Annotated in this window: 45 protein-coding genes and 1 tRNA gene (1 of these 46 running past the window's edge); 30 read left to right on the top strand and 16 right to left on the bottom strand. The window is 57.1% G+C overall.

The window, feature by feature from the left end; genetic code table 11:
* On the top strand, positions 1 to 753 hold the final stretch of the coding sequence (locus tag KYK14_RS04620; protein ID WP_219157338.1) for an MGH1-like glycoside hydrolase domain-containing protein. Its footprint begins 1,920 nt before the window's first position; 753 of the gene's 2,673 nt are visible here — the last part of the coding sequence; the start codon falls outside the window, past its left edge; the stop codon is at positions 751 to 753.
* 13 nt (positions 754 to 766) lie between these two features.
* Here the strand turns inward: KYK14_RS04620 and KYK14_RS04615 are convergent, their stop codons facing one another.
* Both KYK14_RS04615 and KYK14_RS04610 read right to left on the bottom strand, forming a co-directional pair.
* Entirely contained in the window at positions 767 to 943 is a 177-nt protein-coding gene (locus KYK14_RS04615; protein ID WP_219157335.1) for a hypothetical protein, read from the bottom strand.
* Positions 944 to 1,466: 523 nt separating this feature from the next.
* On the bottom strand, positions 1,467 to 1,679 hold the full coding sequence (locus KYK14_RS04610) for a hypothetical protein (protein ID WP_185284096.1): 213 nt from the start codon (positions 1,677 to 1,679) through the stop codon (positions 1,467 to 1,469).
* A gap of 965 nt (positions 1,680 to 2,644) precedes the next feature.
* Here KYK14_RS04610 and KYK14_RS04605 point away from each other — a divergent pair.
* The 5 genes from KYK14_RS04605 to KYK14_RS04585 all read left to right on the top strand — a co-directional run bounded on the left by KYK14_RS04605 (position 2,645) and on the right by KYK14_RS04585 (position 7,396).
* Positions 2,645 to 3,625: an aspartate carbamoyltransferase catalytic subunit gene (locus KYK14_RS04605; RefSeq protein ID WP_185284098.1), complete on the top strand. Its 981-nt coding sequence runs from the start codon at positions 2,645 to 2,647 to the stop codon at positions 3,623 to 3,625.
* A gap of 79 nt (positions 3,626 to 3,704) precedes the next feature.
* Positions 3,705 to 4,982 (top strand): dihydroorotase, encoded by a 1,278-nt coding sequence (locus tag KYK14_RS04600; RefSeq protein ID WP_219157331.1) that lies wholly within the window; start codon positions 3,705 to 3,707, stop codon positions 4,980 to 4,982.
* A 74-nt stretch (positions 4,983 to 5,056) separates the two neighbouring features.
* Positions 5,057 to 5,557 (top strand): hypothetical protein, encoded by a 501-nt coding sequence (locus tag KYK14_RS04595; protein WP_219157328.1) that lies wholly within the window; start codon positions 5,057 to 5,059, stop codon positions 5,555 to 5,557.
* 79 nt (positions 5,558 to 5,636) lie between these two features.
* Entirely contained in the window at positions 5,637 to 6,149 is a 513-nt protein-coding gene (gene purE, locus KYK14_RS04590; protein WP_219157326.1) for a 5-(carboxyamino)imidazole ribonucleotide mutase, read from the top strand.
* A 23-nt stretch (positions 6,150 to 6,172) separates the two neighbouring features.
* Positions 6,173 to 7,396, top strand: a complete 1,224-nt coding sequence (locus KYK14_RS04585; protein ID WP_219157323.1) for a 5-(carboxyamino)imidazole ribonucleotide synthase — start codon at positions 6,173 to 6,175, stop codon at positions 7,394 to 7,396.
* 363 nt (positions 7,397 to 7,759) lie between these two features.
* On the opposite strand, the gene KYK14_RS04580 is transcribed toward KYK14_RS04585, so the two are convergent.
* Positions 7,760 to 8,344: a hypothetical protein gene (locus KYK14_RS04580; RefSeq protein ID WP_185284102.1), complete on the bottom strand. Its 585-nt coding sequence runs from the start codon at positions 8,342 to 8,344 to the stop codon at positions 7,760 to 7,762.
* A 17-nt stretch (positions 8,345 to 8,361) separates the two neighbouring features.
* Complete coding sequence (locus tag KYK14_RS04575; RefSeq protein WP_343217055.1) at positions 8,362 to 9,198, bottom strand: M48 family metallopeptidase; 837 nt, start codon at positions 9,196 to 9,198, stop codon at positions 8,362 to 8,364.
* 240 nt (positions 9,199 to 9,438) lie between these two features.
* On the opposite strand from KYK14_RS04575, the gene KYK14_RS04570 reads away from it, so the two are divergent.
* The 9 genes from KYK14_RS04570 to KYK14_RS04530 all read left to right on the top strand — a co-directional run bounded on the left by KYK14_RS04570 (position 9,439) and on the right by KYK14_RS04530 (position 20,643).
* Entirely contained in the window at positions 9,439 to 10,053 is a 615-nt protein-coding gene (locus KYK14_RS04570) for a fumarylacetoacetate hydrolase family protein (RefSeq protein ID WP_219157384.1), read from the top strand.
* Positions 10,054 to 10,321: 268 nt separating this feature from the next.
* On the top strand, positions 10,322 to 12,355 hold the full coding sequence (locus KYK14_RS04565; RefSeq protein WP_219157320.1) for a M23 family metallopeptidase: 2,034 nt from the start codon (positions 10,322 to 10,324) through the stop codon (positions 12,353 to 12,355).
* Positions 12,356 to 12,425: 70 nt separating this feature from the next.
* Entirely contained in the window at positions 12,426 to 12,980 is a 555-nt protein-coding gene (locus KYK14_RS04560) for a lipocalin family protein (protein WP_219157317.1), read from the top strand.
* Between the two features lie 141 nt (positions 12,981 to 13,121).
* On the top strand, positions 13,122 to 13,568 hold the full coding sequence (gene bcp, locus KYK14_RS04555; RefSeq protein ID WP_185284106.1) for a thioredoxin-dependent thiol peroxidase: 447 nt from the start codon (positions 13,122 to 13,124) through the stop codon (positions 13,566 to 13,568).
* Between the two features lie 85 nt (positions 13,569 to 13,653).
* Positions 13,654 to 15,057, top strand: coding sequence for a C45 family peptidase (locus tag KYK14_RS04550; protein ID WP_219157314.1), 1,404 nt, complete (start codon positions 13,654 to 13,656; stop codon positions 15,055 to 15,057).
* Positions 15,058 to 15,260: 203 nt separating this feature from the next.
* Complete coding sequence (locus KYK14_RS04545; protein WP_185284108.1) at positions 15,261 to 16,148, top strand: transketolase; 888 nt, start codon at positions 15,261 to 15,263, stop codon at positions 16,146 to 16,148.
* A gap of 148 nt (positions 16,149 to 16,296) precedes the next feature.
* A complete protein-coding gene (locus KYK14_RS04540) occupies positions 16,297 to 17,691 on the top strand; it encodes a vWA domain-containing protein (protein WP_219157311.1) in 1,395 nt (464 codons plus the stop codon).
* A 173-nt stretch (positions 17,692 to 17,864) separates the two neighbouring features.
* Positions 17,865 to 18,821, top strand: coding sequence for a transketolase family protein (locus KYK14_RS04535; protein WP_219157308.1), 957 nt, complete (start codon positions 17,865 to 17,867; stop codon positions 18,819 to 18,821).
* A gap of 355 nt (positions 18,822 to 19,176) precedes the next feature.
* Complete coding sequence (locus tag KYK14_RS04530) at positions 19,177 to 20,643, top strand: T9SS type A sorting domain-containing protein (protein ID WP_219157305.1); 1,467 nt, start codon at positions 19,177 to 19,179, stop codon at positions 20,641 to 20,643.
* 73 nt (positions 20,644 to 20,716) lie between these two features.
* Here KYK14_RS04530 and KYK14_RS04525 read toward each other — a convergent pair whose 3' ends face one another.
* Both KYK14_RS04525 and KYK14_RS04520 read right to left on the bottom strand, forming a co-directional pair.
* Complete coding sequence (locus tag KYK14_RS04525) at positions 20,717 to 23,392, bottom strand: alpha-L-rhamnosidase (protein WP_219157302.1); 2,676 nt, start codon at positions 23,390 to 23,392, stop codon at positions 20,717 to 20,719.
* Between the two features lie 120 nt (positions 23,393 to 23,512).
* The gene (locus KYK14_RS04520; protein WP_219157299.1) at positions 23,513 to 25,390 is read right to left on the bottom strand and encodes a mechanosensitive ion channel domain-containing protein; all 1,878 of its coding nucleotides are present in this window, start codon (positions 25,388 to 25,390) and stop codon (positions 23,513 to 23,515) included.
* 213 nt (positions 25,391 to 25,603) lie between these two features.
* Between KYK14_RS04520 and KYK14_RS04515 the strand changes: the two genes are divergently transcribed.
* The gene (locus tag KYK14_RS04515; protein WP_185284116.1) at positions 25,604 to 26,353 is read left to right on the top strand and encodes a DUF481 domain-containing protein; all 750 of its coding nucleotides are present in this window, start codon (positions 25,604 to 25,606) and stop codon (positions 26,351 to 26,353) included.
* A gap of 144 nt (positions 26,354 to 26,497) precedes the next feature.
* Here KYK14_RS04515 and KYK14_RS04510 read toward each other — a convergent pair whose 3' ends face one another.
* Entirely contained in the window at positions 26,498 to 29,173 is a 2,676-nt protein-coding gene (locus KYK14_RS04510) for an alpha-L-rhamnosidase-related protein (protein WP_246601681.1), read from the bottom strand.
* Between the two features lie 122 nt (positions 29,174 to 29,295).
* Positions 29,296 to 31,182, bottom strand: coding sequence for a glycoside hydrolase family 2 protein (locus tag KYK14_RS04505; RefSeq protein WP_219157293.1), 1,887 nt, complete (start codon positions 31,180 to 31,182; stop codon positions 29,296 to 29,298).
* A gap of 238 nt (positions 31,183 to 31,420) precedes the next feature.
* Here KYK14_RS04505 and KYK14_RS04500 point away from each other — a divergent pair, with 238 nt between their 5' ends.
* The 4 genes from KYK14_RS04500 to KYK14_RS04485 all read left to right on the top strand — a co-directional run bounded on the left by KYK14_RS04500 (position 31,421) and on the right by KYK14_RS04485 (position 34,300).
* Positions 31,421 to 31,975 carry an RNA polymerase sigma factor gene (locus KYK14_RS04500; protein ID WP_219157290.1) on the top strand — a complete coding sequence of 185 codons (555 nt, stop codon included), beginning with the start codon at positions 31,421 to 31,423 and terminating at the stop codon, positions 31,973 to 31,975.
* Positions 31,976 to 32,005: 30 nt separating this feature from the next.
* Positions 32,006 to 32,437: a hypothetical protein gene (locus tag KYK14_RS04495; protein WP_208306987.1), complete on the top strand. Its 432-nt coding sequence runs from the start codon at positions 32,006 to 32,008 to the stop codon at positions 32,435 to 32,437.
* A 26-nt stretch (positions 32,438 to 32,463) separates the two neighbouring features.
* Positions 32,464 to 32,922: a Spy/CpxP family protein refolding chaperone gene (locus KYK14_RS04490; RefSeq protein ID WP_208306988.1), complete on the top strand. Its 459-nt coding sequence runs from the start codon at positions 32,464 to 32,466 to the stop codon at positions 32,920 to 32,922.
* A 184-nt stretch (positions 32,923 to 33,106) separates the two neighbouring features.
* Entirely contained in the window at positions 33,107 to 34,300 is a 1,194-nt protein-coding gene (locus KYK14_RS04485; protein ID WP_219157287.1) for an aspartate aminotransferase family protein, read from the top strand.
* Positions 34,301 to 34,437: 137 nt separating this feature from the next.
* On the opposite strand, the gene KYK14_RS04480 is transcribed toward KYK14_RS04485, so the two are convergent.
* On the bottom strand, positions 34,438 to 34,881 hold the full coding sequence (locus KYK14_RS04480) for a tellurite resistance TerB family protein (RefSeq protein ID WP_185284122.1): 444 nt from the start codon (positions 34,879 to 34,881) through the stop codon (positions 34,438 to 34,440).
* Positions 34,882 to 35,150: 269 nt separating this feature from the next.
* On the opposite strand from KYK14_RS04480, the gene pfkA reads away from it, so the two are divergent.
* Together pfkA and KYK14_RS04470 are read left to right on the top strand one after the other, a co-directional pair.
* Positions 35,151 to 36,122 carry a 6-phosphofructokinase gene (gene pfkA, locus KYK14_RS04475; RefSeq protein ID WP_185284282.1) on the top strand — a complete coding sequence of 324 codons (972 nt, stop codon included), beginning with the start codon at positions 35,151 to 35,153 and terminating at the stop codon, positions 36,120 to 36,122.
* A 146-nt stretch (positions 36,123 to 36,268) separates the two neighbouring features.
* Positions 36,269 to 36,892 (top strand): hypothetical protein, encoded by a 624-nt coding sequence (locus tag KYK14_RS04470; RefSeq protein ID WP_219157284.1) that lies wholly within the window; start codon positions 36,269 to 36,271, stop codon positions 36,890 to 36,892.
* A 2-nt stretch (positions 36,893 to 36,894) separates the two neighbouring features.
* Here KYK14_RS04470 and miaA read toward each other — a convergent pair whose 3' ends face one another.
* Positions 36,895 to 37,797 carry a tRNA (adenosine(37)-N6)-dimethylallyltransferase MiaA gene (gene miaA, locus KYK14_RS04465; RefSeq protein ID WP_219157281.1) on the bottom strand — a complete coding sequence of 301 codons (903 nt, stop codon included), beginning with the start codon at positions 37,795 to 37,797 and terminating at the stop codon, positions 36,895 to 36,897.
* Positions 37,798 to 37,867: 70 nt separating this feature from the next.
* Positions 37,868 to 38,998 carry a glycosyltransferase gene (locus KYK14_RS04460; protein ID WP_219157278.1) on the bottom strand — a complete coding sequence of 377 codons (1,131 nt, stop codon included), beginning with the start codon at positions 38,996 to 38,998 and terminating at the stop codon, positions 37,868 to 37,870.
* A gap of 157 nt (positions 38,999 to 39,155) precedes the next feature.
* Here KYK14_RS04460 and KYK14_RS04455 point away from each other — a divergent pair, with 157 nt between their 5' ends.
* The 5 genes from KYK14_RS04455 (at position 39,156) to KYK14_RS04435 (ending at position 46,625) form a co-directional block, all read left to right on the top strand.
* A complete protein-coding gene (locus KYK14_RS04455) occupies positions 39,156 to 43,268 on the top strand; it encodes a PAS domain S-box protein (RefSeq protein WP_219157275.1) in 4,113 nt (1,370 codons plus the stop codon).
* Between the two features lie 62 nt (positions 43,269 to 43,330).
* Entirely contained in the window at positions 43,331 to 43,708 is a 378-nt protein-coding gene (locus KYK14_RS04450) for a response regulator (RefSeq protein ID WP_187318155.1), read from the top strand.
* A gap of 105 nt (positions 43,709 to 43,813) precedes the next feature.
* Positions 43,814 to 44,584, top strand: coding sequence for an MBL fold metallo-hydrolase (locus KYK14_RS04445; protein WP_219157272.1), 771 nt, complete (start codon positions 43,814 to 43,816; stop codon positions 44,582 to 44,584).
* Positions 44,585 to 44,670: 86 nt separating this feature from the next.
* A complete protein-coding gene (locus tag KYK14_RS04440; RefSeq protein WP_219157270.1) occupies positions 44,671 to 45,033 on the top strand; it encodes a cupin domain-containing protein in 363 nt (120 codons plus the stop codon).
* An 11-nt stretch (positions 45,034 to 45,044) separates the two neighbouring features.
* The gene (locus tag KYK14_RS04435) at positions 45,045 to 46,625 is read left to right on the top strand and encodes an NFACT RNA binding domain-containing protein (protein ID WP_219157267.1); all 1,581 of its coding nucleotides are present in this window, start codon (positions 45,045 to 45,047) and stop codon (positions 46,623 to 46,625) included.
* A 108-nt stretch (positions 46,626 to 46,733) separates the two neighbouring features.
* Here KYK14_RS04435 and KYK14_RS04430 read toward each other — a convergent pair.
* Both KYK14_RS04430 and KYK14_RS04425 read right to left on the bottom strand, forming a co-directional pair.
* A tRNA-Leu gene (locus KYK14_RS04430) sits at positions 46,734 to 46,815 on the bottom strand.
* 328 nt (positions 46,816 to 47,143) lie between these two features.
* A complete protein-coding gene (locus KYK14_RS04425; RefSeq protein WP_208306997.1) occupies positions 47,144 to 47,815 on the bottom strand; it encodes a Dps family protein in 672 nt (223 codons plus the stop codon).
* 230 nt (positions 47,816 to 48,045) lie between these two features.
* Here KYK14_RS04425 and KYK14_RS04420 point away from each other — a divergent pair, with 230 nt between their 5' ends.
* Entirely contained in the window at positions 48,046 to 48,561 is a 516-nt protein-coding gene (locus tag KYK14_RS04420; protein ID WP_219157264.1) for an MOSC domain-containing protein, read from the top strand.
* A gap of 146 nt (positions 48,562 to 48,707) precedes the next feature.
* A complete protein-coding gene (locus KYK14_RS04415; RefSeq protein ID WP_219157261.1) occupies positions 48,708 to 49,661 on the top strand; it encodes a nucleoside hydrolase in 954 nt (317 codons plus the stop codon).
* A gap of 601 nt (positions 49,662 to 50,262) precedes the next feature.
* On the opposite strand, the gene KYK14_RS04410 is transcribed toward KYK14_RS04415, so the two are convergent.
* From KYK14_RS04410 to KYK14_RS04400, 3 genes are all read right to left on the bottom strand, one after another.
* Positions 50,263 to 51,666 (bottom strand): RtcB family protein, encoded by a 1,404-nt coding sequence (locus tag KYK14_RS04410; protein WP_219157259.1) that lies wholly within the window; start codon positions 51,664 to 51,666, stop codon positions 50,263 to 50,265.
* Between the two features lie 921 nt (positions 51,667 to 52,587).
* Positions 52,588 to 54,165: a TROVE domain-containing protein gene (locus tag KYK14_RS04405; RefSeq protein WP_219157256.1), complete on the bottom strand. Its 1,578-nt coding sequence runs from the start codon at positions 54,163 to 54,165 to the stop codon at positions 52,588 to 52,590.
* Positions 54,166 to 54,245: 80 nt separating this feature from the next.
* Positions 54,246 to 55,562: a PcfJ domain-containing protein gene (locus KYK14_RS04400; protein WP_219157252.1), complete on the bottom strand. Its 1,317-nt coding sequence runs from the start codon at positions 55,560 to 55,562 to the stop codon at positions 54,246 to 54,248.
* A 987-nt stretch (positions 55,563 to 56,549) separates the two neighbouring features.
* Here KYK14_RS04400 and KYK14_RS04395 point away from each other — a divergent pair.
* Positions 56,550 to 57,452, top strand: coding sequence for a histone deacetylase family protein (locus tag KYK14_RS04395; RefSeq protein WP_219157249.1), 903 nt, complete (start codon positions 56,550 to 56,552; stop codon positions 57,450 to 57,452).
* Positions 57,453 to 57,671: the final 219 nt, after the last annotated feature.

The raw sequence follows: 57,671 nt of genomic DNA, 5'->3' as shown, positions 1-57,671 counted from the left end.
TTTGCCGTGGAAGTACTCGATGATACGTTGCTCAGCGCCCTACCCGAATTTGCGCAGCGTTTGCGCTGGCTGCTCCACAACCGTCCGCACCTGGCCGAGCTAGTGTCGCACTGGCAGGTGCCGGGCCAGGGCGCGCGGCATCGGCTGTCGTTGCTGCGCAGCCACCGCCTCCGGTGTTTGCTCACCCGCATGCTGGATGAGCAGGAATTTCTGTCGGAGTTTGGCATTCGGGCGTTGTCGCGTTACCACCAAGAGCAGCCCTACTACTTTCCCACGGCCGAGGCCAACTTCACTGTAGCCTATTTACCCGGCGAGTCGGATTCGGATATGTTTGGCGGCAACTCCAACTGGCGCGGCCCCATCTGGTTTCCGATTAATTATCTCCTTATTGAGTCACTGCAACGCTTCTACGCCTACTACGGCGATGCTTTCCAGGTGGAATACCCAACGGGCTCCGGCCACCACTGCACCCTGCAAGAAATTGCCAACGCCCTCACAGAACGCCTGAACAAACTGTTTTTGCAGGATGCTACAGGGCGTCGGCCATCTTTTGGGGCCAACGAGCGGATGCAATACGACCCACACTTCCGCGACTACCCCCTATTCTACGAATACTTCCATGGCGACGACGGACGCGGCCTGGGTGCCAGCCACCAAACCGGCTGGACCGGGTTGCTGGCCTGCCTACTCACTTCCCAGAGTCTGACGCGCATTTCTGCCGAGCAGGATGCCAAAGCCGGTGCCGTTCCCTAAAGCACCCGCTGCATCATCCCGCGGCCACCAGAATCTCCAGGCTCACGAAGCGCCCATCCTGAAACGAATACACGAGCTGGCTGCCCGCGGGCCCTACTACTAATTGGTCGTCGGGCTGCACGGTGAGTGTGGCGTTACCCTGCTCCGAGCCTTGGAGCTGGTACTGTATGCGAAGGGTTTGGCCAAGCAAAGTCTGTAGGTTAGCTAAGTCACTCATAAAATCGTACAGTTTTCGAAGGTTAATGTCTGCGATACATTCTGGATACGCACAGCGGTGCGTGGGTAGTGGCCGTTTGGGCTCGGCGGGTAGGGTAGGCTGCAGCTGGCCTCACTAGCTGCTACACACTTTCTACGTAAGCTGTTAGCAGAGGATGGATGCAATTTTTTCGCAAATCAATCTTTGCTCTGAAACTAATGGCGGTACGCGCATTCCTCCAACCGAAAAAATCGGGCGTCGCACGTACGTCGCTCCTCTAAGAGCACCGCCAGCAAGGGCTATTGCAACTAGTGGTTACTAAGCGAATGCCGTAGCCAAGGCTTCGATACTGTAAAAGGACGATGAATTAGCAATTTTCAATCTCTTAGCGGAATCTACTAGTCTACGCGCGCCCTACCCCCGGTAGCCACATTCTGGCGGCTTGAGGCACCAGGTGGAAAAACAAAAAGCTCCGTTTATCAACGGAGCTTCAGGAATGCACTATGGTTGCGCGGGGCTAGCGAACAAAGAAGCCTTTGGCAAGCCACGCCTCAACGTTCTGCGACCGAACAAAGCGCGTTTCCACATGACCCCAGGCGTCTACCTGATACATGACAGTTTTACCCGCTTCACGGGCGTGGAGTGCTGCCAGGTGTTCTGCCGAAGAAAGAGGTGTGCTTGGCGATTCAACGGGCTTGCGTACCCGGGCGCGTTTAGTGGAGTCAGACATATCAGGACAACAGGAGCGTTACGAAAAGGTTCGTGTGTGGCAACGAGTATCTACCGACTTTCGCTCAACATAGTTGATTATAGCACGCTTTTTTTTAGAGCGCTTCGGGTTTCTGGGGTAAGCCTTGGCCGTGTTTTAAACAAATAACCATCTGAAATCAAGAAGATTATATGTTTATTTTACAATCTATCAAGTCCGCAGAGAGGTTTGTAGTTTGTGGCACCAGCAGGGTAGGCCTACTAAAAATACCATCAGGCCACCGCCTCCGCACTGAGAATTTGATTTCTCCAACGAGGATTTACAAGATGCCCTGAGCCTTGATTTGGATGCGCTTTTTGCTTTTCGACAGGAGCTCTACCCTAAGCCATGCGTCTACCCCCAAGACCCAACTTACAGCTGAAGGAATAGAGGCACCAAATCAGCCCGAAACGCTTCCGCGTAGCCTAGTAAGCCAGAGGTTTTTTGCTCGTTTTTCCTCAATGCGTACGTTTGCCTCAACAGAAATTCTTGCTTAACATGCTTAAAGAATACGTAACAATACCGTAGCTTTGCATCGTGCTTCAACCAAAAAACTTGATGATGAAGCGCGGGGCCCTGCTCGGCGGGGAGCCGCGAGTAGGCCGCAAGGTCTTCGCCACCGTTGGTTTTCCCGATTTTGCTTCTGGTATTTCCGTTGTTTTTTCTGGGTGTTGCGCCGCCACCGTTTCGGATTTCGAAACGGTTTTTTTATGCCCAGTGCGTTCGTCGGCTGTCGCCCCGCCACCAATTTGTAGGGCATACCTTAAACGCTCCTACCCCCTACCCTACCCCCCTGAACACCAACACGCTCGCCCCCAACCGTGGTTGCTGCCGCTAATGCCTCAGCCCACACGCGAGTAGGTGGCTGCTCCATCATGGGTAGTAGCAGATAAGACTTCACCTTGTTCCTTTTTAGTTAGACAACCTCACTTTTCCTCAACTCCGGTATGGCACGTAAAGACCTGCTCGACATCGCATCCCTTCACCGTGAGGAAATCGAGTTTTTGCTCGACCAATCCACGTCCTTTAAAAAATTGTTCACCCAATCGGTGAAGAAAATTCCTGCCCTCGATGGCAAGTCCGTGCTCATGCTATTCTATGAGGCCAGCACCCGGACGCACTCCTCCTTCGAGGTGGCCGCCAAACGCCTCTCGGCGGAGGTAACGAATTTCAACGTCGACCACTCCTCTATCACCAAAGGCGAGTCGGTGCGCGAGACAATCGAGACGCTCCAGGCCATGCGCACCGACTACATCGTCGTCCGCCACAGTCACCCCGGCCTACCCGGCATGATTGCCCGCCAAACCACAGCCTCAGTTATCAACGCCGGCGACGGGGCGCACGAGCACCCCACCCAGGCCCTGCTGGACGCCTTCACCATTCGGGAAAAATTCTCCGACCCTCGGGGCAAAAAAGTCCTCATTATCGGCGATATCCTCCACTCCCGCGTTGCGCGCTCTACCAGCACCCTGCTGCAAAAGCTGGGCGTCGAAGTCGCTTACCTGGGCCCAGGCTCGCTGGTACCCAAATACGGCCCGGCAACCATCCCCCGCTTCACCGACTATGAAACGGCCATGGCCTGGGCGCCCGATGTGGTGTACCTGCTTCGCGTGCAGATGGAGCGCCAGGACGTGCAATTCTTCCCCAGCGTCCGCGAATACCACCGGGTTTACGGCATCACCACTGCCCGGCTGGCCGAAATCCGCGACCGGGGCCTCTACATCATGCACCCCGGCCCCGTGAACCGCGGGGTCGAGCTGTGCGACGCCGTGATGGATTACGAGCGCAGCCTCATCACCAACCAGGTCGAAAACGGCATCTCCATCCGCATGGCTGTGCTCGACTGGCTCACGCCGGGCGGAGAATTTCCGCGGCAGGAGTCGTATGCTGCGCAGCAGCGGGCTAGCTCGAAGCTAGTTATGCCCTAACCGCCAGACGCAACAGCTGACGCCACTTTTTAATGTACATCTTCAACAACCCTAGCCGGTTTACAGAAATTATCACTTCATGCTTCTCCTTCAAAACGCCCGCATCGCCTCCGAAAATTCACCTGTGCTGCTCGAGGGCGATGTCCTGATTGTCGAAGGAAAAATTCAGGACATCGGCAGCAACCTAGCCATTCCCGAGGGCGTGCGTGTCATCGACGCACGCGGCCGGGTGCTTATGCCAGGTATGTTTGATGCGCACGTTCATTTTCGCGCCCCAGGGTTTGAGAACAAGGAAACCATTACTACGGGAAGCGAGGCGGCCATCAATGGCGGTATTACCGGCGTGGTAATGATGCCGAACACCCGCCCGGCCATCGACTCAGCGACAGTAGTAGCCACTGTGCTGGAAAATGCCAAGCACCGGTCGCGCATTCCGGTGTACACCTCCGGCTGCGTCACCAAGAACCGCGAGGGTAAGGAACTGGCTGAAATTGAAGGTATGCACAGACTCGGGGTAACCATGCTCACCGACGACGGAGACACCACCAACGACCCGGCAGTACTGTTGCGGGCCATGCAGTACGCCACCGAGTTTGGGATGTTTTTCGCCAGCCACTGCGAAGTACCCGAACTAGCCGGGCCGCGTGCCCTCAACGAAGGGGTGATGAGCTACCGGCTCGGCATCAAGGGCTCGCCGGCGTGCGCAGAGGAAATCATCATCGACCGCGACATTCGCCTGGCCCGGGCGGCGGGCGCGCACGTGCACATCCAGCACGTGTCGAGCAAGCTGGGTATGGAAACCATCCGCTGGTGGAAATCGCGTGGCGATGTGAAGGTGACGGCCGAAGTGGCCCCGCACCACCTGCTGTTCACCGATGAGCACATCGGCGACTACGACACCAACTACAAGATGAACCCGCCGCTACGCACGCAGGCGGATTGCGATGCCCTACTCGAAGGGCTCATCGAGGGCGTCTTCGATCTGATTGCCACAGACCACGCGCCGCACACGCCGTTTGAAAAAGCCCAGGATTTCATCAGCGCGCCCAACGGCATCACCGGCCTGGAAACGGCACTGGTGTCGCTGTATCACTTCTTCGTGCGGCCCGAAAAATTTGGGTGGGACCTGGTAGTGAAGCGCTATTCGGCGGAGCCGCGCCGTCTGATGGGCCTGTCGGTACCCACTATCGAAGTCGGCCAGGAAGCCAACTGCGTCCTGTTCGATACCGAAGCAGAAACGACCTTCACGCAGGAATTCATGAAGTCCAAATCTCAGAACACGCCCTTCATCGACCAGACGTTGAAAGGCCGAGTAGACCTGGTGATTTTGGGGACGGAAATTCTACTGGAGCGCTGATAAGTAGAACGTCATGCTTGATCTGGCGTCCGCTTGTCGAAGCATCTCTACCGCGCAAGTAGAATTTGACAGCAATGACAACGGATAAAAAAGAAATATTTGAAGTGCTGAAAGCTGCTCTTTCCGGCGCCTATTACACGGAATTCAAGTACTATATCACCGCCTTCGAGTGCGAGCTATTCAATGATAATCTTGCTATCAGCGTCTACCTTGTCTTCAGCGAAATTGAGCTAGCAGATAAGACTGAATGGAATAAATGGGTGCATTCTTCGCCGTTCAACATTGAAAACAACAATGGGCCGGAAGAACCCGCCAGAGTTTTTCTAATGGGTCTATTAACACAGGCTCAAATTCAGAATGTAGCGGAAGAGCATGAAGGCACTCTGATAATTGCTTTTCAAAACGAGCTGAAAGTGAGATTAATAGGCAAGACTGAAATCGAAGACATTTCTTGGACTATGCAGTTCAGAAATTCCGATGGCAAACCAATCGGAGACTGCACTTGCTCGTTCAACAAACTGTTTCTGGATGCCAGCGAAGAATTGATAGACAAGCTTAATTTGACAGGCTATTAATTTGTAAATGTGGATTGGCTGCCCCAACGAAGCGGTAGAGATGCTTCGACAAGCTTAGCACGACGACCAAATAATTTTGATGAATACACCTTCCTCCTCCAATACTCCCAAACCCTTGATCGGTGTGGTGATGGGTTCCAGCAGCGACTGGGACACCATGCAGCATGCCGTACAGATTCTCACGCAGTTTGGCGTGGCCCACGAAGCGCGTGTAGTATCGGCCCACCGCATGCCCGACGACCTGTTTGCCTACGCCGAACAAGCTGGCCCGCGCGGTTTGCAGGCCATTATTGCCGGCGCAGGGGGAGCTGCCCACCTGCCGGGCATGCTAGCCGCTAAAACTACAGTGCCTGTGCTGGGGGTGCCGGTGGCCAGTCGGCATTTGCAGGGGGTAGACTCGCTGCACAGCATCGTGCAAATGCCCAAAGGCATACCCGTGGCCACGTTTGCCATTGGTACTGCCGGGGCGGCCAATGCCGCGCTATTCGCGGTTAGCCTGCTGGCCCTGCACGACCCGGACTTGGCGACCAAGCTACAGGCGTTTCGCGCCGACCAAACCGAAGCCGCTCGTGCTATGACGTTGCCAGTATGAGCGAGGGAACTGATATGACAACCATGCCTCCTGTTTTTCCAGGCAGCGTAGACGCTGCGGGCCAGCGGGCTACCCTAGGTGTGCTGGGAGGTGGCCAACTGGGCCGGATGTTTGTGCACGCCGCCCAGCGCCTGGGCTACTTCACCGCCGTGCTGGAGCCCGACGCGCAAAGCCCGGCCGGGCTGGTGAGTCACCACCACATCCAGACTGGCTATGACGACCCGACCGGCCTAGCGCAGTTGGCGCAGCTGTGCCAGGCCATCACCACCGAGTTTGAAAACGTGCCGGCCCAGGCCCTGCAAACGCTGGCGCAGACCCGCCCCGTGGCGCCGAGTGCGGCCGTGGTGGCCATTGCCCAAAACCGCATTGAGGAAAAGGCCCACTTCGCGGCCTGCGCTGACCTTTCGGGGGTGACCTGTGCGCCCTATGCAGTAATTGAAACGCCAGCCCAGCTACAAGCCGTCCAGAACGACCGGGCAGATTTGCTGCCCGGCATCCTGAAAACGGCGCGCATGGGCTACGACGGCAAAGGCCAGGTCCGCGTTAAGACCGCCGCTGAATTGGCTGCTGCCTGGGCGGAGCTGGGCAGCGTGGCCTGCGTGCTGGAAAAGATGCTGCCACTCACCGCCGAGTGTTCGGTGCTGGTGGCGCGCGGCTGGGATGGACAGGTCGTTAGCTTCGCCCCGCAGCGCAACGTGCACGTCGACGGCATTTTGGCCGTGACCCATGCCTACGAAGGCAACATGCCACCTGCCCTGGCCGATAAGGCCTGCGAGGCGGCCGTTTCCATCGCGCATCATCTCGGTTATGTCGGGGTGCTGTGCGTCGAGTTTTTTGTGGTGGAAGACGGCAGCGCGCACGGTGGCTTGGTAGTCAACGAAATGGCCCCACGCCCACACAACAGCGGCCACTATACCATAGACGCCTGCGACGCGTCGCAGTTTGACTTGCAGGTGCATGCTATGGCGAGCTTGCCCTTGCCGCAGCCGCGTCAGCATTCTCCGGCCATTATGCTCAACCTGTTGGGCGACGTGTGGTTTGATGCCAGTGGTCAACTGCGGGAGCCAGATTGGCAATCCGTGCTGAGTTTGCCGGGTACGCACCTGCACCTGTATGGCAAGTCGGAAGCGCGTGTAGGCCGCAAGATGGGCCACCTGACCATCACCGGCCCAGATGTCGCCAGTGTCAAAACTGTGGCGCGCCGTGCTGCCAGTCTGCTCAGCTTGCCGGGGCTAGAAGATATCTAGGCACTATTGTCTGAACTTGACTAAGTCAACCGAAGGCTAGGAGTCTTCTTAACTTTTGTCCATTAGTTTTAGACCACCTCAACGTTTAGCCTACCCGCTTGGCAAGTTGGCAGTAATGAGTATGGACGGAGTCTGCTCAGAAAGCCAAAAACGAGTCACCTCTTATCGAGGTACCGCTTCTAGCGTTGCATTCTCCTATCTACAAAGTGCGGAGCAAGCATGCTAAAAATAACAAGGGTCATCCTTCACTGCGAATAGGATGACCCTTGTTTTACTCTTCTGTCTTCACCTTCCTACCCCTATCTGTTGTAATAAGTAGGGCCAAGGCCGTGAGCGAAAGGCGCAAAATCCATTTCCGACTAATCATTGACGCACAAAGAAGGAGTTGCCGTTCTCCACACGTAAGTCGCAGCGGCCGCCACCGTTATTCTCGGCGCAGCTGGTACCCGTAATCTGACTGTTTTCGAAGTCGAAATAGCAGGTACTACAGCCCACGCTGGTGATGATGTAGCGGGCCGCATTGGAGGTCATATACAAGGAGTTGTCGGAGGATGTTTGCAGCGGAATGGCCATAGCCTGGAACATACCGTTGCGCAGCCCTAACCCTACCACGTAGTACACGGCCTTATCCTTGGGCGTGTCCTGCACCTTTCGGATCGTGACGCGGTCTACCACCGTGCCGTCGCCGAACTGCCGGATGAACTCCGTGGCTAGCTGGGCGCGAGGCACCACGTACTCCACGTTGTCGTCCTTGGTGCTGGCCCAAGCCACCAGCTTACTTTTGGCCTCCGTCCGGCGGCGACGGGCAATATCCTCCTCTGGATTATCGGAAGGAGGCGTGCCAAATTCCGGGAAGCTACGCTTAGAGGTTTCGCAAGCCGGCAGCAGAAGCAAGCTTAGCAGTGCAACACTGACTAGACGTAGCGGCAAACGGAGGAAATGGGGCATAAATATTAGATAGCTAATTAGCGGGCAGTATAGTATTTCTGCGCTTCTGGCAATTCCCGCTGAATAGCCGCGATGCGCGTGCCATTGGAGGGGTGAGTGGACAGAAACTCCGGCGGCGCAGCTTGGTTCTCGCGGGCATCCATGCGCTGCCAGAACGTGATGGCACCTTGTGGGTTATAACCAGCCATCGCCATAAAGATAAGACCCAGATGGTCAGCTTCTGATTCTTGATTGCGCCCGTAGCGTAGAATGCCCAAGCTGGTTGAGAGGCCAAAGGCCTGTGCTGCCAACTGCTGGGCCGCAGGCGAACGGCCCGTGAGTGCCGCGCTAACCAGGCTACCCCCCACTTGTTGGGCCTGCTGCTGGCTCATGCGCTCAGAACCGTGCCGGGCTACGGCGTGGGCAATTTCGTGGCCCATTACTACGGCCAAACCGTTTTCGTCCTGCGTGATGGGTAGGATACCAGTATACACCACCACCTTGCCACCGGGCATACACCAGGCGTTCTGCTGAGAATCGTCCTGAATCAGGTTGAACTCCCACTGATAGCCTGCTAGCTGTTCCGACTGGTTTTGCTGGCGAAAATACTGTTCTACGGCCTGCTGTATACGCTGGCCTACCCGCTTCACCATAGCAGCCTGCGCACCGCTATTGATTACCTTGCTGGTATCCAGTACTTGTCTGTATTGTTGCTGAGCCAGGTTGATTATCTCACTTTCAGGAACTAGACTGAGCTGACGACGACCCGTAATAGGAACCGTTGAGCAGGCGCTCAGCACACAGAGGCTGGCAACCGTTATAAACTTCTTGAGCATCTCGCGAGTGGTTTTGGAGGGAAAGAGAAAAAGGGACAAGCAGAAGTACCTACCCAACCGACCCCAATTAACATCGGAGCGACTAGTACGTATCAGCCTGTGGTGTGCTATACGACAGGCATTGGGTAAAATGTTCTCTTTCCGGGGTAACGAGGCCTTTTTGGGTTGCGCCCCGCGAAATAAGGGCTAATTTTGATGCTTTCCGTTGTGGTTTGCTGGCAGCGCTGGTACTACCGCCGCAGCCACCCGACGCTCTACCTACCAGACTTTTCTACTCGCATGAAAATACTGTGCATCGGCCGCAATTACGCCGACCATATTGCCGAGCTGCAAAACGAAACACCTTCCGAACCCGTCATCTTCGCCAAGCCCGACACGGCCTTGCTCCAACGCGGGATGCCCTTCTTCTACCCCGACTTTTCGCAGGACGTGCACCACGAACTGGAACTGGTGCTGCGCATCAGCAAAAATGGCAAGAACATCGAGGAGAAATTTGCGCATACGTATTACGATGCCATCGGCCTGGGCATCGATTTCACGGCCCGCGACCTGCAAAGCAAGCTCAAAGCCAAGGGCCTACCCTGGGAGCTAGCCAAGGGTTTCGACGGCTCCGCGCCGCTGGGCACGGTGTTCAAACCAGTAGGCGACTTTGCCGATCTGAAAAACATCAACTTCCGGCTGGAAGTGAACGGCGAAGTGCGCCAACGGGGCAACTCCAGCCTGATGCTGCACCCCTTCGACGCCATCATCAGCTACATCTCCCGCTTCATCACCCTGAAAATCGGCGATTTGATTTTCACCGGCACGCCCAGCGGCGTGGGTCCCGTGAAAATCGGCGACCGGCTGGTGGGCTTCATCGAGCAGGAACGCGTGCTGGATGTAGCAGTTAAATAATTTTTTGTGCGGTTGGGAGTTTAAGGGTAAACTAAATTAGGAAGGAGCAAAACTCGTTGCCTGTATAGCTGATACGCTAGCTTGTCATCCTGAGCTTGCGAAGGACCTTATCACGTCAAAACGATCATCGTACAAACGACTCGTGCCCACATAATAAGGTCCTTCGCAAGCTCAGGATGACGGCACAAACAGCGATTTTGCTACCTCTCCCTTTTCAGAAAGCAGAGAAACCAGCTCCCAACTCCCGTCTTCTAGATTTCCTTTCCGAATGCCTACTTCTTTTTCCGGCTGGCGGCTGGGCGCAACGGTGGCTACTCTGCTGCTGACAACGCTGGGCCTGCGACCGGTCCCTTTTGCCGGCGAGGTGCCAGCGCCTGCCGCAGACGCGCCTACCTCGGCCGCACCCGATTCTTCATCGGTGGTGGTACCCAGCCGAATGTTTACGCCTGTAGAAGTGCCCAAAGGGTACTTTCTGTTTCCCATTAAACCCGGCAAGCCCAACTTTCTGGCGGCCAGCATGGGCGAAATTCGCCCCAACCACTTTCACGGCGGCCTCGATATCAAGACTGATGGCCGGGTGGATTTGCCGGTATATTCATCCGCCGATGGCTACATTTCGCGCCTGAAGCAGAGCAGTTTCGGCTACGGCAATGTGCTCTACATCACCCACCCCAACGGGCTGACAACGGTGTACGGTCACCTCAACCGTTTCCTCGGTCCCGTGGCCGACACGCTGCTGCGGCGTCAGTACCAAAAGCAGACCTATGAGCTGGAGCTGTTTTTCGATAAGGACCAGATTCCGGTGAAGCGGGGGCAAATAGTGGCGCTATCAGGCAATACGGGCGGCTCGGGTGGGCCGCACGTGCACTGGGAGGTGCGCACAGCCAAAGACGAGCAGCTGAATCCCTTGCAGTGGGGCGGCTTCCCCGAGATTCAGGACCACGTGCCGCCTACCCTGCTTTCCTTCGCCGTGGAGCCGCTTAGCATTGATGCCCGCGTGCAAAGCCTGTTTGAAAAGCGTGTGTTCTTACCGAAATCGCCTACCCCCAACGTCCCCTACACCCACCCCGATACCATTCAGGCCTACGGTACGGTAGGACTGCTGCTGCAAGCCGTGGATCGGTTTGATGGGGTGTGGAACAAGTACGGCCTGCAACACGTGGCCGTGACCGTGAACGGCCAGCCCCTGTACGAGCACCGCATCGACGGCGTGCCCTTCACAGAGTCGCGCCAGATTTCCGACCACATCGACTACGATTGGCAAAAAATGACCGGCCGCACGCTGGAAAAGCTATTTGTGGACGACGGCAATACCATTCCGCTCTATACCACCGGCCCCGGCAAGGGCACGCTGCGGGTGGAAGACGGGCAGCTTTACACCGTGGAAATCCGCATGCGCGACTCCTACGGCAACACCACGCCCGTGTCGTTTGTGCTGCGCGGGCAGCAGCCGGCTTACTTCAAAACCCGCTCGGCGGCCGTGAAACAGCCCAGCCTGCGCTACGATATCACCCGGAATATCCTGAAAGTACTGGTAGCCGACCCCGACACTGCCACTCAGGTAGGCAACCTCACGCTCACGCGCGGTGCCCGGCGCTTGCAACTGCGCCCCAGCTACGTGCAGCAAAGCCAAAACGTATACCTCTACGACCTGCGCGCCGGCCTTCCCGATTCCCTACTATTTGGGAAAGTGCACCGTGCCTTTAACCGGCAAGCCCTGGTGCCCAGCGGCCGCGACTGGACCTTCGCCGATGCCCACTTGAACCTGGCGTTTGCCCCGCGCACGCTGTTCGACACACTGTATCTACAGACCAGCTACCAACCGCTGGCCGGCGGCACCTACACCGTGCAAAACCTGCGCACGCCCCTGCTGCAAGCCCTGCGCCTGACCTTGAAACCGGAGCAGGAAGTAACTGACAAAGCCCGCTCGGCGGTATACATGATCAACTCCAAAGGCGGCAAGATCTACCAGGGCGGCAAGTGGGCTGGCAACCAAATCACCACGCCCATCAAGACTTTCGGCATGTTTCGGGTGCTCACGGATACCATTGCCCCCTCGGCGCGGGTAATACGCAACACACCGGCCGGCCTCACCTTCGTGGTAGGCGACAACCTCTCGGGCCTGAGCAGCTACCGCTTACTGGTGAACGGGCAATGGCGCCTGTTGCGCTACGAGTACAAAAACGCTACCCTGTTTACGGTGAAGGAAGATACTCTTGGTCCGCCCTTGCACGGCGTCGCTGAGCTGCACTTGGAAGACCAGGCCGGCAACAAAAAAGTGATTCCGGTGAAGCTGAAATAAGGCCTTCGGCCGACTCTTTCGCAGCATCGCCCGTAGAAAGAGCTTCTTTTGACCTCAACCAACCCCTGCTATGTCTGCACGCCGTCCGATTATTGTAGGAGCCGTGGCCACCACCGTGGCCGCTGTGGCTGCTTTGTACGCCAAATCGCGCCGCCACGCGCCGCTGCCTACCGTCCCCTACGTCGATTTGCCGCGCTACGCGGGTAAGTGGTATGAAATTGCCCGCCTGCCTGCTTCCTTCGAGAAAGACTGCACCAGCGTGACGGCCCAATACACCATTCGCCCCGACGGCGACGTGACAGTAGTGAACACCTGCCACAAGCACACGCCCATGGGCAAAGTAAAAAAGGCCGAGGGGCTCGCCACCGTAGCCGACCCTACCACCAACGCCAAGCTGAAAGTGCAGTTTTTCTGGCCTTTCAAAGGTGATTACTGGATTCTGGCCCTCGATTCCGATTATCGCTACGCCATGGTAGGCGAGCCCAGCCGCGAGAACCTGTGGCTGCTGAGCCGCACCCCGCAACTGCCCGTCATCGTGCAGAACGAACTGGTACAGCGTGGCCAAGAACTAGGCTTCCCCGTCGAAAAGCTGATTTTCACGCAGCAGGCCCCACCTGCGTTTTAGAGTAGGCGGTTTTTCAATTAGTATGTCATCCTGAGCGCAGCGAAGGACCTTTTTACGTGAGAAGGTCCTTCGCTGCGCCCAGGATGATAGATGTTTTTTCTTCGCAATTTCACAGCTTCACAAGCTTACCATTTCACTGCTATGGCCTTACAAGCCGGCGATACCGCCCCTGCCTTCACCGCTACCGACCAAGATGGCAATACCGTTAGTCTCTCCGATTTCCGAGGGAAAAAAGTGGCGCTCTACTTCTACCCCAAAGACGATACTCCTGGCTGCACGGCCCAGGCCTGCAACCTACGTGACCACCAGGAGGAGCTAACCGCCAAAAACGTGCAGGTGCTCGGCGTGAGCACCGACAGCGAAGCCTCCCACAAAAAATTCGCCCTGAAATACGACCTACCCTTTCCCCTACTTGCCGATACCGACAAGCAGTTGGTGGAAGCCTACGGCGTGTGGCAGGAAAAGAAAAATTACGGCCGCGCCTACATGGGTATCGTGCGCACTACCTTCCTTATCGATGAAGAAGGTGTGATTGAGAAGGTTATCACGAAAGTAGACACCAAGAATCACACCGAGCAGCTGGCTTAGGCTACGCTCTTTGCAGATACCCTGAGTAGAAGTTGGTTTGGATAGTAGTCGGGTTACCGCTTACTCATTAACGTAATCACTACCTATGCGAACCGCTCTACTCCTGCTTCTTTTACTCCTGCCGAAAAGCTGGGTGTCTGCTTGTACTATCGTTTCGGGTACAGACCGGAAGGGCCAGACGTGGGCCATGAATAATGAAGACTTTTTCCATACGTCTTCCAATTATGTGAACGTCTTTCCGACCAAAGACAAGTACACATTGGGCTACATCACCCTCACGTACGGCTCGCCGGAGAGTAGCGTGCAAGGGGGCGTGAACGAGGCAGGTCTCTTCTTTGATATCAACGCGTTGCCGCCACCGCAGCAGTACAAACTAAGCGTCGGCAGAAAGCCATTTCCTCACGGCAACATGCTGGAATACATGCTTCAGCATTGTAAATCGGTACCGGAATTTCTGGCTTTGTGGGACACGTACTATTTACCCGACTTGGGAGACCAAATCCATATTGCCGATAAGTATGGCAATCTGGCTGTTATTGCTCCTGATACTATCCTTCGGGCAACCAAGCAACTCACTTCCACGAATTTCAACGTGTGTGATACTGGTCCGCAAAAGCAGAATTGCTGGCGCTACCCTATTGCACAAAAATTGCTGGCGGAAGAAGGCGTCAGTCAGGCAAGCCTCGTCAAGATTGCGGCTGCTACGTCCCAACGTGAGTTTACAACTTCAGTTTACACAAACATTCACAACTTATCGACCGGAGAAATCTGGTTCTACCTAGCCGAAGAATACCAAACGCCCTGGCATACGAGTGTAGCTGCTTTGCTGAAGCAAGGCAAACAACACATCCTGCTGGCTAGCAAATTCCCGCAAAATGCTAGCCGACGCCTTGCTGCTCTTTTGAAAACGAAGGGTACGCCGCAAGCGGTTGGTCGCTTTTTGCAAGACAGCCAATTCAGTGCGAGCCAAAAAGAATCGCAGCTGCGCCTGGCGTTTTTAAATGACTTCTATGTTGACAAGGAGTTTGCTAAAGCAAACGTCCTTTTTCCTCTGTGGGAGCAGTATATGTATACCAATAAGCGCTTGGATAGTACAGAAGTACAGTTTACGAAAGCAGAGGTATTAGCCGTCAATGGCAGAAATAGAGAAGCGATTCAGGTGTTGGAGGCGCTTAGAAAACCTAGTTGGAAAACCAATGCGTTGTTGGCGAATCTTCGGGATACAGAAGAGGCTAACGCCATGATTGAACTAAGTGGATATGCAGAAGCGAAGTCCGTTGTTGTAGAGGTTAAAGGAGACTATAGTTTTTTCCGATTCATGCAAAAGACGCCTACTGGTTGGCGGTTACGGCTGAAATCAAATCGAGAAGAAGTGAAGTATTGCTTTTACATTGATGGCAAACGAGTTTTAAATCCTGCGCAGCCTGTATTACAGAATCAGGAAACGGTTAAAGGAGATTTCGTCTCTTTCAACACATTAAAGCTGTAAGCTGAACTCACAGGGGCAAACTTCTCACGTCCTATAGCATCCAAAGATTGCTAATTTGCTATCACAAACGATTGTGTTATCAAAAACAGCATTAGCGGCCTAAAATCGGCATTATTTGACCGTATTAGCAGCAAAGCAATCTGAAAATTTGGGAGTGTGGCAATCCTTGCTACCTTTACCGTCATACCTACTCTCACGTAATAATGACGCAGCCGATTGCCCCCGCGCCCCCGATTTCTCTGGAACCCAAATCCGTTCCCCAACTCAAGCAGATTGCCGCGCAGGTGCGGCGCGACATCGTGCGCATGGTGCACGCCGTTAGCTCAGGTCACCCCGGCGGCTCGCTGGGCTGCACCGATTTGCTGGTGGCCCTGTACTTCAAAGTGATGAAGCACAACCCCGAGTTCTCGATGGACGGCATCGGCGAAGACCTGTTTTTCCTGTCGAACGGCCACATTTCGGCTACCCTCTACTCGGTGCTGGCCCGCTCGGGCTACTTTCCGGTAAGTGAGCTGAACACCTTCCGCAAACTCGATTCGCGCTTGCAGGGCCACCCTACTACGGCTGAGCACCTGCCCGGCATTCGGATTGCCAGCGGCTCGCTGGGCCAGGGCCTGAGTGTGGCTACGGGCGCGGCCCAAGCCAAGAAGCTGAACAACGACGACCGCACCGTGTACGTGCTCATGGGTGACGGCGAGCTGGAAGAAGGCCAGGTGTGGGAAGCTGCTCTCTACGCTCCGCATCATAAAGTAGACAACCTAATTGCCATTGTAGACCGCAACGGTCAGCAGATTGACGGCCCTACCGAGAAAATAGGCGGCCTGGGTGACCTACGCGCCAAGTTTGAAGCCTTTGGCTGGCAAGTGCTGGAAGCCGACGGCAACCAGTTTGAAACCTTGCTGCCGGCCCTGGAAGAAGCGAAGTCGCTGCTAGGCAACGGCAAGCCCGTAATGTTCCTAATGGACACCCAAATGGGCTTCGGCGTAGATTATATGATGGGCACGCACAAGTGGCACGGCACCGCACCCAACGACGAACAGTTGGAGAAAGCCTTGCAGCAGTTGCTAGTAGAAGAAGCTAGCGACTACTAATCACGGACTTTTCGGATTAGCCGGATTCATCGAATTTTGTAGCCGATTGTGGTTGCTGCACAGATGATATGGCAGTAGCTCATCATCAACAAAAACGTCTGGCTCTCCCTCTCCCCGAGGAGAGGGGGCCGGGGGTGAGGTTTGCCGTATGCTGACACTAGGACGCGTATGTGGAGTTCTGTTGGGTAGCTTCCTACTACTCGCAGCCCCCCTACGTGCCCAGGACACAAAGCCCCGCACTACGCGCATTCTGTTCCTGCTCGATGCCTCGGGCTCGATGAATGCGCCGTGGGAAGGCGGCCCGCGTATGGACGTCGCTAAGCGCCTGCTCGCCCGTATGGCCGATTCACTGGATACCTACCCCAACTTGCAGTTGGCGTTGCGTGTGTACGGCCATCAGCACCTGGCAAAGGAGAACAACTGCGAGGACTCGCGGCTGGAAGTGCCGTTTGCCAGCAAAAATGCCCGCGCCATTCGCGAGAAACTCAAGACCATCGAAGGCAAGGGCAACACGCCCATTACCTACTCTCTGCAACAGTCAGCCCAGGACTTCCCCACCGACCCCAACTCCCGCAACGTGCTCATTCTTATCACCGACGGCCTCGAATCCTGCAAGGGCGACCCCTGCGCTACGGCGCTGGCGTTGCAGCGCAAGCGGGTGTTCCTGAAGCCGTTTGTGATTGGCATTGGGGCTGAAAAGGAGTTTGGCCGGCAGCTGGAATGCCTGGGCCAATACTACAACGCGGCCGATGTGGGCACCTTTCGCACGGTGCTCAACGATGTGATTGCCCAAACCCTGAGCAAAACCACCGTGGCCGTAAACCTCACCGATGAGCAGGGTAGGCCGACGGAAAGCAACGTCAACCTCACGTTTCTCAATAACGTGACCGAGCAGCCGGAGTACAACTACGTGCACTACCGCAACGCCCAGGGCAAGCCCGACGTGCTGGACGTGGACGCCTTGCAGAGCTACGACCTGGTGATAAATACCGTACCGCCTGTGGTGCAGCGCAACCTACCCATCCGGCCCGGCAAGGCCAACGTGCTGACCTACAAAACGCCCCAGGGCACGCTGGCGCTCCGCAATCCGTCGCTCACGCCCAATCCCTACGGCACGGTGCAAGCCGTGGTGCGGGCGCAGGGCAGCGCGGCCACGGTGGTGGCCCTACCCTTCGGCGCAAAGCAAAAGCTGCTGGCCGGCAACTACGAGGTGGAGCTACTTACCCTACCCCGCTTAGTGCGTCGCATCACGGTGAAGCAGGGCCAAGAAACGGCCGTGACGTATGAGGCGCCCGGCACGCTCAATATCGTGTCAGACCTGAAAGGCTACGGTAGCATCTACCAGGTAAACCCGGACGACTCGCAAACGTGGGTATACACCCTCCCTAACGGTGGCAGCAGCAGGCTCAACCTACCCATGCAGCCGGGCAACTACCGCTTGGTGTTCCGCTCGGCCAACGCGCTGGGTAGCAAGTTTACCGACACGCGCAATTTTTCCATTCGCTCGGGGCAGGTCACCTCGGTTAGCATTTTTGGGAAATGACATACCTAAATCTATCCTCTTCGTCTGTCATCCTGAGCGCAGCGAAGGACCTTCTCACGTCTGAACGAAATCGTTCTGTAGTAATTCTAACGTGAGAAGGTCCTTCGCTGCGCTCAGGATGACAGACAAAGAGGACCACCGCTTTTACTCTCTACACTTCTCCTACACAATACATGAAAGACTTTCCCTACTCCGAATCAAAAGATACCCGCTCGGGCTTTGGCGCCGGCCTACAAGAACTCGGTAAAACCAACCCCAACGTAGTGGCCCTATGCGCCGACTTGGTAGGCTCACTGAAAATGGATGCCTTCATCAAGGACAATCCCGAGCGTTTCTTCCAGGTAGGCATTGCGGAGGCCAACATGATGGGCTTGGCTGCTGGTCTCACCATCGGCGGCAAGATTCCTTTCACGGGCACGTTTGCCAACTTCTCCACGGGCCGCGTGTACGACCAGATTCGCCAGAGCATTGCGTATTCGCAGAAAAACGTAAAAATCTGCGCGTCGCACGCGGGCCTGACGCTGGGCGAAGATGGTGCTACCCACCAGATCTTGGAGGATATCGGCATGATGAAGATGCTGCCGCACATGACCGTTATCAACCCCTGCGACTACAACCAAACCAAAGCCGCCACCATCGCCATTGCCGACCACGAAGGCCCGGTGTACCTGCGCTTTGGTCGCCCCGTGGTGCCGGTATTCACCCCCGCCGACCAGGAGTTTATCATTGGCAAAGCCGTGGTGCTAAACGAAGGCACCGACGTGAGCATCTTCGCCACGGGCCACTTGGTATGGAAGGCCATTCTGGCCGGTAAGCTATTGGCGGAGAAAGGCATCAATGCCGAAATCATCAACATCCACACCATCAAGCCACTAGATGCGGAAGCCATCCTGAACTCGGTGCGCAAAACGCGCTGCGTCGTAACGGCCGAGGAGCACCAGCTCAACGGCGGCCTCGGCGACAGCGTGGCCCAGCTACTGGCCCGCGAAGAGCCCCTACCCCTGGAGATGGTCGGCGTAAACGACTCCTTCGGCGAAAGCGGCACTCCTGATCAGTTGATGGAAAAATACGGCCTTAACGAAGCGGCTATTGTAGCCGCCGTTGAAAAAGTAATGGCCCGCCGGAAGTAGAATTGTTGAGATATTAAAACAGAAGAAGCCCCAGTAGCATGTACCTGCTGGGGCTTCTTCTTTCATAGTAGTTCTGTGAACCATACGTCCTATGGCTAAAGCTCCGGGCTACGGGGCAGTTTCGTGTAACGTCCTACCCATCAGCCGAGATATTTAGCTTTGGGTCTCATAATTCATAAACCTGATATAAGTAGCTATGAATGCAAATAACCCTTGATTCGAGAATTCATATAGAAAACACTATACTAAAAACGCTCGTTTATATTTAAAACAATCAAAATAAATTTCAATTGCATATATTACAATCATAAGCAGATTAAAGACTGCTAACTATCCTACTTATCTCCAACGGATTATGCTGAACTTTTCTGCTGTGCTTTCCGGGAAGCAGCGCATTGGTTTGCTTTTAACAGCCTGCTGCCTGTTGCTCGTCCCTACCGCCTTTGGCCAAAACAAATACCAAGTGGCGGGCGAGGCTATTCTGGATAAGCTCAATACCAAGTTCTACAACGCCAGCAAGCAGTTGTACGTGGAGCAGATTGATGCCAACGAAAACATACTTGTGGAGCGCGGCGGCGCGAGCTACGTGTGGCCTGCGTCGCATATGCTGCGGGCGCTGCGCTATGGGGCATTGGTGAATCCAGCGAAGTATACGGCGCGGCTCAAGTCCTACGCCTATGCCCTCGACCAATATCAGCAACACGGCAAATACGCCTCCGATATTGTGCCCGGCGCCGATCCGCTGTACGATGACAACGCCATTATAGGGCTGGCGCTGATGGACGCCTACCAGCAGGTGCTGCCCACCGAAAGCGGCCTCTACGACCGCTCCCTGATTGGCCTCAATTACTGCTTGAACGCGCGCGATGCGAACTGGGGTGTTCCGCAAAAAGAAGCAGAGCTGGGGTGGGGTAAGTTCTACTCGCAGGCCACCATTTTGCCGGCACTCCACTGCGCGCTAATCGCCAAAAATAGCTCCGACCCTACCTACCTGACCATAGCCAAACGCTACTACGACCTCATCAATGATGTAAGCTGGAAGTTGCGTGATGGCAATACAAACCTGCTGAATCAGTATTCCTTTTACGCCAACGGCAGCTGGAGCCTGGTAGGGCACGGCGAAAACGGGGCGGGCTACCGCGCCTACCAAACCACGCCCAACATTCAATTAGCCCTCAAACTCTACCAGCTAACGGGCAGCATACGCTACCTCGACGACGCGAGAGTTATGGCCGATGCCTGCTTGAAGCAATGGTACACGCCGGGCAAGGGGGTAAGCGAAATCTCCTTCTGGGGCGGCAGCGACATCGTAGAAATGCTGGTGGATTTTTACGACGTAGACCACAACCCAAAGTGGCTCGCCGCGGCCCAAAACATAGTGGACTACCTGATAGAGTACGGCCGCGACCAGCTAGGCTACTACCCCGGCTCCTACAACGATGCGGATGGCACCTGGAACCTGGACCGCCGCTACATCTCCCCCGCTTCCATCCAGATGATGGGCCAAGCCTGTGCGGCAGCGGCCATCTTGCGGGTAGCGCAAGCCACCGCTACGCCGCTTGCTACCGCCCGCCGTGCGACCAGCACCGACGAGCTACGGGTCTTCCCTAACCCTGCAACGGACTACCTCACGCTACAAGGCACCCAAAACATAGCAGGAGGAAAAGTTACGGTTGTTAACTCGCTGGGGCAAACGGTGATGCTCGTTGATTCCTATGCAAAGCGACTGGATGTTTCCGCGCTGGCACCAGGCGTGTATACCCTTTGCTGGCTCAAAGGTGAACAGCGCCTGACCACACGATTTGTGAAACAAGTAAAGTAGCGCAACGAGAAGGTGCATGAATACTTGCACAACGAAGTGCAGTACACGCCCAACTTTTTGTAGTTCTACAAGCTCACTTCCACTCGAATACATAACTCCCAGCTACCAACTCCACCTCTTCGCTCTTCACTGCCCTACCCTCCCGGTACGGCTGCAAGCCCTCTACTACTGGAAAGCGCAGCGTAGCCGTAGCATTGGGCGGAACGGTCACGGTGTACTGTACGGCATGGCCGGTATGGGTCCAGGCGGAGCGGATGGTGCCCTGGGGCGACTCGTGGCTAGCTTCGAAGTGTGCGAGGTTGGGCACGAAATGCGGAGTGAGCAGCACGTTGCGGAAGCCAGGTTGGGCTGGGTCGGGGTGGATGCCGCCGAGGCCTTTGTAGAGCCAAGCGCCGATTTCACCGAACATGATGTGGTTGAGCGAGATGTCGTGCTTGGCCTGGATGTTCCAATTTTCATACAGCGTCGTGGCGCCGTTCTTGATCCACCAGCCCCAGGAGGGGTAGGTCTCCTGGGCCGCTATACGGTAAGCCACGTCGGCGTAGCCATTTTCGCTGAGCGCATTTAGGATGGCTTTTTGGCCCAACAAGCCCACATTCAGGTGGTAGTTGTCGGTGGCAACTTGTTTAGCGAGGTTGGCGGCCACCTGCCCTTTGGCGGCTTCGGGCACCAAGTGCCAATAGAGCGGCATGCTCATCTCGGTTTGAGTGCCTTTGCCGTAGAGGCCCGTTTGCGGGTTGAGGTATTTCGCGTTGAAGGCTTGCTGGATAGCGGCGGCCAACGCCTCGTACCGGGCCGCATCGGCTGTTTTGCCAAACAGCCGCGCCGCCTTCGCCATAATCACCACATCGGCGTAGTAGTAGCAGGTGGAGGTGAACTCCACGGGTGGCTTGTCCGTGACGGGCACCCAGTCGCCCAGGCCCCAGGTGGTGAGGTGGGTAGGGCTGATTTCGGTGATGTGGTCCACATAGCGACGCATGTTCTCGTAGCAGTCGGAGAGCAGCTTGCTGTCGCCATAGAACAGATAGATGTTCCAGGGAATCAGCACCACGCTGCTGGTCCAGTCGGGGCCGTTGCCCCACTCGTAGCCCCAGCCGTTGGTAGGCACTATGGAGGGTAGCACGCCGTTGGGCTGCTGCTCGTCGCGGTAGTCGGCCAGCCATTTCTCGTACACCGTAATGCCGTCGAAACTGTATAGGCCCGTTTCCAGGGCAATGTGCGAGTCGCCGGTCCAGCCGTTTTTCTCGCGCTGGGGGCAGTCGGTGGGGTAGCCAAACAGGTTGGAGAGGTAGGAGGCGTTGGTGGCCTGCCAGAGCTTATCCAGGGTAGGATTGGCGCTGGTAATGTGGCCCGCCACTGGCACGTCGCTGTGCTGAAAGTAGCCCGTCAGACTTTCCTTGGTGAGCGTCAGCGGGCGGCTGCTCGTCACCTCCACATACTGAAACCCTTTGTAATTGAAGCGCGGCATGAAGCTTTCCCTACCCTTCCCACTCAAAATAAAAATATCAGTTTGAAACGGGTCCGATTTATCCGTAGGGCGGTAGTGCTCGTCGATGTTTGATATATCGACGTGGCCGTTGGGGTAGAGCCGCTCGCCGTGTTTCAGGTGAATTACGGTACCCGCCGCCCCCTGCGTCGTGAGACGACTTACGCCCGCAATATTCCTACCCAGGTCGAACACGTAGGTGGTGTCGTTGAGGCGGTGCACGCTCTTGGGCGGTAGTTCCTCAGTGCTGCGGATGGGCCGCACGGCCTGCGCCACGATATTTCCCGAAGGCGCGGAGCGGTAGATGACCTCTTTCCAGGCTTTATCGTTGAACGCCACCGTATTCCAGCCGGGCTGCTCCTGGCGGGCGTCGTAGTGCTCGGCGGTGTAGATGCTGTTGAAGATGACAGGGCTCAAGGCCGTTTTCCAATCCTTGCCGGTCGTGATGGTTTCTACGCGGCCATCGGTGTAGGTGATGCGCACATCCATACAGAAGGTAGGGCGGGCGCGCCAGGGAGCTTTGTCAAAGTCCCACACGGCCGTAGATTGCAGGTTGTACCACCCGTTGCCGAGCAGCACGCCTAGGGCATTTTGGCCAGTTTGCAGCAGCCGAGTGATGTCGTAGGTGACGTAGAGCGTGCGCCGGTCGAAGCGCGTGTACAGCGGGTCCAGCACATGGTCGCCTACCCGTTTGCCGTTCACCGACAACTCATACAACCCCGCCGCCGCCACATACGCCCGCGCCGATTTAATACTGTTTTTTGCCTGAAACACCTTGCGGAAGTAGGGTGCGGGCCTAGTGTGCTGGTCGTGGGCATCGGCTATCCAAGCGCCTTTCCAGTTGCGTTGGTTCAGCATCCCGGTTTCGAAGCTGGTGATGGGGCTGACAACCGCCTGCTTCTGTTGGTCCTTCACCTCTACGCGCCAATAATACCGCGTAAACGGCTGCAACGTCGCCCCCGCGTACGTCACTAACGTAGCCCCCGATTTCACCAGGCCCGAGTTCCACACCGCGTCCCTACCCTGCGCCAGCGCCATCGAATCGGTAGCGACCAACACGCGGTAGGCGGTTTGCCGGGCGCCCTGCCGGGTATCCAGCAAACGCCACGTAAAGCGCGGCTGCGGCGCATCAAGGCCAAGTGGGCGCTCCAGGTACTCGCACTGCAAGCCTGCAATTGTTGCTGGTGAACCCGCATGGCTGGTGGCGCACAGCAACAGAAGTAGGCAAGATACTAGGGTGGCTTTTAGAAAGACGTGGTGCATATAGGAGATAGGTAGGACGGCGGGGTAATCCGCAAGAACTACACTATCTTCTTCTGCACCAAGCTATTTTCAAAAGCTTTTACATGGGTGCCTGCTGCGTACGGCCTAATCGTGTTCTTATTACTTCTCGTCCAATCCCTCTACCCGAAACTTCGGTGCCTCGTAGTCTTTCGGGAGGTAGTCGGTGGGGATGGTGGTTTGGTGGCCGTCGCGCACGGCGCGGTAATGCGGCGACATGATTTCTACGCCAGCCGCGTTGAACTGGTCCTGAATGTTCTGGTGAATACGCGAGTAGAGCACGGCCTGCTTACTGGCCTCGCGGGTGTAGGCGTTCAATTGATAGCTCACGTAATAGTCGTCGAGGCTGGTTTGCAGCACAAAGGGCTTGGGCTCGGGCAGGATGCCTTCGGCTTGCAGTGCGGCCGTGATGAGCAACTGGTGCACCTGCTGCCACGGCACGTCGTAGCCGATGGTGACGGTGGTGTGCAGCACCAGCCCCAGGGTAGGCGCGGCGCTGGTGTAGTTGGTGGTGTAGCTGCTCATAATAGAGGAATTCGGGATGGTGATTTCCTCGTTTTTGATGGTGCGAATGCGCGTGACGAGCAGGTTTTTCTCGATGATGTCGCCGGTCACGTCCCCGATTTTCACCCGGTCGCCTAGCTTATAGGCGCGCATATACGTCAGCACCAGCCCGGCCACAATGTTCGACAACGACCCCGCCGATCCGAATGTGAACAGAAAGCCCAAAAACACCGATACGCCTTTGAAAATAGGCGAGTCGGAGCCGGGTAGGTAGGGGAAAATTACAACCAGCAGAAAGGCGAAGATGAGCACCCGCACAATCTGGTAGGTAGGATTAGCCCAATCGGGGTAGAACCCCTGGATGGTGAGATGCCCCTGCCGGATTTCCTCTTTCAGGAAATACACACCCTTCAAAATGTACCGGAACACCGTGACGACCACCACAATCGTGATGAGGTTGGGCAGGTAGTTCCAGAGCGCCAGCAGCATTTTGCGCAGGGGCGTGATGACGTAGCCCAGCAGCGTATCGGCCACGTCCTGGGTGCCGGGGAAGATGCTGAACAGCACGGGCAGCACTAGGTAGATTACCAGGAAGATGACCACCCAGCGCAACACGTTCACCAGCAGCAGAGCCGCATCCAGCTCGCGGCGGGGCGTAAATAACTCGTAGGTGCCCAGCTTAATACCCCGGAACCACGTGGTTTCGTGGTCGATGAGCTTGAGCTGTACCCAGCGGAAGAACTGATTGACGAAGCGCACGGCGAAGTAGAACACCACCAGCACCAGCAGCGCCAACCCAATCTCCTTCAGTATATTATATAAGCTATGCTCTTGCTTGTAGGCCGCTACCACCTCCACAATACGTGCCCGGTAGCGCACGGCCAGCGAGTCGCGGGAGGTGTCGAGCCAGAGGGCGTCGTTGTCGGAAATGCTCTGGATGACCACCGCACCGTACATCAGGTCGATGGTTTGCTCAGAGGGGTAGAGGCGCAGCGAATCGGGCCGGAAGAACACGTCGGATTCCAAGCGCTGCACTTTTTCGGCAATGAGATTGGCGCGCTCCTGCGGCGAAAATGGCCCCAGCTTGGTATACACGTAGAACAGTGTATCATCATGCGGCACTACGGGGTAGCCGCGGGCGTGGCGCTTCAGCGAGTCGATGTGCTGGCGGGCGCGCAAGTGGCGTAGCGAGTCGGCCCATTGCAGGGTGCGTAGCTCTTGCACCAGCTCCCGCTCGCGGGTGCGGTCCTGGCCTTGGCCTTTCAGCGAGAGCAGCTCTTGCTGCAATTGCGCGAGGCGGTCGGTGTTTTGGCGCCGCAGCGAGTCGAGCTGCCGTAGCTGGCGCGTGTCGGTGCTGAGGGCCTGGGTACGCACGGAGTCGCGGCGGGTAGGCGCGGGCGCTTGAGCCACAGCCTGCTCTCCTACGCACAACACACTTATTATCAACAGGAAATAGCGCCAAAAGCGAACACTCATCTTTCTAAAACAAACTCATAAAACGTGAGGAATAAGCTGCAATACGGAGGCTTATCGTGCAATATACTTTGGTAGCTCTCAATACCACGCACCAGCAAGTCGGGGTGGCGGCCTTACCTTTGCGGCTCTCCATACCCAGACGGGAGCACTTACTCCCTTGCCCTATTGCTGTTGCCGACGGCTACTTGCTGCGGCTCGCTCAGCTCGATTTCTATGCCAAAACTGTACTGCTTTTGCCTGTTGTTCCTGGCGGCTCTGCTGCTCGTGGCCCCAGCGGCCCGCGCCCAAAACCAACAACAGCGCGATACCACGCTCATTGTTTACAACAGTCAGTTGACGGGTGCTTTCAGCAAAGGTGGCGTCAACCGAGCGCTGTTGTCGACCACTCAGGCCCTCACCTTCACTAGGGGTCAGCACTATGGCCTGCCGCTGAATGGCAGCTTTATCTACGGTAAGCAGGATGGCTTGCTGCGGGAACGCGAATTGCTGCTCAATGCTACCCCCTATTATTACAAAGGCCGCTTCCGGGCCTATGCCATCGGGGGATTTGAGCGCAGCAACCTGCGCGGCATCACCGACCGCGTGCAGCTGGGCGCCGGTCCGGGCTGGGCCTTCTACTCCGATACGTTGGGGCGGGAAGTGTCGATCAGCAATTTGATTATTCGGGAGAAAACCAACTTCCAGGACGGTACCTTCAAGCTCACAGCCCGCAACTCGGTGCGCCTGAAAGTGGCGTACTCCATTAAAATTCTGACGGTTAGCTCTACCACCTTCTATCAGCCGTCTTTGGCTAACTTCAATAACTACCGTTTCAGCAACGTCTCCACGGCCGCCCTCAAGCTCACCAATCATCTGGCCTTCAACTTCAGCTACAACTATACCCACGAAAGCCAGTACAGCGAAGGTAAAGTCCCTGATAACACGAATATTACCGTTGGTTTTTCTTACTCTACAAAGAGGTGAGCATTGAAAAGCATCTGTCATCCTGAGTGCAGCGAAGGACCTTATCGCGCTAGAACGATGCTCGCAACAACGACTCGTTCAGGCGTGATAAGGTCCTTCGCTGCACTCAGGATGACAGATGGGAAGAGATGACAGTTCTATTTACTACTGCAACTTCACCACCCGCATACAATCCAGCATAGCTTGATTGACTTCGCCGTTCATGTTCTCATTGGCGGGCTCGAAGGTCAGGGTCAGTTGGGTCTTGCCTTTAGGTAGGCGCACCGGCAGCGGGTTGGTGTAGCCCCAGTTCGACCACTCGCCGGTGCCGCGCTGGGGTAGCACTACCGTGCCTAGTAGCTCGGCGCCGCGCCGCAGCGTGCGAATGGCGCATTTGTTTTGGGTGTTAACGGGGCCATTTCCGTTGGCGTACCGAAAATCAACAGCGTACAGCCCCGCCTCGGCCACCGTGACCGGAATGGTGAGGGTAGGGTTCTTCGCCTGGCTGATTTCCACAAAGCCCTTACCTGAGAAGCCTTTATAAGGTAGCGCCGACTTCGCAGCCACCGTTTCTAGCTGCACCTGCTGGGACTGGCTACCCACCGGCAGCGGCTCGCTGGCAAACGACTCCAGCCCCGCCGCGCCTACTGCTACTACCTGATACGCTGCATACTCACCGGCCGATACGGTAAAGCGCGGCTCGGTGGTGCGGCCGGCCAACTGCCCGTTTTTCAGGAGTTGGTAGGCCGTGGCGCCCGGCACGGACGGCCACGTCAGTTGGTTGTTGGCGTAGGCAACCACGGGCGTTTCGGGCGAGAAGCGGTTGGTTACTCGCGCCACGGCCGCGGCTACGGGCGCTTGGCTGGTGAGCACGATGCGAAGCTGGTGGCGACCGGTGAGGGTAGCCGGCACGGCGGCACCGGCCAGCGGCTGACCATCAAGCGTAATGGTTTGCAGTTGGTTACCGAAACCGCTCATCTCCACATCCAGCAGTGCCTGGCGGTACCGAAAGCCCGTGAGCGTGCGCGTGCCTTGCAACGCCTGCGGCACGAAGGGCTTGAACACCAGCCGATCAGCCTCAAACTGCATTCCAAACAGCACCTTATATATCAGGCTTAGGCTACCGGAGAGGCTCCAAAGCATGTTGCTGCTGTTGATCTGCGTACCGGCGAAGTCGCCGTTTTCGGCTACGTAATTCTCTTTGTTGGTCAGGAACAGCGCCGCGGGGCGGTAGATGGCGGCAATGCTTTCCATCACCGATGCCTCGTTGCCTGCTTTAGCGCCGGCCAGCGCCCAGTAGCTCTGCACAAAGGGCCACACGGCGTTGTTGTGGTAGGGCGGAATGCCCGAAATCTGCGGGTAGATACACGGAACCCCAAACGGCACGGTAGGCGTTTTGCTGACCACCTGCTGCGCCTGCGCACCCTCGGCCACCCCAAACAAAACGCTCAACGCCTCGCCCAGTGCCTCGGCTTTGGGAGAAAGCGTGAGGAAATTGCGCCCGTACAGAAACTGGCCGTAGTAGCCTTTGTCGGGCTGCCATAGGTGCTGGTTGAGGCCCTGCTTGATGCGGGCGGCTAGTTGTTGGTGACGGGTAGCGGCGGCGGCATCGCCCAATTGTTGGGCCATGTGGGCGGCTACCACGTTGGCTTGGTAGTGCACGGCGTTAGTGCCCAGGTTTTCACTCTGGTAGATGTCCACGGGCTGCATCCAGCGCGGGTAGGTCTGCTCGCGCCAGTCCAGAAACGACGACTCGCCGCGCACCAGCCCGGTGGCCGGGTCGTAGGCATTCTGCACGTCGTCTTCGATGGACTTCGTGATAATGGGGTAGACCTTGCGCAGCCAGGCTTCGTCGCCGGTCACTTTGTAGATTTCCCAGGCGGCCACGGCCCACACCATGCGGTCGGTGGAGCAGGGGTAGGCGCCGCCCGTGCCCGTATCCTGAATGATGCGACCCTCGGGCGTGACTTTGCGCAGGAGGCTGTTCATGGCCACCTTTGGCTGCAACGTGGCCTGTGCTAGTATAATGGAATAGCTGATGTCGCGGGTCCAAACGCCGGCCCACTCCTTGCCGGTGCGGAAGGTGCTGTCGGGCTCCACGGCGCGGCGGGCTTCCTCCAGGGCCAGGTTGTAGAGCGCATCCGAGAGGGGGTAGTCGGAATGATACTGCGGAAAGTCTTCGGTGTTGATGGTCTGCTGCCAACGGCCGGCCGTGGTTTTGACGTTGGCGGGCGCGTCCAGCGTGAGCGTCACTTCATAAATGCCGTCGCCGTCTGGGTCTTTCAGCTCCAGCTCCGGCTTGTTCACCAGATTATCAAAATCCCAGCTCAACGGCGCCACGCTACCCGCCACAAACACGTGCTTGAAATCGGCCTGATAGAGCTTATCACCTTTGGCCGTGGTATAGTAGCCGTGCTGCTTGAACGCCGCCAGCACCGGCCGCATATCCAGCCGAATCTTCAGTGCAGTGTTGGGTGCCAAGTAGGTGTTGGCCGGCACCGGGGTAGAGTCCACGAAGTGCTGGCCAAAGGAAATTAGCGGCGTTTCCAGTGGCCCGTTTTGCCCCGCTTTCGGCACCGCTACTATCGTGTGGTTTTGCCCAACCGGCAGTTCGTTGTCTTTGCCGTTGATGCTGAACTTGAACTCAATGCGCGGATCAACGAATGCGTTGGCCGGGCTTTGGTAATTCGACACCAGCTCGGTGCGCGACAACGCCCTGGCCACGTACGCGCCTTGCACCACACTGTCGCGGTAGAGCGAGTAGGCCTCCGACTGCCACACAGCCGGTGCAGCAGTTGCTTCGGCAGTAGCCGTGGTGGCAGGCGCAACGGGTTTCTGCATATGGCAAGCCGATAAGAAGGAACACGCCAGCAGTATGCCTGCCGGCTTGAGCGTATGTTTCATAAGAGTGGAAACCCTGATTGCAATATGCTAACGAAGGTACGGACAGTGCTACGATACCCCTACCCCAACGGCGCAGGTGGCGGCCCCGAGGCCAGCAGCCCTGCCGGCACGCTCAGTTCGCCGGTGTGCGGGTCAATCAGGCCGTTGCGCTCATCTTCGATGTTGGTGGCTTGCGTGTACACGTCGCCGGCAATGGGGCGGGCACGCAGCTCCTCCTTAAATAGGCGGATGCGCTCGGCGCGCTCGGCATCGTCTTGGGGTCCTCCATAGTCGGGAAAGCCGAAGCCGCCCCATTCGCTTACCAGCAACGGCACCTGGCGGCGGTAGAAAAATGGGTCGCCTACCACTAGGGGGAAAGCGGCCGTGCCTTCCAGTTCGCCGCGCACCAATCGGTCGAGCAGCTCGCGCCAGCGGTTGGCGTCGGGCGTGTAGAGGTGGGCCGTCAGCAGGTCCGACTTCAGCCTACCTAGGTAGGAAATATGGTGCCAGCCGTCGTTGTCTACCACCAAAAACTGCGGGTGCGCCAGTTGCATGTAGTGGTACGTATCCACGATGTACTGCCGGGTTTTATTGTTGGTTGCAATGTCCTGCGCGCCCCAATCCTCGTTATATAAGCTCCAGATGATGATGGATGGGTGCGTTTCCATGAGCGCCACCATGCGCAGCAGCTCGGCGCGGTGGTTGCGCCGGCTACGCGTGGTGGAGCTGTGCGGGCTGGGCACTTCCACCCACAGCAGTAGCCCCAACTCGTCGGCCAGGTTGTAAATGCGCGGGTCGACGCCGGCAATGTGCACGCGCACCAGGTTGCAGCCCAGCTCCTTCATGGCGTAGAAATGGCGCTGCATCTCGGCATAAGTGGCCGTGCCGGGCTGGTAGAGGATGCCGTCGAGGTAGATGCGCTCATTGTTCAGATACACGTAGCAACCCCGCGCCTCAATCTTGCGCAGGCCGAAATACGCCTCTATCTGGGCCGCGTAGCCATTGGCATCAATGAGCTGGGCTACCAGCCGATAGAGATGGGGCGTGGCCGGCGACCATAGCTCGGCACCGGGCAACTCCATCACCACGCGCTGCTCACGCTGGCCCGCTTCCAGCAGCATCGGAAAATCGGAGGTGGCCAGTGGTTCCGTCGCGTCCGAATCTTTCCCAAACACTTGCAAACGAATCACATACTGTCCTGGGTCGTGGATGCGCAGTGCCAGGTTGAAGCGCACCAGTTGGTCTTCTACCACGCTCACTACCCCCACGCGGGAGCGGAGGCGGTTGCGCTCCACCATTTCCAGCCACACCGAGCGCACGGCGCCGGTGTAGGTCTGGTACCAGATTCCGCCGCGCTTATACACGTGCGACTCCTGCTTGCCGCGGGGCGTTTCGGCGTCCATCGTGTCGGCAATGCGCACGGTGAGGCGGTTGCTAAGGTGCAGGATTTCGTCGGGTAGCTCGTAGGAGAAAGACGTGTATTCGCCGTAGTGAATCTCTTCGCCTTCAATGGTTTGCAACGGGTGACCATTCAACCACACGCGGGTTTCGTAGCCGCAGGCGCCGAACGTGAGCTGGAGCATGGAGCGCTCCTCCACTTCATCGCGCTCGGGCAGCACAAACTCACGCTCATACCACACCACTACCTTATCTTTCCAGGCAATGGGGCTGGGCTCTCCCTTGGCGGCGGCCATGTGCATCTCTACCGAGCCCGGCCACTGCGCCGTGTGCTGATAGTCGTGGCCCAGGTGCCAACCATTGTGCAGACCATCGTCGTTGGTATCAACGGCAAACTTCCACTCGCCGTCGAGCAACTGGTGGTTGTTGAGGCGTAGCACGGCGCGGGGTAAGGGGTTGCCAGGGTCTTCGTCGGGGTAGGCAACGGGCGCTTTTTCGCCAGCAACGGCTGTATACTCTTCTTCTTCTTTGCTGGCCGATAGGCCGTAGTTGGAATGGGTGAGGTCCATGCAGGGGCGGGTTGATGACGGAAATGGGAGACGTATAGGTGAAACGCTAGCCGACCTCCGGTAGTACGACAGGCGCTGGCTTTTGGCTGCCCACAACGCCATTACGAACATCCTTCCTTCTATTTCGCCCTGGGGCGCATGGCTCTCCCGAATTTGTTTTTCATAGGTCAATTAAACCCTCCCCCACTCCCTGCGTCTAACCAGAACACATTCTATTTCGCCCTAACCCCGCTTCTGATTGGAAGACCAGGAGATACTCGCCAAGTTTGCTGATCCGGCCTCCCGAAATCTGGCCTTCAACCAGTTGGTGCGCAAGTACCAGCAGCGGGTGTATTGGCACGTGCGCAAAATGGTGGTAGACCACCAGGACGCCGACGACCTCACGCAGGACACCTTCGTGAAGGTGTGGAAGAATCTGGAGAACTTCCGCCAAGATGCCAGTCTCTTCACCTGGATTTACCGCATCGCCACCAACGAGTGCCTGAATTTCCTGTCGGCCAAGCGGCGCAAGTTTTTCCTACCTCTTAATGATGTGGGGGCCGAGTTGCTAGCCAAAGTGGAAGCCGACCCCGGCTTGCTCTCCGGCGACGAGGTAGAACAAAAGCTGCAAAAAGCCATTCTACGCCTGCCTGACAAACAGCGCCTGGTATTCAACCTGAAATACTACGAGGACATGACCTACGAGCAGATGGCCGACGTCACGGGCACGTCGGTAGGGGCGTTGAAGGCCTCCTACCACCACGCTGTGAAGAAAATTGAGCAGTATGTTACCACTCAGTCTATCAACGATTAAACCCTGCGGCTTGCGCCGCTTCTAATGCATATGAACACGCCTTTTCGTCTGGATGACCACCCGCGCCGGCCGTATCCGCTGGCGCCGCCCCCGGCCGGGTACTTCGAGCAGCTGCCGCGCCGCGTGATGGACCGCGTGCAGCCCACCGAAGCGCCGGCCCTCGGCTGGCTAAGTCGCCTGCCCCTACCCCTGCGCACCGCGTTGGCCTCCACGCTGCTGCTGGGAGGTTTTGCGGCGTCGCTGGTGCTTAGCGTTACGCCTACCTCGGCGTCGGCTACCCTGGCCGCCGTGCCCCAGGAGGAGCTGGTGCAGTACCTGCTGGCTAACGACTCCCGCGTGACCCTGGCCGATTTGGCTGATTTGTCGGCCACCGCGCCTACCACCGCCAGCTATTTGCATGCTTCGCCCGAGGAGCTGCAAAGTGCCCTCGATGCCCAGCCCACCGATGATTCGTACTTATAAAGCCTGATTTCTCCGCCATGCACCCGTTGTCTGCCTTTTTTCACCGTACCATTCGCCCATTGCTGCTCCTACTACCCTTGCTGGCCTTGAGCCTGCACGGCGTAGCGCAAACTGCCCCCAGCGGCCGTCTCAACCAGCTTGAAAATGCCCGCATTGCCTACCTTACCGAGAAGGTGTCCCTCACGCAGGAGCAGGCGCAGCAGTTCTGGCCCATCTACAACGAGTACGCCACCAAGCGCCGCGACTTGAACCAACGCTCGCGCCAGCTCCGCACCACCCGCCCCGAAACCCTCAGCGACCAGCAGCTCAAAGACAATCTCAATCAGGTATTGGCCCTGCGCCAGCAGGAAGTAGACCTTGATAAAGACTATCTCCGTCAGTTCCAGAAAGTCCTGAGCATCCGGCAAGTAAGCCAACTCTACACCGCCGAGCGCCAGTTCACCCGCGAAGTATTACAGCGCGTAACCCGCAGCCGGAGAAGGTGAAAAGGTGAATTTGTGAAGTTGTGAATGTTAAAGCGTCTGTCATCCTGAGCGCAGCGAAGGACCTTATGCCAGTTGAACGAGGTCGTTAATACGATTATCGTTCTCACGTGATAAGGTCCTTCGCTGCACTCAGGATGACAGACGCTTTAACATTCACAACTTCACCATTCGGTATCTTTGCGGGATGCTTACCCCTCGCCAGCTTTTCTTGCGCCACCAGGCGCAAACCTCCGATTTTCCGCTGCTGTTGGAGATTGAACGGGCCGAAGGCGTGTATATGTACGCCCCCGATGGCCGCCGCTACCTTGATCTGATTGCGGGTATTGGCGTCAGCAACGTGGGGCACCGCCACCCGCGCGTAGTGCAGGCCATTAAGGACCAAGCTGATAAGTTCTTGCACTTGATGGTGTACGGTGAGCTGGTGTCGGCGCCGCCGGCGCTGCTGGCCGAGGCCCTGCACCAGACTCTACCTCAACAGCTCGATACCGTTTATTTCACCAACTCAGGCGCCGAGGCCGTGGAAGGCGCCCTCAAATTAGCCAAGCGCCACACCGGCCGCACCGAGCTGGTGAGCTGCCACCGCGCCTACCACGGTTCTACGCAGGGTGCTTTGTCGGTCACGGGGTCCGAGGAATTCAAGCGTAGCTACCGCCCCCTCCTACCCGATGTGCGCCACATCGAGCCGAACCACCTGCCCGATCTGGCGCTTATTACGGAGCGCACAGCGGCGGTTATCATCGAAACGGTGGCGGGCGAAGCGGGTGTGCGCGTGCCGGCCCCAGAGTACCTACCCGCCCTGCGCCAGCGCTGCACGGAGGTAGGCGCTCTGCTGATTCTGGATGAAATCCAATGCGGCTTTGGGCGCACCGGCACCTTCTGGGCCTTCGAGCAGTTCGGCATCGAGCCTGATATTTTGCTCTGCGCCAAGGGTATGGGCGGTGGTATGCCCATTGGGGCATTCATCTCTACGCAGGAGATTATGGCGGGCTTCAAGACCAACCCAATTCTGGGTCATTGCACCACGTTTGGCGGGCACCCGGTATCGTGCGCGGCCTCGCTGGCTACCCTGCGCGCTATTCAGGAGGAAAACCTGCTGGCGGGCGTAGCCGAAAAAGCGACGCGCTTTCGGGCGCAGCTCCAGCACCCAGCCATTCGGGAAGTGCGCGGCTGCGGCTTGCTAATGGCCGTGGAGTTCGAGTCGTTCGACGTGCTCAAGCCCATCATCGACCGCGCCCTGTTTCACGAAGGTATCCTCACCGACTGGTTCCTGTTCTGCGACAACTCTCTGCGCATCGCCCCGCCCCTAATCATCACCAACGACCAGATTGACGAGGCCTGCACCGCGCTACTGCGGGCGGTGGAGTTTGTGGTAGGGTAATAAAAAATGTCATCCTGAACGCAGTGAAGGACCTTCTCACGCGAGAACGACTATCGTAACAACGACTCGTTTCCACGTGAGAAGGTCCTTCACTGCGTTCAGGATGACAGAGAATTACTTCCGCTTCCCAGATGCAATCAGTTTGCCTGGCTGTTCTGGCTCAGAAAGCTTTGGGTGTCTTCTTTGATTTGCTCGCGGGGTAGGCCGTCGCGCACGCCCATGGAGATTTTGCGTACCAATACGCCCACAATGGCTTGCCGGAAGCCCAACTTTCCGGCCATGCCTACGCAGAAATCCATTTCGTTTTCGTCCACTACCCCGTCGGCCAGCATCATGTCCACGAGGTCAAAAATCTGGTCGAAACGCTCGGAGTCGTTGTCGGGGATGATGAGTGCGCCGGTATTGGAATTTGCCACGATATCGCGCACTTCCCCGGCCCGCATGCCGTTTTTACGGCCCACCGACACGATAAAATTCATTTCCCGTTCGTCGATGTGTCCGTCTGCTTTAGCCAGTGCGGCTAGGTTCAGCAGATGGCTTTTCACTTTCTTGGTCTGCTCGTTTTCAAAAAAACCAAACATACTGGGCGGGGTTTAGAAATGACAAAAGGGCGGGCACGGCAACAAGCGTACATGACGCTGTAAGGCCAGCTTACAATGTCAGTAAGTTGTGAAAGTTAAAAGAAAGCTAAGATTCTTCCAATAGCTCCGCTTACGCAATTCAGAAAAAAAAGCTGGCTTACACACCCTGATTTTGTCTTTCCTTGCCCAGACGCTGTACTTTCCGTGCAGATTCACCAACTTTGCTGCCTCACTGCCACCCCTACGGGTAGCACAGAAGGAACATAATGATGAAACGTATTGCAGTTTTCACCAGCGGCGGTGACGCGCCCGGTATGAACGCCTGCATTCGGGCCGTGGTGCGCACGGCCGTTTACCACGGCATCGAAGTCTATGGAATCATGCGCGGCTACTCGGGCATGATCAAGGGCGAGTTCGTGAAGCTCGACTCGGCTTCCGTCTCCAACACAGTGCAGCGAGGCGGCACCATCCTCAAATCGGCTCGCAGCCAGAAATTCATGACCAAAGAAGGCCGTCAGCAGGCCTACGATCAACTCATGAACAACGGTATTGAAGGCCTGATTGCCATTGGTGGCAACGGTACCTTCACGGGCGCTACCCTCTTCGAGCAAGAGTTTGGCATTCCCACGGTAGGCGCGCCCGGTACGATTGATAACGACCTGTTCGGCACGGATTACACCATCGGCTACGATACGGCCGTGAACACGGCCCTAGAGGCCATCGACAAAATCCGCGACACGGCCGACTCGCACGACCGGTGCTTCTTTATTGAGGTGATGGGTCGCGACTCGGGCTACATTGCCATTCCGTGCGCCATTGGCGGCGGCGCCGAAATCGTGATGGTCCCAGAAACGCAAATGTCGACTGAAGCCGTGATTGACACGCTGCGCGAGGGGTGGAAGCGTTCCAAAACGTCCTTTATCGTGATTGTGGCCGAGGGAGAGGTAGAGGGCAACGTGCACGAGGTAGCCAAGCGCGTGAAGGCGGCTATTCCGCAGCTCGATACCCGCGTCACCATCGTGGGGCACATTCAGCGCGGGGGCTCGCCCACCGCCGCCGACCGTTTGCTCAGCTCTCAGATCGGTATTGCAGCCGTAGAGGGCTTAGTCAACGGCATGCGCAACGTGATGGCCGGCATTGTGGATAAGAAGCTAGTTTACACTCCCTTCGCTGACACCATCAGCAAGAAAAAGCTTATCAACCAGAGCTTCATGCGGATGGTAGAGATTTTGAACTCGTAGCCGAACAGTCGCGTGTGCGACTTCTACTTACAAGCAACGCCTCCTACATGGAGGCGTTGCTTTTTTACTATATAGTAGTAACCTGTAGCCAACAATCCTTTATCTTGACCACCGTTCTTATATAAGTATTCTTATCGTTCGCATTCATGTTGAATTTTTACAAAGTAGCCGGCCTGGTGGCTGCGCTCTGTGTTTCATCGCTTTCTGCTGTTGCTCAACGTCCGGCCAGCATCCAACTGGGGGTAGGCTCTGCGCTGGTAGGCACCGGCGACTACAAGGCCCTGAAAGCTCATGTGGAATATGCCCCGCTCTTCGGGCGCCACCTAGGCACAGGTACGCGCCTGGCATTTATTGGTGGCAGCCGAGAGTCTTTTTCAACAGTATTCGACCCAATTCCACGGCCTGGCAGCACCGGCATAAACGTGCCCTATGCCATGACCTACCAGGCTGCCAATCTGGAACACGAATTTTACCTATATCCTTTTGGCAATAATAGGCAGGTGCTGTTTGCCGTAGGTGGCGGTGGCTACGTAGGCTATTCCAACCGCTACGGAGCACCTCAAACTCGTTGGGATGCAGGTTTGGGAGGCGCCGTTAACTATCTAGAACATGAACAGGGCGTACATGCTGGCTACATGCTCTCCCTGAACCTGGATGTAGCCCTTGGCATTGACCGCCAATGGTTGGCTGGCGGCAAGGCCTCTTTCCAGAATGACACATTCGGCAACACGCTGGCTACGTTGCAGTTGAAGGTAGGGAGGCGCTTTTAACCCTACCCTACCTCGGCTGGGTGCAGCCATTGGTACTGCGCATCGCGGCGGAGCCATGTGAGTTGGCGCTTAGCATAGTGGCGGGTGTTGCGCTTGAGCAGACGCACAGCCTCCGCCCAGTCGTAGGCGCCATCAAGGTAGCCGAAGATTTCCTGGTAGCCCACCGTTTGCAGGGCATTGTGCTGGCGGTAGGGCAGCACGCTTTCTACCTCGGCCAGCAGGCCCGCGGCCAGCATCTCATCCACGCGTTGGTCGATGCGCTGGTAGAGCTCCTCCCGCTCGCGGCTCAGCGCAATCTTCACCACGTCGAAGGGTCGTGCCACCTTGGTTTGCTGGCCGTGGAAGCTGGAAAAAGGCTGCCCAGTGCCCCGCGTCACCTCCAAAGCCCGCACTACGCGCTGCGGGTTTTGCGGGTCGATGCGGGCGTGCGCCACTGGGTCGAGGCGGGCCAGCTCTGCTACCAGGGCGGGTAGGCCGTGCGCTGCTAGCTCCTGCTGAATGCCAACCCGCACGGCCGGGTCGATAGTAGGTAGGGCATCAAAGCCATCCGTTACGGCCTGCAAATACAGGCCCGAGCCGCCCGTCAGAATCACCACGCGGTGCCGCTGAAACAGCTGATCGAGCAGCGCCAAGCAATCAACTTCATACCGGCCAGCATTGTAGCTTTCCGTGATGCTATGCGAGTTGATGAAGCGGTGCGGTACGCCCTGCATTTCGGCTGGGGTAGGCTTGGCCGTGCCGATGCTCATCTCCCGAAAAAACTGCCGCGAGTCGGCCGACACGATTTCGGTGCCTAGCTGCTGAGCCAGTGCTACGCACAGCGCCGTTTTGCCCACGGCCGTGGGGCCGGCAATAACCAACAAGGTAGGGCGAGTGGCCGCAGCCAGCGAAGCAAGATCAAGCATAGAGAAGTAAAAAATCTGACCACCGCAGCAAGGACAATACAGTGTCTCGCAAAAATACGACGGTTTCAGCCTACCCACGGGTAGGCTGTGCTTCGTGGGCCGGCCACAAACCAGCATACAGCTGTAGTAGGTGCTGCTCTTCGTGCTGCCAGTTGAGTACCTGTCGCGCCTGCAAGCAGTTTTGCACCAACTGCTGGTAGCGGCCGGGCGCGTAGTGTAGCAGCTGGTTGAGCGCGTGCGCAATAGCCGCAGGCGTGAGGGCCACCACTTCGGCTACATCATACACATCGTTTAGCGCTCGGTACTCGGGAAAGTCTACTATCAGTTGTGGCACGCCCGCATGCAGATAGTCGAAGAACTTGTTGGCCAGCGAATAATAGTAGCTCAAGCCTTGGTTTTCGAGCAGCATAATACCCACGGCCGCCCTCTTCGTCACGGCTCGTAGCTCGTTGGGCAGCACGTAGCCTCGAAATTCTACCTTGCCCGAGGCCAGCAGCCCCAGCCGCTCGGCCCGCGCCCGTAGCTCCGCCGATAAGTCGCCCTCACCACAAAGCACCAACCGCCCCTGCACGTGCGGCATGGCGTCTAACAGCGCCTCCAGGCCGCGCCCTACGTTTAGCGTGCCCTGGTAGAGAATATAGCTCTCGGGAGCCGGCAAATGTGCCTTTGTCTCTGCCACCGTAAGTTGGCTGATATTGCGAATTACAGCGAAAGGCCGGCCGTAGCGGGCCTCAAATACTCCTGCCAACGCTGGCCCTACTGTGTAAGCCAACGCCGTGCGCGGCACAATAAACCCTTCTACCCACCGCCAGGCGCGCTGCACCGCGGGGCGACTCATCACCTCGGGCACTTCCGTAAATAGTTCGTGCGCGTCGTACACAAAGGGCTGCCCCCCCAGCCGGGCGCGCAGCCATACGGGCAAAGCCGTATCTAGGTCGATGGCGCACCAGGCGCTGGCTCGCTGCCGCAGCAGGTAGAGCAGCAGGCGTACGGTGAATTCCAGATAGAACAGCTTGCCCTTCGTGAACCAGCACCGCAGCCGGTGTTGTTGATACGGCTGTGATTGCAGCGGTTCCGACTGTTGCCAGGCGCGGCCTACCAGCGTTACATGGTAGCCCTGCCGGGCCAAACTACCACAGATCCGTTGCATCCGTTGGTCATAATTCAGATCGGTCGTAACGGCGAAGAGCAAAGAGCGCATACTCGAAAAGACGCTAGTTGCGCTTGTTGGATAAATTCCTGAGGAAGAAGCCTGAAAATTGAGTTATTTTTGACAAATTTAGGAAATTAGCCTGTTTTAATAAATACGCCTACTAGCTTACGGCCGCATTACCTGTCGCTCGGATTTTACTTTTCTAATGCCTACTCGCTCTCTGCCCGCTACTCCAGGTGCCACTGCCGCCGATGCTTTGTATCGGGCTTTATTTGAAGATGCGTACGATGCACTGCTGCTCTACGACGAGCGAGGCAAGCTAATCGACTGCAACCGGACGGCAGTCCACTTGCTGGGCACTACCCGCAACCACTTGCTCATGGCCGGTCTGATGAGCTTTACTCGTCCCCACGGCGGCACCAGCGGTGAAGATTTCTGGCAATCGGATATCATGCTGCGTGAAGCCGTGCTCGATACGGCCCGCACCGGCCAAACCTACGCTAAAACCTGGCATGGCCTGGGCACCAATCAATCTCGCCTCGATGGGTGGGTGACCCTGCACCGTATACCTACCCCAATGGGTGCTCATGTGCAGCTTACCCTGCGCGATATTACGCGGGCACCCCGGCCGGCCCAGCGCCTTCCTGACCAAGCGGGCCTGCTCGACCGTACCCGCCGCGAGCTGCGCGATGTGCTCAGCCGCACCGACCAAGCTTATGTACTCATTGATCCGGAAGGTAAAATCCTGGACGTCAACGAGTTTTTCCTCAACTTCACGGAGTACACCCGCGACGAGATTCTAGGTAAAAATTACCATGCTCTCTTTGTGCCAGCGGCCGAGCGCGACGCCCGGCGACGGCACTTTGAGGTGGTTGTACGGGGCGAAAAGGAGGCAGACGATATGGAGCGGGTGATTCTGACCCGCTCCGGCAAGTCCCGGCAGGTGTTCTGGCACGCTGAGTTGGCCCGCGACCTGAGCGGCAACGTGACGGGTATGTTCTTTATCGGGCGCGACCGCACGGACCGCCACGTGACGGCCCGCGCCCTCAACGATAACCGCAACCGCCTCCAGGATTTCTTCGACAATGCCCACGACCTGATTCAGAATCTGAGCGTCGACAACCGGTTTTTGTCCGTGAACAAGGCCTGGCGCGAAAAGCTGGGCTACTCGGAGGAGGACCTACCCCAGCTCACGCTCAACGACGTGGTGCACCCCTACTACAAAGCCAAGCTGCTCTATCAGCTGCGCAATCTGTATAAGGGCGAGAAAGTCAATAAGTTGGAAACCGTTTTCCTGACGAAAAGCGGTAAACCAGTGCATCTCATTGGTTCCATTTCCTGCGCCTGGCAGGAAGACGAGCCCGTGAGCACCCGCGCCATTCTGCACGACATCACCGACCGCATTAAGGCGGAGCGTTTGCAGAAGGTGTACTATAGCATTGCCAACCTGGCTATTAGCTCCAAAGACTTGCATGCGCTGTACGGGGCCATTCACCGGGAGCTGAGCAAGATTATTGAAACCAACAACTTCTACATTGCCCTCTGCGACGACGCCCGCACGCAGTTGCAGTTTGTGTATTATGTAGACCAAAGCTCTTCTAACGAACAGCCTACCAAGGCGCGGCCGTTTTCGTCGGGGGTGTCGGAGTATATTATTCGCACGGGGCGGCCGCAATTTTTGCTGCGGGCCGAGTTGGAGGAGCTGATCGGCAACGGGTCCGTTACCGCCTACGGTGTGATGCCGGAGGTAATGCTGTGCTCGCCCCTGAGCATCGGGGAGCGAATCATCGGCGTTATAGCCGTGCAGGACTACCACAAGGCCGATGCCTACGCGGTGGGCGACATTGAGATTCTGCACTTTATCTCCAACCAGGTAGCCCTGGCTATTGAGCGCAAGCGCAATGAGGTCCAGATCAATAAGCAGAATGCGCGCCTAAACGCTATTTTCGAGAGTGGCTCCCACCTGATGTGGTCCGTGGATACGCACTCGCGCCTGACGTCCTTCAACCGCAACTACGCTGCCTACTTCCTGCGCAACAACGGGGTGTACCCTACCCTCAACGTGAACCTGTGGCAGGCCGACCTTGCCATGGTAGCCGAAGAAGCCCGCGACTTGTTTGTAGAGAACTACAAGCTGGCCTTTGAGGGGCATCCGCAGCGCTTTGAGGTGCGCCTGCGCGATGCCCGCGGCCACGATACCTGGCGTGAAATCTACCTCAACCCGATTTACCTCGACGACGGCTCGTTTGAGGAAATATCGGGCATGGCCCACGACATCACCGAGACCAAGGCCTCGCAGCTGGAATTGGCGGCGCAGGAAGAAAAATTCCGCGCCATCTTCGAGTCGTTCCAGGATATTTACTACCGTACCGACGAGAACGGCCACGTCACGCTGGTGAGCCCATCGGTATATGAAGCCTTGGGCTACCAGCCCGAAGAGGCCATTGGCAAGCACCTACCCTCGCACTACGCCGACCCGGCCGATTACGACCGTTTACAGCAAGAAATAAAGGAAAAGGGTGTACTACGCAACTTCGAAACGTCCATCCGTCACAAAGACGGGCATTATGTGAGTATGCTCATCAATGCTCGTCCTGCGCCGGGGCAGACAGGCGGAACAGAGGGCATTGGGCGTGACATTACGGAGTTGAAGCAGATTCAGGACGATTTGCGCCGCGCCAAGGACGAAGCCGAAACCGCCCTGGAAGCCAAAACGCAGTTCCTGGCTAACATGAGCCACGAGCTGCGCACGCCCATGAATGGCATTATTGGCATGATTGACTTGCTGCATCAGACGGTGACGTCGGAGGAGCAGGAAGACTACGTGGACACGTTGCGCAAATCGTCGGAAGCGCTGTTGGCCATTCTAAACGATATTCTGGACTTGTCCAAGATCCAAGCCGGCAAGCTACAGCTGCACGCCCACGGTCTGGACCTGTACTACACGCTGGACAAGATTCACTCGCTGTTTGCCAACCGTGCCAGCCAGAAGGACTTGCAGTTCACGTATCATGTGACGCCCCACACGCCACGCTTCATCCTCACCGACGAAACGCGGTTGCTGCAAATCCTGTCTAACCTCACGTCCAACGCCATCAAGTTCACCAACCAAGGCACAGTCAGCATTGAGGTGTCGTCTATTGCCACCGATGGAGAGCGGCACACGCTGCGCTTTGCGGTGCAAGACTCGGGCATTGGCATTTCGGAGCAAGACGCCAAGCTGCTGTTCACCAACTTCACCCAACTGGATACTACCCCTACCAAAGCTTTTGGCGGCACGGGCTTGGGCTTGGCCATCAGCAAGCAGCTAGCCGATCTACTGGGCGGCGAGATTGGGGTCGATTCACACGTGCGGGAAGGCAGCACGTTCTGGTTCACCATTCAGTGCGACGTTGCCCACAACGAGGAGGAAATTCTGCACCAGCGCACGATGGCCCGCGAGCGGACTCAGGAGGTAGTCCGCTTCGAGTCGGTGCCGCGGGTGCTACTCGTCGACGACAACCCTATCAACCAGAAGGTAGCCTCACGCCTGCTCGACAAGCTGGGTTGCCACGTAGAAATGGCGTCCGATGGCTTCGAGGCTATCAGCAAGGCCGACTCGCCCAAGAACCGCTACGACATCATCTTCATGGACATTCAGATGCCGGAGATGGATGGCGTGACGGCTATGCACGAAATCCGGCGTCGCCTGGGCAAACAGTGCCCACCGGTGGTCGCCATGACGGCCTACTCCATGAAGGAGGATGCCGAGCGGTTCGTGCAGGAAGGCATGGACGACTACGTGTCGAAACCTGTGAAAACGCAGGACCTCTACACCGTGTTGCGCCGCTGGACTAGCACCACCGAGCGAGCCGTGCTGCCCACGCGTGATATGGGCACGGCCCTACCCCCCGCCGAGCCCGCCCCCACTACAGTGGACGCCGCGCCCGCGCCTACCCCCATAACTGCTGAGGAACTGGCGCCCGAAGAGTTGGAAGGCTGCATCGATACCGAGGTAATTAACCAGCTGCGGCAGTTAGGCGGCGACGATTTCGCGGCCAGCCTCTACTCCGATTTTGAAACCGAGGCCGAGCAGCTACTTACCGAGGCTGGCAATCTAGTAAGTGCCGGGCGCTTCGAAGCTATTCTGCCGCACTTGCACCAGTTAAAGGGCACAGGCTTCACGCTGGGCATAAACCGGCTGGCCGAAGGTGCTAAAGAGCTGGAGCACGACCTCAAGAAAGGAGAAACGACCAACGTTGTTCAGGATTTTCAACGCCTACTGCGTTACTTTGCGCAGTTTAAGGCCGTATATCAGCAGGTCACGCAAGTGCCGTAACCGGCAAATCTGATCTTATCCATCACGTTTTCCCAACCTACATCTTCAACACAACTACCCGCATGGCTGATTCGAAAACTATTTTGATTGCGGAAGACAGCTCCGTTATTCTAAACCTCACCAAGAAAATACTCGAGCTGCAAAAGTACCGCATCATATCGGCAAAAAATGGGGGTGAAGTCATTAAGCAGGTTGAGAGCCAGCCGATTGACTGCATTCTGATGGACATTAATATTCCGGTGAAGGACGGTATGGAGTGCACCCGCGAAATCCGCCGCAACCCCGATCCGCGCATTGCGCAAATCCCGGTTATTGCCATCACTGGCAACGCCAACAACTACTCGATGGAGCAGTTCCGCGAGGCTGGCGTAACCGACTACCTTCCTAAACCCCTCGACTTCGACGCGTTGGTGCGCGTGGTGAAGCAGCATGTGGGGTAGGGAATTAAGAATTAAGAATTAGAAATCTGAGGCATTGGGAGTGTATCAATGCCTGTTGATTTTACGCTCACTTCTTAATTTTTAATTCTTAATTCTTAATTGATAATGCAGATTACCTTTCTCGGCACGGGCACGTCGCAGGGGGTGCCCGTGATTGGGTGCCACTGCCCCGTGTGCCGTTCGGTGGACTACCGCGATAAGCGCCTGCGGGTGGCCGTGCACGTGCAGGTAGCGGGCAAAAGCATTGTGATTGACTCGGGACCGGATTTTCGGCAACAGATGCTGCGTGAGCGGATTGAGCAGTTGGATGCCCTCGTATTCACCCACGAGCATAAAGACCACACCGCTGGCCTCGACGACATTCGCTCCTACAACTTCCTTCAGCAGCGCGACATGCCACTCTACGCCGAGCCGCGCGTGCTCAACCAGCTGCGGCAGGAGTTTGCCTACATCTTCGCGGAGAATAAGTACCCCGGCGTGCCCCGCGTGAAAACTATCCCGATTACCAGTGACACAGAAGTGTTTTTGGTGGAAGGCGTGCCGTTTCAGCCCATTCGAGCCCTGCACTACCGGCTGCCCGTGCTCGGTTACCGCATCGGCGACTTCACTTACATCACCGACGCCAACTATCTGACGGAAGAGGCACTGGCCCAGGTGCGCGGCTCGCGGGTGATTGTACTCAACGCCCTGCGTCACGAAAAGCACATTTCGCATTTTTCATTGCCCGAGGCGCTGGAGCTATTGGAAGACCTGGCTCCTGAACAAGCCTACCTTACCCACATCAGTCACCAGTTAGGCCTGCACCACGAGGTAGAAGCAACGCTGCCAGACTTTGTGCGGCTGGCGTATGATGGGTTGCAGATAATACTGGATTAGGACTGCTTTAGGGTATAGACTAAAGCATCAGCAGATCATTCTCACGAATACATTTATTTACTGTAGCAGCACAACGCCACCATTCTATGAATGTCATTAAGCTAGAGGATAAGTTTGCGCAATTCACCGATCAATGGAATCCGCGCATTATTGGAGAGTTGAACGACCAGCATATTAAAATCGCACGTGTGCAGGGCGAATTTATCTGGCATAATCATGCTCAGGAGGACGAGCTGTTCATAGTTGTGAAAGGCCGATTGTACATTGATTTCCGCGATGGTCAAACCGCCGAAATCAACCCCGGTGAGTTACTGGTAGTGCCTCGTGGCACAGATCATCGTCCGCATAGTGAAGGGGAAACTTGGATTATGATGATCGAGCCACAGTCAACGGTGAATACTGGTGATATAGAAAGTGAGCGGACTCGCCATACCCTAGAGCAGATCTAACGGCAATTCTATTGCATACCAATTACTACTTCCTGCGCCTACTTGCTCCTGCCCTGACCCAAGCGTTAGCAGGCTATCGGGTAGCTACGTGCTTCTCGCAGGAGAAAGATGAATTGGTACTTGGTCTGACCAACGGCGCGGCTGAGTTCTGGCTGAAAGCCCAACTATCGGCGGCGTTTCCGGCGCTGGCTCTGCCCGAGACGTTCCACCGCGCCCGGCAAAACTCCGTGGATTTACTACCCGATTTGTTGGGACGCGAGGTAGGCCAGGTGGATGCGCTGCCGCAGGACCGGATTCTGCAATTCACATTCACCGACGGCGCTACCCTGCTGTTGAAGCTATTCGGCCCCAGGCCCAACGCCATCTTCCGCCCTACCCTGGATGCGCCCGCCGAGCTGTTTCACCAGCGCTATACCGCCGACGCCGACATTCAGCCCCTACCCCCTACCGCGGCGCCGGACACCAGCACCCGCTCCCACGAGGCCGACCCACTCCGTCGCTACCCCGCCCTCAGCGACCTACCTGCCCGCTACTTGCGCGCCCACGGCTACGACGCCGCGCCCCTACCCCAGCGGGAAGAGTTAATACAGGCTGTTATCCGGCAACTGGAACAGCCTGCGTACTTCTACATTGTGCTGCTGGATGGTCGTACGCGCCTGAGCCTGCTGCCCCTCGGGGAGGTACTGCAAGCCCTACCCGCCGCCGACCCCATTGCGACCCTGCGCGAGTTTGTACCGCTTTTCCTGAGTCGGCGGGCGTATGAGACGGAGATGCGCCAGGTGCGCCAGACGCTGGAGAAGCGCGCCGAGGAAGCCAGCACCAGCGCCCAGATGGCGCGCACGCGTCGCCATGCACTGGAGCATACCGCCGGATACCGCCAAACTGCCGACCTGATTATGGCCCACTTAAGCCAGATTCCGGTTGGGGCGGCACAGGTGGAAGTCATTGATTTTTACCAGGATAATCAGCCGCGCATTATCAAGCTGAAGCCCACCGAAACGCCCCAGCGCACGGCTCAAAACCTCTACCGCAAAGCCAAAAACCAGCAAATCGAGCTGCAACAGCTCAGTCAACGCATCGAGCAGCGCGAAACCGAAGCCTTTTGGTGCCTGGAGCGGCTGGAGGAATTAGCTGATCTGGCTGACTTGCGCACGCTCCGTACCTGGCGCAAGCAGCACGGCCTCGACCCGGCTACCCAAGCCAAAGCCACAAGCAACGAGTTGCCGTTTAAGGTGTTTACGGATAGCGGTTTTACGATTCTGGTGGGCCGCAACGCCCAGAACAACGACCTACTCACGCAGAAATATGCGCATAAAGACGACTTGTGGTTGCACGCCAAAGACGTGAGCGGCTCGCACGTGGTGATTCGGCATCGGTCGGGTCAGCCGGTTCCCGAGCCTGTGGTAGAACGTGCTGCCCAGCTGGCCGCGTGGTACTCGCGCCGCCAGCACGACTCGCTGTGTCCCGTTACCGTGACACCCAAGAAGTTTGTACGCAAGCCCAAAGGCGCCGCATCGGGCGCCGTAGTGGTAGAACGCGAGCGGGTGGTACTGGTAGTGCCCGGTAATCCGTTTGAGCGCGTAGGCGCGTAACCAGTAAGTAGGTGAAGCGCCCTTTCGCGTAGTTACAGATGCAAGCGGCTGGCTGCATACTACCTACAAACAAAAAGTCCGACCTATGTAGGTCGGACTTTGTTGAAGTGCGCGCGGGGAGATTCGAACTCCCACACCCGAAGGCACCACCCCCTCAAGATGGCGTGTCTACCAGTTTCACCACGTGCGCAGTAGGCTAGAAAAACACAACTTCTGGGTCCAAAAGCAAGCTTCTGGCTTCGCTGAGGCGGCGAAGTGGGCACAAAAGTAGGAGGATGACATCGGCCATGCAAGTCCTGAGGCGTATTTTTCTCTTGTCGTATTGGTTAAACAGTAGTTTTCGGCTCATTATCAGCCTGCAACAGATTAATATTTTTTTCGCACTACCTGCTTCTGTCATTATAAAGCGTTTACAAACGCAATGTATAGCCGGCTAAGCAATATGGCTCGCACATACTTACAAAAAAGGCCCCTGACCAATACTACCGGTCAGGGGCCTTTTTATAAGTAGGGTAAGACTATTCCGACTGGGTGAGCGGCGCTTCTACCAAATGCTCCGATACGAACCATACTTGCAGTTCGTTGGCGCGCAGTACATCGCTGATTACCATATCGTTGGTGCCGTCATCACCGGAATCATCGGCTTTCTTGGCAATGTCGTGGCACTGTCCTAGGATGATCTGGTGAGCTTCTAGCAGACGCGAGATCTGCACGGGCACTTCTTCCCGGTCGCGGGGTGGGCGTGGGATGCTAGTTAGCTCGGCAATGTCGGCAGCCATTGCTACGGCCACGCCACCCAAAATCTGGATGCGCTCGGCAATGGTGTCTACCAGTTCACTTTGCTCTTCGTAGTGCTTATCGAACAGCAAGTGCAGTTGGTAGAAGGTAGGACCTACTACCTGCCAATGATGTTTCTTGTACATGTCGCGCAGGCTGCACGTGTCAGCTAGCAGCTGATTGAGCAGTTCCACGCTTTCGCGGCGAACATCCTCGCTCAGCCCAATGGGTAGGCGCTGCGATACGGTGCCGTACTTCTGGATAGGAGCCGGCGCATTTTGTTGTTGATTCAGGATAGGCTGTACGTTGACGGCCGGGTTAGGAGCTGCAACGGCGTTTTTGCTCTCTTTTGCTTTTGCAGGAGCGGCTTTGGCGGCTACGGGAGCCTTTTTATTGGTGCTTGGAAGGGCCATGATAAGACAGTAAACAGTTTGGAAGAGTAGACCAATGCGTGGTAAACTACCTACGCATCCTGTGGCCGACCTGCCTCTATGTACGCACAATTACGGCCGGGGTTAACCTAATTTCATTGGGCAAAACCGTCTTGCCCCTATTTTACACATACAGAGACACGCACGCTGGCAATAGGTCCCGTATCTTGCCGCCGACGCCGTTTTCCTACATCTTCTACAGCTTTCCGCCCATGCCTTTTCCTTTCGTCGGAGACGATAAATCAACAATTGCCCGTTTGCTGAACACCCTACCCCAGGTGGGCCAGTTGGAGTGGATTGGCATTCGGCCGGTGCGCCGTGCGCCGATGGTAGCCATGCAGGAAGCTACCGTGGAAACCGACCGCCACCTCTCCGGCGACCATGCCCGCCCCAAGCCCGGCGGCAAGCGGCAGATTACGCTTATTCAGGCCGAGCACCTGCCCGCTGTGGCTGGCTACCTGGGACTGACGGAAGCCGTGGACCCGGCTCGGCTGCGCCGCAACCTAGTAGTGCGCGGCCTGAACCTGCTGGCGCTGAAAAACCGACAGGTACGCATTGGCGACGAGGTAGTGCTGGAAATTACGGGCGAGTGCCACCCCTGCTCGCGTATGGAAGAAGAGCTGGGGCCGGGCGGCTATAATGCCATGCGCGGCCACGGCGGCCTCACGGCCCGCATTCTGCACGGCGGTACCATTCGGGTAGGCGATGCCGTGCAGGTAGTAGTGTAGCGCTTTTTCTGGTGGCAGAGGCTGAAGCTGCCCGCGTCTGGTTACCGCGCCTACTTTTATGCCTGCCTAGCTCGCGCCCAGCTGTATTCTAATGAAAGCACTCCACCTTTACTGCATAGGTTGCTTCCCTTACCCATTCTCTTCATATGCCTGATATACACCTACCCAAGCAGTATGTTTTGTTTGACCATGATGGCGGGGTAGACGATTTTCTGTCGCTGCTCCTGCTCTTGCACATGCCCCACATTGAGCTGCTGGGCATTTCCGTAACGCCCGCCGACTGCTACCTGGAAACCGCCCTGCTGACCACGCACAAGCTGCTGGCGCTGGCCCAGCGCACGGATATTGAGGTAAGCGGCGGCAACTACCACGGCGTAAATGCCTTCCCCTCCGACTGGCGGGCCAAGCCCAAGATTCTAAACGCGCTGCCGGACATGATTAACGTAGACACCCCAGGCGCGGCCCACTACGACGACAGCGTAAACTTTATCCGGCGCAAGCTGGCCACCGCGCCTGGCCCGGTTACGGTGCTGCTCACGGGGCCGTGCTCCAACCTAGTGCACGCGCTGGAACAGGACCCTACCCTGGCAGCCAAGGTGGGCGAGGTGGTCTGGATGGGTGGCGCGGTGGACGTTATCGGTAACGTGAAGACGTACAACCACAACGGCACCGCGGAGTGGAATGTGTTCTGGGACCCGATTTCGGCGCACAAGCTGTTTCGGGCGGGGCTGCCCGTTACCATCGTGCCGCTGGATGCCACCAACCACGTGCCCGTCAGCTTCGATTTTCTGCAACAGCTGGCCCAGCAGTCGGACTACTTTTTCTCCAATCTAGCCGGACAGTTTTGGGCCACTACCATTGATACTATTCCGGCCTACGAGTACACCTACTTTATGTGGGACGTATTGACGACGAGCTACCTCGCTATTCCAGAGGCCTTTGACTTTGAAATGGTAGAGCTGGAAGCGACGCCCATGGGCGCCAGCGCCGGCAATACCCACCGCGCCCCCAGCTCGGGGCAATGGGTGAAAATGGCCGTAAACGTGCGAAAAGAAGATTTTTATGCTTATCTATTCCGACAGCTGCGGCAACCTCTGTAAACAGAGTACAGCTCAGCTGCCGTGGCCAAATCAGTTGCCATGGTCAAAAGAAAGGTAAAACAGCATCTTTCTAATCTGTGACTAAAATGGCGTGAAGTTGGCTTGCCGGTCGAGCCGTAGTCAGTTTGCGCTATAGCTAAACCAGGAAGCGCATAAGTTCGTATTTTACAATGAACTAGGTTTTTTATAATTTTTGCTACTTCCTGGCGGTTACGCAGCAACTCTAACTGTGTTCTATGGCACACTGCTTTCTGCCTTATTGATACCTACTTGATAAGCTTCCGCTCTTTACCTCCTACCCTATGAATTCAAACACTTCTTCGCCCCTTACGCTTACAGCCTTAGCGCTGCTGCTGCTTTCCAGTGGGGTCATTCTTACCTCTTCCGTCTGTAACGCCACCACCCGATCATCTTCCCGCTCCTACCCCTGTGCTAAGCGCCTACTACACTGTCGGCGCCGCAGTCAGCGTGCGGTGTAGCACAGGTAGGTTCCGAAACACGATAATTGCGCAGCATTATCGTACGTTTTCATGTAGAACAACACACAAAAGGCACGAATACCTAGGTATCCGTGCCTTTTTCATGCTTTTACTAGCAAGGGTTACACGCCGCCTTCCATCCGCACGATGCGCGGCGTGAAGGTACCCAACACATCCACCAGATCGTGCTGGCTGGCCATCACGGCGTGGATGTCTTTGTAGGCCTGAGGGGCCTCGTCTACCCCGCCCCCAATCAGCTCGATGTGGTGCTGTTGCAGGTAGCGGCGCACGTCTGCTTCGCCTAATTCCTGCTTGGCGCGGGTGCGCGACATCGCCCGCCCGGCCCCGTGCGAGGCCGATGCCAGCGACGTTGCCTCACCCCTACCCCGCACAATGAAGCCGGGGGCCGTCATGGAGCCGGGGATGACGCCCAGCACGCCCGCGCCGGCCGGCGTGGCGCCCTTGCGGTGCACCACTACCTCTTGCCCAGTGGCTAGACGCTCTTTCCAAGCAAAGTTGTGGTGGTTTTCCACTTTTGCTAGGGGCCGCTCACCCAAGGCTTTGGCTAGGCGCTGATGAATCTGGTGGTGGCACGCCGAGGCGTAGTCGCCGGCCAAGTTCATGGCAGCCCAATATTCTTGGCCGGCTTCACTTTCCAGGGAAAGCCAAGCCAGGTGCTGTGCCTCGGTGGGCAGCTGACACACATCTTTGGCGAGTTTGGTGTAGTGATTGGCGATGCTGGCGCCCAGCCCCCGCGAGCCGGAGTGCGACAACAGCCCCAGATACTGCCCCACCGGTACGCCCAGTTCGTTGGCGGGGTCGAGGATATCCACCACACCCCACTCCACAAAGTGGTTGCCGCCGCCCGACGAGCCAATTTGGGTAGCCGCCGTGTCCAGTTTATTCCGCAGAAAACTGATTTCCTGGAATTCGGCGCGGTCGAGCACGGCGTGGTCCAGCTTCTGGCCGTGGCGGAACACGTCGCGGTTGCCGAAGCGGGTGTTGTCGATCAGCAGTTTGCGCAGCTCCTGCACGCGCTGCTCCAGGTGCTTAGGCGGCAGCGCAAACACCGACAGCGCCATCCGGCAGCCAATGTCCACGCCCACGGCGTAGGGAATCACAGCGTTATCGGTGGCCAGCACGCCCCCAATGGGTAGGCCGTAGCCGTGGTGGGCGTCGGGCATGAGGGCGCCGGCCACCGTCACGGGCAGCTTCATGGCCGTTTCCATCTGATGGATGGCGCCTTGGTCGATGTGCTCGGCCCCGAACAAGGCGTAGGGCTTGCGCTCGGCCAGGGCAATGTGGCGCGATGGGGGCGGCAGCAAGGCCGCCGCCGTGTGGCTCCAGTCGAGGTGGGTGAGGTAGTCGTTAGGGTTCGCGAGCAGGTGTTGCAACAAGGCCAGCTGCTCGGTGTGCGAAAGTTTTTTGAGGTGCTTGCGCTGCAATTGTGCCAGCGCCAGCCCAATGGCCCGACCTTCCGGGAATCCCAGTTGGCGAAGGTCGTTGCCGCGTAGTTGTTGTGCCATTATGCTAAATGGTTGCTTATTGAATGATTGAATGGCTGCCTACTGGTACCAGAGCAACAGGCGGTTCGCGCAAGGCTGATAGCCGACGTGACAGGTCGAAGTAACGCGGACTTACGGCATCTGGTGAGTGAGAAAAGAGCAAGGGTAAGAAACGACCAGCCGCTTGAGTTTTTTCAGAACGAAGGAAGGCTGATCTACGACACCTTTCTCTTTTATAACCATCTGACAGGGCAACAAGCACGAAGCCCTATGTGCTCTAACCACCTGAGATACTGCCTTGCGGCAAGAGGGACTCGAACCCCCGACCCCATCGTCCCAAACGAAGTAAGGCTTCGCTACGGCACCTGTCAGATATAAACAAAAGCACCGGGGCAACAAGCGCGCAGCCTCCAGTCCTGCTCTGCCAGTTGAGCTACGATTGGCTAGTACCAACCGGCGGGATTCGAACCCGCAACCTGGGCATTAAGAGTGCGAAGTATGGCTACCCTACGGCACCCGATGCAAAAAGAATGTTGGGGCAACAAAGCGTGGAGCGAAAGACACAGCGCAAAACGCCGTTCTGCTCTACCCGCTGAGCTACTACCCCCGAAGAGCAGTCGGGACTCAAACCCGCGACCCGAAGTAACGCTCCGCTACGACACCCAACACGGTATTTTCTTTCTCCCCGTTGGCAAGGGCAACAGGCGGCGGGCGGCATTTTCTTTACTCCGCTGGGTAGCAGAGTCGGGAATCGAACCCGCAGGCGGTTGTAGGGGTTGCCCCTACTATGCCGAAGAAATAACCACGAAGTAGCGCCCATCTACGGCACCTTGCCTATAGAGTAGAACGATGTTGTTTTAGCGTTTCATACAAGTGGATGTATTTCGGGAGGGAGCGGCAGCCGCTTGCTTGTCTGCCGCTCCCTGGGCCGCGTTTGTAAGATTACAAGTCGATTTTCTCGATTTCGGTCAGTGCTGAGCCGCCATTTTCCAGCGCCGCCAGCACGTCGAATACTTTATCGGACCAGCCGGCAATGAGGGCTACCCCATCCTGCTCGCGCACTGCCAGCGGCGCCGTGCCGTGGCCGGCCAGGTCGAAGAGGTAGAGGCGGGCCTGCGGAGCCACCGCACGGCGGTAGGCGCGCCACTCGGCGGTCAGGGTATCGCCGTTGCCCCGGCTGTCCCAGAGCTGGCAGTCGGTGAAGATCATCACCTTCTCGACTACCTCTCGGCGCTGACGCAGGTCTTGCACCACCAAGTGGCCGTTGGTACTGTAGCCTACCTCGCCTTCGCGGCGGTAGAGCTCCTGCACGTTGCGCAGCACCGAGCCTTTGGGCAGGCTCATTCGCTTCCAGGTATCACCGAACATCCCCGCTACCACGTGCTGACAGCGGCTTTGTAGCAACATGCCTAACACCAGTCCCACGTCGTAGAGCAGCACTTTGCTGCGCGCCGACACAGGCTGTTGCATAGAGCCCGACACGTCGCAGGCGATGACTACCCGCGTATTAGCATCGAAACCGCGCAGGTTGTGGGCCGAGTGGCTGATGGCCGTTTCCAGCGCCGCCAGCACTGCGGGCACGTAGCCGTTGCTACTGCCGATGCCGATGGCCGCTGCCGCACGCCGGAGCAAACCCGCATCGAGGCCCACTACCTCTCGGTAGGCAGCCAAGAACCGGAAGGGCAACTGCTTGCTGCGCGCCACCGCTGTGCGGTCGGCGAGGGTAGCGCACACTTGCGCTACCGCCGCGCCCGATACGTCGGCCTCCAGGATGTTGCGCAGGTTGCGCAGCAGAGCCATATAGCCCAGCTTGCCGCTGCCAATCAGCTCCTGCCACTTCTGCCGAAAGGCCGCTTGCCGTTCCTCATCCGTAGCAAACGCCTGCTGCCCCAGCGCCGACAACTCGGTTTCCCACGTGTAGGGAGTAGGCAGCTCGCCGCGTACCAGTTGGTCGAACAGGGCTTGCTGCTCGGGACTTTTGGCGGTGGGGTGCACCAGAAACAGGGCGTCGCGGAGGCGTACCTGGCCGGCGCGATCATATTTGGCCAGTTGGTAGCCGTCGAAACGGTTGAAACTTAAGGCCAGACCTTTTTGCACCTGTTTGGAGAGGCGGTTCAGGGTTTTGGTGCCCTGGCGCTGGTTGGCGGCAGCATAATAGGCTAGCACCTCCGTAATTTCGTCGGCGCGCTGCACCACGCGGGCCACTAGGCGGCTCACGAGGTCGTTGCCGCGGTGCACCTGGGCCAGCTCTACGGCCAGCACCAAGGGTACCGAGCGCAGGTGCAGCTGCTCGCGGGCGTACACCGCCAACCGAGCCACAAACTGCGGGTCGTTCTGGGCAATTAGCTGGCGCAACCGCTGCAAGCGCGTGCCGGCCGATTCATAGAACTGGTTGCTGAGGGCCGCAGTAGCCACGGCAGCGTACAGCTCCAGCTGCGGTGTGAGTTGGTAAGCAGGCGCGCCTTCGTGGTTCACGGCAGTAGGCGCCGAGTGGTTGTGGGAGTGGGTATTGAAACACATAGAAATCAAATAATCAAAAGGTTAGCGCATCGTCGTCGGCACGCAGGATGTCTCCTGGTACTCGACACGACGAGCAGGTATTACCTACCGGCATCAAACAGATGCTTTGGTATCAGCAGGCGGGCTTCGGCGGCCCAGCGGGTCACCCACACATACTCGGTATCGGTGATGCGGCGGTTGTATTTGCCGCGGGCTTGTATGATGGTGCGATTGGCCAGCACCTCCAGGGTAAGCGTGCGTACGCCATTGAGGGTGAGCGAGAAGATACCACACCGTCCGCGCCGGCAGGAGTTTAGGTAGGACGACACGCAATGGTGCAGAGTACTTCCTTCATCCATCAGTTCCCAGTAGCTGCTTAGTTGCGTGATGCGCACCTGCCCCCTGTCACCACCCGTGAAGTTGGGCACGGGTAGCGGCTCCCAGGTGGAGGCAAATGTCTCCTGAGGGTGACGAGAATCGGGGCTGTTGCGCGCTCGGGCCAACTGGCGGTGCCACTTAGCCGTGTGGGCCAGCACCCCCGCCATCGACCTACCTTTCAGCGAGAAGCTGGGTTGAGCGGGCTCGTCGCCGATGCCTACCCGGCGCTTCTGGTGAATCCAGTCGCACACCGGCCCAAACTGATGCGGGTCAACCATCGGAGCAGCCGTAAAAAAATCGACTACGCGTAGATAAAACTCGTCGTCGCGGCTGATTCCACGCCCAAGGCGCGAGTCGAGCACTGGTCCTAGCCACGCCAACTGGTTGCGAACGGCCAGTTGAGCATAGCGCAACGCTTCCAGAAAAGTGTAGTTAGCTGGGGCTTGGCGCAGATGATGTTCCAGCTTTCGAGTGAGGGGTACCGGCAGCTTGTGAAACGTCCGGAGGGCGCCACCCCGCCCCAAATGCGTCGTCAGGTCGGCGATGTTGATACCATCATGCAGCCGATTGGCTGTCCAGGCATTCAGCACCCAGGTGGGTAGGTCGCCGTATTGGTCGAACAAGTGCCGCACCAGGCTTTCCAGCTGCCGAAACGGATTGCGGCTGCGGGGTTGCCACTCGGCCAGTTCGCGGCAGCGCTGGGGGTAAAACCGAACCAGCGCGGCCAGCGCAACGCTTAGCTCGGGGCGCCACAGCAGTTCGCTGCGCTTATAAGCTAGGGCTAAGAGTACTTTCCTGCACTGCTGCTGCTCCGCATTAGAACGGTTGTGCAGGCAATTGCGGTAGAATTCGACTAGCACCGAGCCAGCGCCCAAGTGGGCCTCCACCACGGGCAACGACCCATTGAAGGAGCACAGGTACTCTACCTGCTGGGTAGCCGACCAGCGGCGCCAGTCGAGACGCCGCGAGGCTGCTAGAATAATTACTGCTTGTTCAGCTTGCCAGGCTTCGTGGGATAAGGGTTTGTAGCGGTTAGCCATCGGTCGGGGGTGCCCTCGCGGGGACGATTACCGAATAAAGAAGTAGGTGATGCGGCAGGCATAGAAGCCACCGGATAAAGCAGAAGTCGAAAAGCGTCGTACATAATAATTTGCGTAAAAAGGGTGCACAAAATCATTCGGCAATTTTTAATTAATTACCGTTACAGATTTATTTAAAACAAGACAATAGGTTACCTATCAGCTATTTTTTTAGCTGTTCACTCACAGGAAATATTTTTTTTATTTATTACTACCTCTAGTAATAAATCACCAAGAGTAATTACCCGCGTTTTCGCGGGCAGCTATCGACTGATTTCCACGAGTTGCTATCGATGTAATAAGAGCAAACATCTGCTGGGAAAGAGGGCGAAAGGAGTTGGATCGGTAACATAACAGTAAGGTAGTTAGGAGTAAACTAGTAGGTAGAGATAAAACAAAACGCCCGAATCTGGTGGGATTCGGGCGTTTCGCACTGTGTAGTTTCTATCGGTGAAACCTCACGTTGTGGTATGCGCGCCGACCCCCGGCTGGATCTTGCTATCCAGCGAGCTTAATGGCATGGGGTATTGATTAAAATGGCGCTGCATGACGAGTGAAGTCGTTGGGATTATTTGTATTTTGTGCTTTGAACGTGTCAAAGGTAAGAAGGTTATTTTATAAGTCAATAGTCAAATAAAAAATATTTTATAAATTTTATATTCGACTAATACATGCTTAGTAATTCCAGTTTTACCCACGCTTATCTATCCTGAATATCGTATTAAAAGAGTGTATTTTAATTGGCACCCCTTTTTATTTATCGCGCTTACATTATTGTGGTGTAGCGACGCATCGTCTCGTTGTTGAACAACAAACCCTACACAACACAGGCGACGAGACGCAAGCATGCATCTGCACACGCCCAATATACATTGTGTAGGAATCTACAGTAACGCCAATAGCTCCATAACGAAACACCGCTGCGCGTCGCTACGTCTGTAGGGAGCCATGCCCCGCCTCGCTACCTCCGACCGCTACACGCTTGCCCTACCCCCTACCCATCGCTTTCCCATTGCCAAGTACGCCCTCATTCGGGAGCAACTACTGTGGCAAGGCATCGCGCCGCCCGATGATTTTTATGACCCCGGCCTGTGCGCCGAAGAGGACGTGCTGCGGGTGCACACACCAGACTATTGGGGCAAGGTGCGCGACCAGCAGCTCTCCCCCGCGGAGGTGCGGCGGCTGGGCCTACCCCAAACGCCGCAGTTAGTGCTCCGCTCCCTCAGTAGCTCGGCGGGTACACTGCAATCGGCGCGGCACGCCCTGCGCGAAGGCGTGGCCCTGAACCTGGCCGGCGGTACCCACCACGCGTTTGCCGACCGGGGTGAGGGTTTCTGCGTGCTCAACGACCAGGCCATTGCCGCCGCCTACCTGCTGCACCACCAACTGGCTCGGCAGGTGCTCATCGTGGATCTGGACGTGCACCAGGGCGACGGCACGGCTAGCATTTTCCGCGATGAGCCGCGCGTGTTTACTTTCTCCATGCACGCCGGGGCCAACTATCCACTGTGCAAAGAGCAATCAGACCTAGACCTACCGCTGCCCCTAGGCACCACCGATGCCGCCTACCTCGACTTGCTCGGCCACACCCTACCCCGCCTACTCGACGAGGTGCAGCCAGACTTCGTGTTTTATCAAGCCGGCGTAGATGTGCTGGCCACTGATAAGCTGGGCAAGCTGGCCCTCACCAAAGCTGGCTGCCAGCGCCGCGACGAACTGGTATTGGGTCTGTGCCAACAACGCGGCCTACCCGTGGCCGTGAGCATGGGCGGCGGCTACTCCGAGCGCCTCGCCGATATTGTAGACGCGCATTGCAACACCTTTCGGGTGGCGTACGCGCTGTGGGGGTAAGGAGGCTTACCCCCGTGACCCCACCCCCGGCCCACACTCGCTTGATGCGCGATATCCTCCGGGAGAGGGGTGCCAGACGAAAGGTGAACTTGTGAAGAGTAAATGATTTACCGTTCACCATTTACAACCTCACCACTAGAACGCACCCCTCTCCCGGAGGATGTCGCGCATCAAGCGAGTGTGGGCTGGGGGTGGGGTAATCGGCATATCTATTTAAGA

The sequence above is a fragment of the Hymenobacter profundi genome, from assembly GCF_019334315.1.
In the GTDB taxonomy this organism is placed as follows: domain Bacteria; phylum Bacteroidota; class Bacteroidia; order Cytophagales; family Hymenobacteraceae; genus Hymenobacter; species Hymenobacter profundi.
Note: the sequence above shows the minus strand (reverse complement) of the source record. Positions and strands in the feature narration are given on the sequence as shown.

Bases quoted from the DNA above. Each gene is read 5' to 3' on its own strand.
- purE (WP_219157326.1), top strand. From the start codon at position 5,637: ATGAATACACCTTCCTCCTCCAATACTCCCAAACCCTTGATCGGTGTG.
- KYK14_RS04495 (WP_208306987.1), top strand. From the start codon at position 32,006: ATGAACACGCCTTTTCGTCTGGATGACCACCCGCGCCGGCCGTATCCG.
- KYK14_RS04440 (WP_219157270.1), top strand. From the start codon at position 44,671: ATGAATGTCATTAAGCTAGAGGATAAGTTTGCGCAATTCACCGATCAA.
- KYK14_RS04525 (WP_219157302.1), bottom strand. From the start codon at position 23,392: ATGCACCACGTCTTTCTAAAAGCCACCCTAGTATCTTGCCTACTTCTG.
- KYK14_RS04570 (WP_219157384.1), top strand. From the start codon at position 9,439: ATGAAAATACTGTGCATCGGCCGCAATTACGCCGACCATATTGCCGAG.
- bcp (WP_185284106.1), top strand. From the start codon at position 13,122: ATGGCCTTACAAGCCGGCGATACCGCCCCTGCCTTCACCGCTACCGAC.
- KYK14_RS04605 (WP_185284098.1), top strand. From the start codon at position 2,645: ATGGCACGTAAAGACCTGCTCGACATCGCATCCCTTCACCGTGAGGAA.
- KYK14_RS04520 (WP_219157299.1), bottom strand. From the start codon at position 25,390: ATGAGTGTTCGCTTTTGGCGCTATTTCCTGTTGATAATAAGTGTGTTG.
- miaA (WP_219157281.1), bottom strand. From the start codon at position 37,797: ATGCTTGATCTTGCTTCGCTGGCTGCGGCCACTCGCCCTACCTTGTTG.
- KYK14_RS04610 (WP_185284096.1), bottom strand. From the start codon at position 1,679: ATGTCTGACTCCACTAAACGCGCCCGGGTACGCAAGCCCGTTGAATCG.
- KYK14_RS04460 (WP_219157278.1), bottom strand. From the start codon at position 38,998: ATGCGCTCTTTGCTCTTCGCCGTTACGACCGATCTGAATTATGACCAA.
- KYK14_RS04580 (WP_185284102.1), bottom strand. From the start codon at position 8,344: ATGCCCCATTTCCTCCGTTTGCCGCTACGTCTAGTCAGTGTTGCACTG.
- KYK14_RS04530 (WP_219157305.1), top strand. From the start codon at position 19,177: ATGCTGAACTTTTCTGCTGTGCTTTCCGGGAAGCAGCGCATTGGTTTG.
- KYK14_RS04485 (WP_219157287.1), top strand. From the start codon at position 33,107: ATGCTTACCCCTCGCCAGCTTTTCTTGCGCCACCAGGCGCAAACCTCC.
- KYK14_RS04455 (WP_219157275.1), top strand. From the start codon at position 39,156: ATGCCTACTCGCTCTCTGCCCGCTACTCCAGGTGCCACTGCCGCCGAT.
- KYK14_RS04505 (WP_219157293.1), bottom strand. From the start codon at position 31,182: ATGGACCTCACCCATTCCAACTACGGCCTATCGGCCAGCAAAGAAGAA.
- KYK14_RS04450 (WP_187318155.1), top strand. From the start codon at position 43,331: ATGGCTGATTCGAAAACTATTTTGATTGCGGAAGACAGCTCCGTTATT.
- KYK14_RS04470 (WP_219157284.1), top strand. From the start codon at position 36,269: ATGTTGAATTTTTACAAAGTAGCCGGCCTGGTGGCTGCGCTCTGTGTT.
- KYK14_RS04415 (WP_219157261.1), top strand. From the start codon at position 48,708: ATGCCTGATATACACCTACCCAAGCAGTATGTTTTGTTTGACCATGAT.
- KYK14_RS04405 (WP_219157256.1), bottom strand. From the start codon at position 54,165: ATGTGTTTCAATACCCACTCCCACAACCACTCGGCGCCTACTGCCGTG.
- KYK14_RS04550 (WP_219157314.1), top strand. From the start codon at position 13,654: ATGCGAACCGCTCTACTCCTGCTTCTTTTACTCCTGCCGAAAAGCTGG.
- KYK14_RS04560 (WP_219157317.1), top strand. From the start codon at position 12,426: ATGTCTGCACGCCGTCCGATTATTGTAGGAGCCGTGGCCACCACCGTG.
- KYK14_RS04480 (WP_185284122.1), bottom strand. From the start codon at position 34,881: ATGTTTGGTTTTTTTGAAAACGAGCAGACCAAGAAAGTGAAAAGCCAT.
- KYK14_RS04565 (WP_219157320.1), top strand. From the start codon at position 10,322: ATGCCTACTTCTTTTTCCGGCTGGCGGCTGGGCGCAACGGTGGCTACT.
- KYK14_RS04540 (WP_219157311.1), top strand. From the start codon at position 16,297: ATGCTGACACTAGGACGCGTATGTGGAGTTCTGTTGGGTAGCTTCCTA.
- KYK14_RS04585 (WP_219157323.1), top strand. From the start codon at position 6,173: ATGCCTCCTGTTTTTCCAGGCAGCGTAGACGCTGCGGGCCAGCGGGCT.
- KYK14_RS04595 (WP_219157328.1), top strand. From the start codon at position 5,057: ATGACAACGGATAAAAAAGAAATATTTGAAGTGCTGAAAGCTGCTCTT.
- KYK14_RS04515 (WP_185284116.1), top strand. From the start codon at position 25,604: ATGCCAAAACTGTACTGCTTTTGCCTGTTGTTCCTGGCGGCTCTGCTG.
- KYK14_RS04600 (WP_219157331.1), top strand. From the start codon at position 3,705: ATGCTTCTCCTTCAAAACGCCCGCATCGCCTCCGAAAATTCACCTGTG.
- KYK14_RS04395 (WP_219157249.1), top strand. From the start codon at position 56,550: ATGCCCCGCCTCGCTACCTCCGACCGCTACACGCTTGCCCTACCCCCT.
- KYK14_RS04545 (WP_185284108.1), top strand. From the start codon at position 15,261: ATGACGCAGCCGATTGCCCCCGCGCCCCCGATTTCTCTGGAACCCAAA.
- pfkA (WP_185284282.1), top strand. From the start codon at position 35,151: ATGAAACGTATTGCAGTTTTCACCAGCGGCGGTGACGCGCCCGGTATG.
- KYK14_RS04425 (WP_208306997.1), bottom strand. From the start codon at position 47,815: ATGGCCCTTCCAAGCACCAATAAAAAGGCTCCCGTAGCCGCCAAAGCC.
- KYK14_RS04535 (WP_219157308.1), top strand. From the start codon at position 17,865: ATGAAAGACTTTCCCTACTCCGAATCAAAAGATACCCGCTCGGGCTTT.
- KYK14_RS04400 (WP_219157252.1), bottom strand. From the start codon at position 55,562: ATGGCTAACCGCTACAAACCCTTATCCCACGAAGCCTGGCAAGCTGAA.
- KYK14_RS04410 (WP_219157259.1), bottom strand. From the start codon at position 51,666: ATGGCACAACAACTACGCGGCAACGACCTTCGCCAACTGGGATTCCCG.
- KYK14_RS04510 (WP_246601681.1), bottom strand. From the start codon at position 29,173: ATGCAGAAACCCGTTGCGCCTGCCACCACGGCTACTGCCGAAGCAACT.
- KYK14_RS04445 (WP_219157272.1), top strand. From the start codon at position 43,814: ATGCAGATTACCTTTCTCGGCACGGGCACGTCGCAGGGGGTGCCCGTG.
- KYK14_RS04420 (WP_219157264.1), top strand. From the start codon at position 48,046: ATGCCTTTTCCTTTCGTCGGAGACGATAAATCAACAATTGCCCGTTTG.